61 protein-coding genes and 4 tRNA genes (1 of these 65 running past the window's edge) are annotated in these 55,250 nt (G+C 57.2%); 54 read left to right on the forward strand and 11 right to left on the reverse strand.

All coding sequences use genetic code 11. From position 1 onward, the window contains the following. The first annotated feature begins 184 nt into the window (after nucleotides 1–184). The 49 genes from birA to bfr all read left to right on the forward strand — a co-directional run bounded on the left by birA (nucleotide 185) and on the right by bfr (nucleotide 35,597). Nucleotides 185–1,144: a bifunctional biotin--[acetyl-CoA-carboxylase] ligase/biotin operon repressor BirA gene (birA, locus tag AC07V4_RS22685; RefSeq protein ID WP_492638290.1), complete on the forward strand. Its 960-nt coding sequence runs from the start codon at nucleotides 185–187 to the stop codon at nucleotides 1,142–1,144. After that, nucleotides 1,134–1,883, forward strand: a complete 750-nt coding sequence (locus AC07V4_RS22690; RefSeq protein WP_492638289.1) for a pantothenate kinase — start codon at nucleotides 1,134–1,136, stop codon at nucleotides 1,881–1,883. The genes birA and AC07V4_RS22690 overlap by 11 nt, the downstream gene beginning before the upstream one ends. A 7-nt stretch (nucleotides 1,884–1,890) precedes the next feature. After that, nucleotides 1,891–2,334, forward strand: a complete 444-nt coding sequence (locus AC07V4_RS22695; RefSeq protein WP_492638288.1) for a hypothetical protein — start codon at nucleotides 1,891–1,893, stop codon at nucleotides 2,332–2,334. Between the two features lie 143 nt (nucleotides 2,335–2,477). Further along, nucleotides 2,478–2,562: transfer RNA gene (locus AC07V4_RS22700), tRNA-Tyr, on the forward strand. A 24-nt stretch (nucleotides 2,563–2,586) separates the two neighbouring features. Continuing rightward, nucleotides 2,587–2,660 (forward strand) — tRNA-Gly (locus AC07V4_RS22705). A gap of 25 nt (nucleotides 2,661–2,685) precedes the next feature. Next, nucleotides 2,686–2,761 (forward strand) — tRNA-Thr (locus tag AC07V4_RS22710). A gap of 161 nt (nucleotides 2,762–2,922) precedes the next feature. Beyond that, nucleotides 2,923–2,998, forward strand: a tRNA-Trp gene (locus AC07V4_RS22715). 45 nt (nucleotides 2,999–3,043) lie between these two features. Then, entirely contained in the window at nucleotides 3,044–3,412 is a 369-nt protein-coding gene (gene secE, locus AC07V4_RS22720; RefSeq protein WP_003232399.1) for a preprotein translocase subunit SecE, read from the forward strand. Nucleotides 3,413–3,421: 9 nt separating this feature from the next. Beyond that, on the forward strand, nucleotides 3,422–3,955 hold the full coding sequence (gene nusG / locus AC07V4_RS22725; protein ID WP_003176436.1) for a transcription termination/antitermination protein NusG: 534 nt from the start codon (nucleotides 3,422–3,424) through the stop codon (nucleotides 3,953–3,955). Between the two features lie 117 nt (nucleotides 3,956–4,072). Further along, nucleotides 4,073–4,504 carry a 50S ribosomal protein L11 gene (rplK, locus tag AC07V4_RS22730; RefSeq protein WP_003176435.1) on the forward strand — a complete coding sequence of 144 codons (432 nt, stop codon included), beginning with the start codon at nucleotides 4,073–4,075 and terminating at the stop codon, nucleotides 4,502–4,504. Next, nucleotides 4,504–5,199 (forward strand): 50S ribosomal protein L1, encoded by a 696-nt coding sequence (gene rplA / locus AC07V4_RS22735; protein ID WP_003176434.1) that lies wholly within the window; start codon nucleotides 4,504–4,506, stop codon nucleotides 5,197–5,199. The genes rplK and rplA overlap by 1 nt, the downstream gene beginning before the upstream one ends. A gap of 200 nt (nucleotides 5,200–5,399) precedes the next feature. Further along, nucleotides 5,400–5,900, forward strand: a complete 501-nt coding sequence (rplJ, locus tag AC07V4_RS22740) for a 50S ribosomal protein L10 (RefSeq protein ID WP_016969477.1) — start codon at nucleotides 5,400–5,402, stop codon at nucleotides 5,898–5,900. 78 nt (nucleotides 5,901–5,978) lie between these two features. Continuing rightward, nucleotides 5,979–6,344, forward strand: coding sequence for a 50S ribosomal protein L7/L12 (rplL, locus tag AC07V4_RS22745; protein WP_492638287.1), 366 nt, complete (start codon nucleotides 5,979–5,981; stop codon nucleotides 6,342–6,344). Nucleotides 6,345–6,563: 219 nt separating this feature from the next. After that, nucleotides 6,564–10,637, forward strand: coding sequence for a DNA-directed RNA polymerase subunit beta (rpoB, locus tag AC07V4_RS22750; RefSeq protein ID WP_492638286.1), 4,074 nt, complete (start codon nucleotides 6,564–6,566; stop codon nucleotides 10,635–10,637). Between the two features lie 64 nt (nucleotides 10,638–10,701). After that, nucleotides 10,702–14,901, forward strand: coding sequence for a DNA-directed RNA polymerase subunit beta' (rpoC, locus tag AC07V4_RS22755; protein WP_016969474.1), 4,200 nt, complete (start codon nucleotides 10,702–10,704; stop codon nucleotides 14,899–14,901). Between the two features lie 216 nt (nucleotides 14,902–15,117). Further along, a complete protein-coding gene (gene rpsL, locus AC07V4_RS22760) occupies nucleotides 15,118–15,489 on the forward strand; it encodes a 30S ribosomal protein S12 (protein WP_002555494.1) in 372 nt (123 codons plus the stop codon). Between the two features lie 118 nt (nucleotides 15,490–15,607). Further along, nucleotides 15,608–16,078 carry a 30S ribosomal protein S7 gene (gene rpsG / locus AC07V4_RS22765; protein WP_002555493.1) on the forward strand — a complete coding sequence of 157 codons (471 nt, stop codon included), beginning with the start codon at nucleotides 15,608–15,610 and terminating at the stop codon, nucleotides 16,076–16,078. Nucleotides 16,079–16,108: 30 nt separating this feature from the next. Further along, complete coding sequence (gene fusA / locus AC07V4_RS22770) at nucleotides 16,109–18,214, forward strand: elongation factor G (RefSeq protein ID WP_236411516.1); 2,106 nt, start codon at nucleotides 16,109–16,111, stop codon at nucleotides 18,212–18,214. A 30-nt stretch (nucleotides 18,215–18,244) separates the two neighbouring features. Further along, the gene (gene tuf / locus AC07V4_RS22775; RefSeq protein ID WP_492638285.1) at nucleotides 18,245–19,438 is read left to right on the forward strand and encodes an elongation factor Tu; all 1,194 of its coding nucleotides are present in this window, start codon (nucleotides 18,245–18,247) and stop codon (nucleotides 19,436–19,438) included. A 158-nt stretch (nucleotides 19,439–19,596) separates the two neighbouring features. Beyond that, the gene (rpsJ, locus tag AC07V4_RS22780; RefSeq protein WP_003186070.1) at nucleotides 19,597–19,908 is read left to right on the forward strand and encodes a 30S ribosomal protein S10; all 312 of its coding nucleotides are present in this window, start codon (nucleotides 19,597–19,599) and stop codon (nucleotides 19,906–19,908) included. An 81-nt stretch (nucleotides 19,909–19,989) separates the two neighbouring features. Next, on the forward strand, nucleotides 19,990–20,625 hold the full coding sequence (gene rplC, locus AC07V4_RS22785; RefSeq protein ID WP_492638284.1) for a 50S ribosomal protein L3: 636 nt from the start codon (nucleotides 19,990–19,992) through the stop codon (nucleotides 20,623–20,625). A gap of 12 nt (nucleotides 20,626–20,637) precedes the next feature. Beyond that, on the forward strand, nucleotides 20,638–21,240 hold the full coding sequence (rplD, locus tag AC07V4_RS22790; protein WP_003176424.1) for a 50S ribosomal protein L4: 603 nt from the start codon (nucleotides 20,638–20,640) through the stop codon (nucleotides 21,238–21,240). After that, entirely contained in the window at nucleotides 21,237–21,536 is a 300-nt protein-coding gene (rplW, locus tag AC07V4_RS22795; protein ID WP_002555488.1) for a 50S ribosomal protein L23, read from the forward strand. The genes rplD and rplW overlap by 4 nt, the downstream gene beginning before the upstream one ends. 14 nt (nucleotides 21,537–21,550) lie before the next feature. After that, nucleotides 21,551–22,375, forward strand: coding sequence for a 50S ribosomal protein L2 (gene rplB / locus AC07V4_RS22800; protein ID WP_003186055.1), 825 nt, complete (start codon nucleotides 21,551–21,553; stop codon nucleotides 22,373–22,375). Between the two features lie 16 nt (nucleotides 22,376–22,391). After that, complete coding sequence (rpsS, locus tag AC07V4_RS22805; protein WP_002555486.1) at nucleotides 22,392–22,667, forward strand: 30S ribosomal protein S19; 276 nt, start codon at nucleotides 22,392–22,394, stop codon at nucleotides 22,665–22,667. Nucleotides 22,668–22,678: 11 nt separating this feature from the next. Beyond that, nucleotides 22,679–23,011: a 50S ribosomal protein L22 gene (gene rplV / locus AC07V4_RS22810; protein WP_003103908.1), complete on the forward strand. Its 333-nt coding sequence runs from the start codon at nucleotides 22,679–22,681 to the stop codon at nucleotides 23,009–23,011. 13 nt (nucleotides 23,012–23,024) lie between these two features. Beyond that, nucleotides 23,025–23,711: a 30S ribosomal protein S3 gene (rpsC, locus tag AC07V4_RS22815; RefSeq protein WP_003176422.1), complete on the forward strand. Its 687-nt coding sequence runs from the start codon at nucleotides 23,025–23,027 to the stop codon at nucleotides 23,709–23,711. 12 nt (nucleotides 23,712–23,723) lie between these two features. Next, on the forward strand, nucleotides 23,724–24,137 hold the full coding sequence (gene rplP, locus AC07V4_RS22820) for a 50S ribosomal protein L16 (protein WP_003176421.1): 414 nt from the start codon (nucleotides 23,724–23,726) through the stop codon (nucleotides 24,135–24,137). Next, nucleotides 24,137–24,328, forward strand: a complete 192-nt coding sequence (rpmC, locus tag AC07V4_RS22825) for a 50S ribosomal protein L29 (RefSeq protein ID WP_002555481.1) — start codon at nucleotides 24,137–24,139, stop codon at nucleotides 24,326–24,328. Before rplP ends, rpmC begins: the two co-directional genes overlap by 1 nt. A gap of 2 nt (nucleotides 24,329–24,330) precedes the next feature. Next, on the forward strand, nucleotides 24,331–24,597 hold the full coding sequence (gene rpsQ, locus AC07V4_RS22830) for a 30S ribosomal protein S17 (RefSeq protein WP_003176419.1): 267 nt from the start codon (nucleotides 24,331–24,333) through the stop codon (nucleotides 24,595–24,597). 23 nt (nucleotides 24,598–24,620) lie between these two features. Beyond that, complete coding sequence (gene rplN, locus AC07V4_RS22835) at nucleotides 24,621–24,989, forward strand: 50S ribosomal protein L14 (protein WP_002555479.1); 369 nt, start codon at nucleotides 24,621–24,623, stop codon at nucleotides 24,987–24,989. Nucleotides 24,990–25,000: 11 nt separating this feature from the next. After that, nucleotides 25,001–25,315 (forward strand): 50S ribosomal protein L24, encoded by a 315-nt coding sequence (gene rplX, locus AC07V4_RS22840; protein ID WP_007896770.1) that lies wholly within the window; start codon nucleotides 25,001–25,003, stop codon nucleotides 25,313–25,315. Between the two features lie 22 nt (nucleotides 25,316–25,337). Further along, on the forward strand, nucleotides 25,338–25,877 hold the full coding sequence (rplE, locus tag AC07V4_RS22845; RefSeq protein WP_003194642.1) for a 50S ribosomal protein L5: 540 nt from the start codon (nucleotides 25,338–25,340) through the stop codon (nucleotides 25,875–25,877). Between the two features lie 13 nt (nucleotides 25,878–25,890). Then, on the forward strand, nucleotides 25,891–26,196 hold the full coding sequence (gene rpsN / locus AC07V4_RS22850) for a 30S ribosomal protein S14 (protein ID WP_003176414.1): 306 nt from the start codon (nucleotides 25,891–25,893) through the stop codon (nucleotides 26,194–26,196). Between the two features lie 208 nt (nucleotides 26,197–26,404). Beyond that, a complete protein-coding gene (rpsH, locus tag AC07V4_RS22855) occupies nucleotides 26,405–26,797 on the forward strand; it encodes a 30S ribosomal protein S8 (RefSeq protein ID WP_010206883.1) in 393 nt (130 codons plus the stop codon). 12 nt (nucleotides 26,798–26,809) lie between these two features. After that, nucleotides 26,810–27,343, forward strand: a complete 534-nt coding sequence (gene rplF / locus AC07V4_RS22860; RefSeq protein WP_003194640.1) for a 50S ribosomal protein L6 — start codon at nucleotides 26,810–26,812, stop codon at nucleotides 27,341–27,343. A 10-nt stretch (nucleotides 27,344–27,353) separates the two neighbouring features. Beyond that, the gene (gene rplR, locus AC07V4_RS22865) at nucleotides 27,354–27,704 is read left to right on the forward strand and encodes a 50S ribosomal protein L18 (protein ID WP_003186037.1); all 351 of its coding nucleotides are present in this window, start codon (nucleotides 27,354–27,356) and stop codon (nucleotides 27,702–27,704) included. 3 nt (nucleotides 27,705–27,707) lie between these two features. After that, nucleotides 27,708–28,208, forward strand: a complete 501-nt coding sequence (gene rpsE, locus AC07V4_RS22870) for a 30S ribosomal protein S5 (protein ID WP_003176409.1) — start codon at nucleotides 27,708–27,710, stop codon at nucleotides 28,206–28,208. A 2-nt stretch (nucleotides 28,209–28,210) separates the two neighbouring features. After that, nucleotides 28,211–28,387, forward strand: coding sequence for a 50S ribosomal protein L30 (rpmD, locus tag AC07V4_RS22875; protein ID WP_003176408.1), 177 nt, complete (start codon nucleotides 28,211–28,213; stop codon nucleotides 28,385–28,387). A gap of 3 nt (nucleotides 28,388–28,390) precedes the next feature. Then, on the forward strand, nucleotides 28,391–28,828 hold the full coding sequence (gene rplO, locus AC07V4_RS22880) for a 50S ribosomal protein L15 (RefSeq protein ID WP_003176407.1): 438 nt from the start codon (nucleotides 28,391–28,393) through the stop codon (nucleotides 28,826–28,828). Then, nucleotides 28,829–30,157, forward strand: a complete 1,329-nt coding sequence (gene secY, locus AC07V4_RS22885; protein ID WP_016969470.1) for a preprotein translocase subunit SecY — start codon at nucleotides 28,829–28,831, stop codon at nucleotides 30,155–30,157. 27 nt (nucleotides 30,158–30,184) lie between these two features. Beyond that, nucleotides 30,185–30,301 (forward strand): 50S ribosomal protein L36, encoded by a 117-nt coding sequence (gene rpmJ, locus AC07V4_RS22890; RefSeq protein ID WP_002555468.1) that lies wholly within the window; start codon nucleotides 30,185–30,187, stop codon nucleotides 30,299–30,301. A gap of 129 nt (nucleotides 30,302–30,430) precedes the next feature. Further along, entirely contained in the window at nucleotides 30,431–30,787 is a 357-nt protein-coding gene (gene rpsM, locus AC07V4_RS22895; RefSeq protein WP_003194635.1) for a 30S ribosomal protein S13, read from the forward strand. 30 nt (nucleotides 30,788–30,817) lie between these two features. After that, a complete protein-coding gene (gene rpsK, locus AC07V4_RS22900) occupies nucleotides 30,818–31,207 on the forward strand; it encodes a 30S ribosomal protein S11 (protein WP_002555466.1) in 390 nt (129 codons plus the stop codon). Nucleotides 31,208–31,225: 18 nt separating this feature from the next. Further along, nucleotides 31,226–31,846, forward strand: coding sequence for a 30S ribosomal protein S4 (gene rpsD / locus AC07V4_RS22905; RefSeq protein ID WP_003210056.1), 621 nt, complete (start codon nucleotides 31,226–31,228; stop codon nucleotides 31,844–31,846). A gap of 22 nt (nucleotides 31,847–31,868) precedes the next feature. Continuing rightward, complete coding sequence (locus AC07V4_RS22910) at nucleotides 31,869–32,870, forward strand: DNA-directed RNA polymerase subunit alpha (RefSeq protein ID WP_003176403.1); 1,002 nt, start codon at nucleotides 31,869–31,871, stop codon at nucleotides 32,868–32,870. 41 nt (nucleotides 32,871–32,911) lie between these two features. After that, entirely contained in the window at nucleotides 32,912–33,298 is a 387-nt protein-coding gene (gene rplQ, locus AC07V4_RS22915; RefSeq protein ID WP_003176402.1) for a 50S ribosomal protein L17, read from the forward strand. Between the two features lie 230 nt (nucleotides 33,299–33,528). Then, entirely contained in the window at nucleotides 33,529–34,977 is a 1,449-nt protein-coding gene (locus AC07V4_RS22920) for a catalase (protein WP_492638283.1), read from the forward strand. Between the two features lie 155 nt (nucleotides 34,978–35,132). After that, nucleotides 35,133–35,597: a bacterioferritin gene (gene bfr, locus AC07V4_RS22925; protein WP_492638282.1), complete on the forward strand. Its 465-nt coding sequence runs from the start codon at nucleotides 35,133–35,135 to the stop codon at nucleotides 35,595–35,597. Between the two features lie 65 nt (nucleotides 35,598–35,662). On the opposite strand, the gene uvrA is transcribed toward bfr, so the two are convergent. Continuing rightward, entirely contained in the window at nucleotides 35,663–38,497 is a 2,835-nt protein-coding gene (uvrA, locus tag AC07V4_RS22930) for an excinuclease ABC subunit UvrA (RefSeq protein WP_492638281.1), read from the reverse strand. A gap of 178 nt (nucleotides 38,498–38,675) precedes the next feature. Here uvrA and AC07V4_RS22935 point away from each other — a divergent pair, with 178 nt between their 5' ends. Both AC07V4_RS22935 and AC07V4_RS22940 read left to right on the forward strand, forming a co-directional pair. Next, nucleotides 38,676–40,070 carry an MFS transporter gene (locus AC07V4_RS22935; protein ID WP_492638280.1) on the forward strand — a complete coding sequence of 465 codons (1,395 nt, stop codon included), beginning with the start codon at nucleotides 38,676–38,678 and terminating at the stop codon, nucleotides 40,068–40,070. Between the two features lie 9 nt (nucleotides 40,071–40,079). Further along, nucleotides 40,080–40,595, forward strand: a complete 516-nt coding sequence (locus AC07V4_RS22940) for a single-stranded DNA-binding protein (protein WP_003232445.1) — start codon at nucleotides 40,080–40,082, stop codon at nucleotides 40,593–40,595. Between the two features lie 68 nt (nucleotides 40,596–40,663). On the opposite strand, the gene AC07V4_RS22945 is transcribed toward AC07V4_RS22940, so the two are convergent. Then, nucleotides 40,664–41,572, reverse strand: a complete 909-nt coding sequence (locus AC07V4_RS22945) for a LysR family transcriptional regulator (protein WP_492638279.1) — start codon at nucleotides 41,570–41,572, stop codon at nucleotides 40,664–40,666. A 103-nt stretch (nucleotides 41,573–41,675) separates the two neighbouring features. Here AC07V4_RS22945 and tam point away from each other — a divergent pair, with 103 nt between their 5' ends. Continuing rightward, nucleotides 41,676–42,437: a trans-aconitate 2-methyltransferase gene (tam, locus tag AC07V4_RS22950; protein WP_492638278.1), complete on the forward strand. Its 762-nt coding sequence runs from the start codon at nucleotides 41,676–41,678 to the stop codon at nucleotides 42,435–42,437. A gap of 17 nt (nucleotides 42,438–42,454) precedes the next feature. Here tam and AC07V4_RS22955 read toward each other — a convergent pair whose 3' ends face one another. The 3 genes from AC07V4_RS22955 to AC07V4_RS22965 all read right to left on the reverse strand — a co-directional run bounded on the left by AC07V4_RS22955 (nucleotide 42,455) and on the right by AC07V4_RS22965 (nucleotide 48,873). Then, nucleotides 42,455–43,018 (reverse strand): cysteine hydrolase family protein, encoded by a 564-nt coding sequence (locus AC07V4_RS22955; protein WP_492638277.1) that lies wholly within the window; start codon nucleotides 43,016–43,018, stop codon nucleotides 42,455–42,457. A gap of 220 nt (nucleotides 43,019–43,238) precedes the next feature. Next, on the reverse strand, nucleotides 43,239–44,441 hold the full coding sequence (locus tag AC07V4_RS22960; protein WP_492638276.1) for an MFS transporter: 1,203 nt from the start codon (nucleotides 44,439–44,441) through the stop codon (nucleotides 43,239–43,241). A gap of 184 nt (nucleotides 44,442–44,625) precedes the next feature. Beyond that, nucleotides 44,626–48,873, reverse strand: coding sequence for a DEAD/DEAH box helicase (locus AC07V4_RS22965; RefSeq protein WP_492638275.1), 4,248 nt, complete (start codon nucleotides 48,871–48,873; stop codon nucleotides 44,626–44,628). A gap of 141 nt (nucleotides 48,874–49,014) precedes the next feature. On the opposite strand from AC07V4_RS22965, the gene AC07V4_RS22970 reads away from it, so the two are divergent. Continuing rightward, nucleotides 49,015–49,899 (forward strand): sugar nucleotide-binding protein, encoded by an 885-nt coding sequence (locus AC07V4_RS22970; RefSeq protein WP_492638274.1) that lies wholly within the window; start codon nucleotides 49,015–49,017, stop codon nucleotides 49,897–49,899. A 165-nt stretch (nucleotides 49,900–50,064) separates the two neighbouring features. On the opposite strand, the gene AC07V4_RS22975 is transcribed toward AC07V4_RS22970, so the two are convergent. From AC07V4_RS22975 to AC07V4_RS22995, 5 genes are all read right to left on the reverse strand, one after another. Further along, nucleotides 50,065–50,763 carry an OmpW/AlkL family protein gene (locus tag AC07V4_RS22975; RefSeq protein ID WP_431753601.1) on the reverse strand — a complete coding sequence of 233 codons (699 nt, stop codon included), beginning with the start codon at nucleotides 50,761–50,763 and terminating at the stop codon, nucleotides 50,065–50,067. 132 nt (nucleotides 50,764–50,895) lie between these two features. Next, the gene (locus tag AC07V4_RS22980) at nucleotides 50,896–51,417 is read right to left on the reverse strand and encodes a DUF3299 domain-containing protein (protein ID WP_431753600.1); all 522 of its coding nucleotides are present in this window, start codon (nucleotides 51,415–51,417) and stop codon (nucleotides 50,896–50,898) included. A gap of 11 nt (nucleotides 51,418–51,428) precedes the next feature. Further along, entirely contained in the window at nucleotides 51,429–52,694 is a 1,266-nt protein-coding gene (locus tag AC07V4_RS22985) for an ABC transporter permease (protein ID WP_492638273.1), read from the reverse strand. A 1-nt stretch (nucleotide 52,695) separates the two neighbouring features. Next, on the reverse strand, nucleotides 52,696–53,406 hold the full coding sequence (locus AC07V4_RS22990; RefSeq protein ID WP_092250550.1) for an ABC transporter ATP-binding protein: 711 nt from the start codon (nucleotides 53,404–53,406) through the stop codon (nucleotides 52,696–52,698). Between the two features lie 142 nt (nucleotides 53,407–53,548). Continuing rightward, nucleotides 53,549–54,154: a DUF2796 domain-containing protein gene (locus AC07V4_RS22995; RefSeq protein ID WP_492638272.1), complete on the reverse strand. Its 606-nt coding sequence runs from the start codon at nucleotides 54,152–54,154 to the stop codon at nucleotides 53,549–53,551. Between the two features lie 131 nt (nucleotides 54,155–54,285). Between AC07V4_RS22995 and AC07V4_RS23000 the strand changes: the two genes are divergently transcribed. Then, nucleotides 54,286–54,627, forward strand: coding sequence for a hypothetical protein (locus tag AC07V4_RS23000; RefSeq protein ID WP_092250554.1), 342 nt, complete (start codon nucleotides 54,286–54,288; stop codon nucleotides 54,625–54,627). On the opposite strand, the gene trxA is transcribed toward AC07V4_RS23000, so the two are convergent. Next, nucleotides 54,624–55,250, reverse strand: the 3' portion of a protein-coding gene (gene trxA, locus AC07V4_RS23005) for a thioredoxin (protein ID WP_492638271.1). 246 nt of this gene lie beyond the right edge of the window; the window shows 627 of its 873 coding nt (coding positions 247–873); its start codon lies off the right edge, out of view — the gene reads right to left on this strand; its stop codon occupies nucleotides 54,624–54,626. The two genes, AC07V4_RS23000 and trxA, sit on opposite strands and share 4 nt — an antisense overlap.

Here is a 55,250-nt window from a genome sequence, read left to right on the forward strand (position 1 = left end):
AGTAGGTCATCGTCAAGATTAAATTCCGAAACCCCATTTGCGAAAGCAGATGGGGTTTTGTTTTGGGCGCTCGAAAACTATTTGAAGTTTTTGATGCGCAAGCTTTTCACGCGAGGGTCAAGCTTTCTATGCAATGGCTCTGCGCATGGCTATTATGCGTGCCTCATTGTGAGGCGATACTTGCATGCTGACGTTGTTGAAACTCTTGAAAGATGGTCGATTCCACTCTGGGGAGGCATTGGGTGCCGCCCTGGGCGTCAGTCGTAGTGCTGTCTGGAAGCAACTCCAGCATTTGGAAGCTGAATTGAACCTCCCTATCCATAAAGTCCGAGGACGGGGATATCAGCTCGCATCGCCCCTTATATTTTTGAGTGCTGAGGAGATCGCGTCAAATGCGGCTTCCTTGGCCTGGCCTGTCCATATTTCAGACTCTATTGACTCCACCAATGCTGAAGCGCTGCGTCTTGTAGGTGCTGGCTGCGCTGCGCCGTTCCTGGTGCTCGCAGAGCAGCAAACGGCAGGACGGGGGCGGCGAGGGCGAAAGTGGGTCAGTCCGTTTGCGCAAAACTTATATTACAGCCTGGTGTTGCGCATTGATGGTGGGCTGAGGCAGCTGGAAGGGTTGAGCCTCGTCGTTGGCTTGGCTGTCATGCATGCTTTGCGTGAGTCTGGGGTGCAAGGCGCAGCTTTGAAGTGGCCAAACGATGTTTTGGTCGGTCAGAAGAAGATTGCCGGGATTTTGCTTGAATTGGTCGGGGATCCCGCTGACATCTGCCACGTTGTTCTGGGAGTTGGAGTTAACGTGAATATGCAGAAGGCTGCCGACGTTGATCGGGAGTGGACTTCGGTGCAGTTGGAGGTTGGCTCGCCTCTTGATCGTAATCTTCTTGTTGCCAAACTTGGTCTGCAGCTGCAGAGCTACCTGGATCGGCATAAGGCTTCGGGTTTCGCAGCGCTCCAGGATGAGTGGGAGCAGAATCATTTGTGGCAGGGCAAGGCTGTTTCCCTCATCGCAGGTGTTAATCATATTGATGGGGTGGTCTTGGGCGTCGATAGTCAGGGGGCTTTACGGTTGAGCGTGGAAGGCGTCGAAAAAACATATAGTGGTGGTGAGTTAAGCCTGAGGTTGCGTGATGATTCTTGAGCTCGACTGTGGGAATAGCTTCATCAAATGGCGCGTACTTGATTCGGGGATAGTCGACGCCTTCGCGGAAGGTGTCGTCGGTTCGGATGTCGCACTGATTGATAGCCTGACGGCGCTGCCGGGTCTCTTGCTGACGCGTTGCCGTCTGGTGAGTGTTCGGGCATTAGAGGAAACGAGCAAGTTGGTTGCTGCGCTGGAGGCGGCTTTTGGGGTTGCCGTGTCCTGCGCTGCGTCCGCGCGTGAGATGGCGGGTGTTCGCAATGGATATGAGGAATTCGAGCGCCTTGGGCTTGATCGCTGGCTGGCAATGCTCGGAGGGTTCAAGTTGGCATCCGGTGCTTGTCTAGTGCTTGATTTTGGAACTGCAGCAACGGCAGATTTTATTGCGGCAGATGGTGAGCATCTCGGGGGCTTCATTTGTCCTGGTATGCCGCTCATGCGTAACCAGCTGCGAACCCATACCCGCAAGATACGGTATGACGATGTTGCTGCCGAGCAGGCCTTGGAGCGCTTGTCGCCAGGTCGTACCACTGTGGAGGCGGTCGAGCGCGGCTGTACGCTCATGCTCAGAGGGTTTGTGTTGACTCAGTTGGAGCTTGCCAGAAGTTACTGGGGGGATGAGTTCACGGTGTTTCTCACGGGCGGGGATGCCGAACTGGTTTCGGACGCCGTGCCGCAGGCCCGGCTTGTTCCGGACCTGGTCTTTGTTGGTCTGGCGATGGCATGCCCTTTGTCCTGAGGTGTTTATGCGTTGGCTGTTTCTGCTTTTGCTGGTCCTTAACGTGTTTTACTACATTTGGCATCAGCAAGAGGCGCCATTGCGCGCAAAGGATGTCACTCCTCTGAGTCTTTACAAGGGAACTCAGCAGGATATCCGTCTTCTGAGTGAGTCCTCCGATGCGGTGCAAAGGCGTGATCGAGCCAAGGCGCCGGATATGAGCACCTGTTTGTACCTGGGTGGTTTTGCGGATCAGCGACAAGCGTCAATGCTTGAGCAGCGCCTCATCAGCTTGGATATAAAGGTCAAAGTCCAGTTGCTGAATACACCGGAGGCCTCTGGCTACTGGCTCCGTGTCGCCCCTGAAAGCAGGCGCCTTGCTGATGATCTGCCCTTTGAAAACCTTGCTAAGGAATTCAATGAGTTAAAACATAAAATAATGTTGTGCGAAGGCGTTGCAACTCTCGATTAGTTTGCATAGAATGGCGCCCGCTTCGCAGTGAAGACCTTTACGGTCCAAGGTGTGGAGCGAAGGTCAACGCAGCTAACCTCATATTTTTAAATGAGAAAATGCTTGACAGAAGGTCGGCGTAATGTAAAATGCCGGCTCGCTTAGGAGGGGTTCCCGAGCGGCCAAAGGGATCAGACTGTAAATCTGACGTCTACGACTTCGAAGGTTCGAATCCTTCCCCCTCCACCATTTTTAGCGTGAGCTGCAAGCTCCGCGGGTATAGTTTAGTGGTAGAACCTCAGCCTTCCAAGCTGATGATGCGGGTTCGATTCCCGCTACCCGCTCCAAGTTTGCAGGTTGTGCAAGTGTTTCGCTCTTGTAGCTCAGTTGGTAGAGCACACCCTTGGTAAGGGTGAGGTCAGCGGTTCAAATCCGCTCAAGAGCTCCATATAACAAGGCAGATATGAAAATATCTGCCTTTGTTTTAACAGCTGCCTCGGCTTGTTGGTGTTGCGTCTGGCTTTGTCGTCAGATGATTTCAAGTCTAGTGGGGTTGGTTGTTGTAAAGTCTTTTTCAGGCCTGCATAATGGTCGGCCTGATTTTGTTTTAGGTCAGTAGCTCAATTGGCAGAGCGACGGTCTCCAAAACCGTAGGTTGGGGGTTCGATTCCCTCCTGACCTGCCAGATTCACGTGGTGTATCTGGCTTTCTTTTCACAGGATCTTCATAGATGACTCCTAAGGCTGAAGCTCAAAGCTCTCGTTTCGATCTCGTCAAGTGGCTCGTCGTAGTCGCATTGGTGGTCGTAGGCGTTGTTGGCAATCAGTACTACTCTGCTTCGCCGATCCTGTACCGCGTGCTTGCACTGCTCGCTCTTGCTGCTGTAGCTGCCTTTGTAGGCTTGCAGACTGCTAAAGGCAAGTCTTTCGCGGTCCTGGTAAAGGAAGCTCGCACCGAAATTCGTAAAGTCGTTTGGCCGACTCGCCAAGAAACCACGCAGACCACGTTGATCGTTGTGGCTGTTGTTCTGGTTATGGCGTTGCTGTTGTGGGGGCTTGATTCCCTGCTCGGCTGGCTTGTTTCCTTGATTGTTGGCTAAGGGTGTCCCGTGGCTAAGCGTTGGTACGTTGTGCATGCTTACTCGGGTTACGAGAAGCATGTTATGCGCTCTTTGCTAGAGCGCGTAAAGCTGGCAGGCATGGAAGATGGCTTCGGCGAAATTCTGGTTCCCACTGAAGAAGTGGTTGAAATGCGGAATGGCCAGAAGCGCAAAAGCGAACGCAAGTTCTTCCCTGGCTATGTGCTGGTTCAGATGGACATGAATGAAGGTACTTGGCACTTGGTCAAGGATACTCCTCGTGTCATGGGGTTCATTGGCGGTACCGCTGATAAGCCTGCTCCTATCACCGATAAGGAAGCAGAAGCGATTCTGCGCCGTGTTGCGGATGGTAGCGACAAGCCTAAGCCGAAGACGTTGTTCGAGCCAGGTGAGGTTGTTCGTGTCACAGATGGTCCGTTTGCTGATTTCAACGGTACTGTCGAAGAAGTTAACTACGAAAAGAGCCGGATCCAAGTGGCGGTGCTCATTTTCGGTCGCTCTACTCCGGTAGAGTTGGAGTTCAGCCAGGTCGAGAAGGTCTAGCTGGGCAAGCATCCCAACCCCGCAGCCTTAGGCTGTGGGGTTTTGTCGTCACTGGGATAAACGCGCAAGTAACCGGGGAGCCTTTCGAGGCGTCTGAACCCGTAATTGGAGTGCCTCATGGCCAAGAAGATTACCGCTTACATCAAGCTGCAAGTGAAGGCCGCTCAGGCCAACCCTAGCCCACCCGTCGGTCCAGCTCTGGGTCAGCACGGCGTGAACATCATGGAATTCTGCAAGGCCTTCAACGCCCGTACTCAGGGTCTTGAGCCAGGTCTGCCGACTCCAGTGATCATCACTGTATACAGCGACCGTAGCTTCACTTTCGAAACCAAGTCGACTCCGGCTTCGGTTCTGTTGAAGAAAGCTGCAGGTCTGACTAGCGGTTCCGCTCGTCCTAACACCGTTAAGGTTGGCACCGTAACTCGTGCTCAGCTGGAAGAAATCGCGAAAACCAAAAACGCGGATCTGACTGCAGCTGATATGGATGCAGCCGTGCGTACCATCGCCGGTTCTGCTCGTAGCATGGGCCTTAACGTGGAGGGTGTGTAATGGCTAAGCTGACCAAGCGCCAAAAGGCTATCGCCGGCAAAATCGAAGCGGGCAAGTCCTACAACTTTGTAGACGCTGCTGCCCTGCTGACCGAGCTGTCGACTGTCAAGTTCAGCGAGTCCGTTGACGTTGCTGTGAACCTGGGTGTTGACCCACGTAAATCCGACCAGGTCGTTCGTAGCGCTACTGTGCTGCCACACGGTACTGGCAAGACTGTACGTGTTGCTGTCTTCACTCAAGGCCCGGCAGCTGAAGCTGCTCTGGCTGCTGGCGCTGATCGCGTTGGCATGGATGACCTGGCTGCCGAAATGAAAGGCGGCGACCTGAACTACGACGTAGTTATTGCTTCCCCGGATGCAATGCGCGTTGTAGGTCAGTTGGGTCAGATCCTCGGTCCACGCGGCCTGATGCCTAACCCTAAAGTCGGCACCGTAACTCCAGACGTAGCTACCGCGGTTAAAAACGCCAAGGCTGGTCAGGTTCGTTATCGCACCGACAAAAACGGCATCATTCACACCTCCGTTGGCAAGGTCGGCTTCGACGCCGTCAAGCTGAAGGAAAACGTTGAAGCCCTGATCGCTGATCTGAAGCGTATCAAGCCTGCTTCCTCGAAAGGTATCTACGTCAAGCGCGTTACCCTGAGCACCACTATGGGCCCAGGTCTGGTCATCGACCAAGGCTCGCTGGACGTATAAGACACAGGTTGGCGCAAGAGATTGTGCCAACTGAAAAAAATTGGGGTCCCTGCCTGGCGGGGGCTATCCAAGACCGTAGGCGGCGCGAGTCTTAAACCACAAGCCTACGCAGATGGTGCTCCCGGTTCCTTACCGAATCAGACACCAAAACGACATCCGGCTTCGGCCAGATGAAACGGTAACAAGCAGGAGTTAAACCCGTGGCAATTAATCTCGAAGACAAGAAGGCCATCGTCGCTGAAGTCAACGAGGCTGCCAAAGCTGCTCTGTCCGCTGTCGTGGCTGATGCCCGTGGTGTGACAGTAGGCGCTATGACCGGACTCCGTAAAGAGGCTCGTGAAGCTGGCGTATACGTACGTGTTGTACGTAACACCCTGCTCAAGCGCGCTGTTGCTGACACTGAATACAGTGTCCTCAACGACGTGTTCACCGGCCCGACTCTGATCGCGTTCTCCAAAGAACATCCAGGCGCTGCTGCCCGTTTGTTCAAAGAGTTCGCCAAGAGTCAGGATAAGTTCGAGATCAAGGCAGCTGCGTTCGAGGGCAAGTTCCTCGCAGCTAACCAAATCGACGTACTGGCAACACTGCCGACCCGCGACGAAGCCATTTCGCAGCTGATGAGCGTGATTCAAGGCGCTACCAGCAAGCTGGCTCGTACTCTGGCTGCAGTTCGCGAGCAAAAAGAAGCCGCCGCAGCCTAAGGCTGAACGACTTCTTTCGCGTATTTTTGTTTATTTCGATGGCCGCGTAGGCCGTCCCCCAATTCAGGAAATACAGTAATGTCTATCTCCCAAGAAGATATCCTCAACGCCGTAGCTGAAATGTCGGTTCTGCAGGTTGTTGAGCTGATCAAAGCTTTCGAAGAAAAATTCGGCGTTTCCGCTGCCGCTGCTTCCGCTGGCCCAGCTGCTGTTGCTGCTGTTGCTGAAGAGCAAACCGAATTCAACGTCATGCTGACCGAAGCTGGCGAGAAGAAAGTAAACGTGATCAAGGCAGTACGTGAACTGACCGGTCTGGGCCTGAAAGAAGCCAAGGCTGTAGTTGACGGCGCTCCTGCCATGGTTCTGGAAGCTGTTGCCAAAGACGCAGCTGACAAAGCCAAAGCAGCACTGGAAGAAGCAGGCGCTAAAGTCGAGCTGAAGTAAGCATCGACCTTGCGTCTCCAGCCCAAGCGTTAAGCTGAAGGCTGATGGCTGGTGGCTCTTGCCACCGGCCTTTTTCCGTTCTTGGCTGTCGACTCGGTCGCCGCCATTAACGCGCTGTAGCCACCCGATGTGGTGGTGCAAACCATGGGGTTTGCAAGATTTTCTGGCTGCTCCCGTCGGAGGGGCCAAACAAGCAGGTGACCAAGCTGGGGAACGCTGATGGCTTACTCATATACTGAGAAAAAACGTATCCGCAAGGACTTTAGCAAGTTGCCGGACGTCATGGATGTCCCGTACCTTCTGGCTATCCAGCTGGATTCGTATCGTGAATTCTTGCAGGCGGGAGCGACCAAAGATCAGTTCCGCGACGTGGGCCTGCATGCGGCCTTCAAATCCGTTTTCCCGATCATCAGCTACTCCGGCAATGCTGCGCTGGAGTACGTGGGTTATCGCCTGGGCGAACCGGCATTTGATGTCAAAGAATGCGTGTTGCGCGGTGTTACGTACGCCGTACCTTTGCGGGTAAAAGTCCGCCTGATCATTTTCGACAAAGAATCGTCGAACAAAGCGATCAAGGACATCAAAGAGCAAGAAGTCTACATGGGCGAAATCCCACTGATGACTGAAAACGGTACCTTCGTAATCAACGGTACCGAGCGTGTAATTGTTTCCCAGCTGCACCGTTCCCCGGGCGTGTTCTTCGACCACGACCGCGGCAAGACGCACAGCTCCGGTAAGCTCCTGTACTCCGCGCGGATCATTCCGTACCGCGGTTCGTGGTTGGACTTCGAGTTCGACCCGAAAGACTGCGTGTTCGTGCGTATCGACCGTCGTCGTAAGCTGCCGGCCTCGGTACTGCTGCGCGCGCTCGGCTATACCACTGAGCAAGTGCTGGATGCCTTCTACACCACCAACGTATTCAGCCTGAAGGATGAAACCCTCAAGCTGGAGCTGATCGCTTCGCGTCTGCGTGGTGAAATTGCCGTCTTGGACATCCAGGATGAGAAGGGCAAGGTCATTGTTGAAGCTGGCCGTCGTATTACTGCGCGCCACATCAACCAGATCGAAAAAGCCGGTATCAAAGAGCTGGAAGTGCCTCTGGACTACGTCCTGGGTCGTACTACCGCCAAGGTCATCGTTCACCCGGCTACAGGCGAAATCCTGGCTGAGTGCAACACCGAGCTGAACACCGAGATCCTGGCCAAGATCGCCAAGGCCCAGGTCGTTCGCATCGAGACCCTGTACACCAACGACATCGACTGCGGTCCGTTCATCTCCGACACTCTGAAGATCGACTCCACCAGCAACCAATTGGAAGCGCTGGTCGAGATCTATCGCATGATGCGTCCTGGTGAGCCACCAACCAAAGACGCTGCCGAGACCCTGTTCAACAACCTGTTCTTCAGCCCTGAGCGCTATGACCTGTCTGCGGTCGGCCGGATGAAGTTCAACCGTCGTATCGGTCGTACCGAGATCGAAGGTTCGGGCGTGCTGTGCAAGGAAGACATCGTTGCGGTGCTGAAGACCTTGGTCGACATCCGTAACGGTAAAGGCATCGTCGATGACATCGACCACCTGGGTAACCGTCGTGTTCGCTGCGTAGGCGAAATGGCCGAGAACCAGTTCCGCGTTGGCCTAGTGCGTGTTGAGCGTGCGGTCAAAGAGCGTCTGTCGATGGCTGAAAGCGAAGGCCTGATGCCGCAAGACCTGATCAACGCCAAGCCAGTGGCTGCGGCGGTGAAAGAGTTCTTCGGTTCCAGCCAGCTTTCCCAGTTCATGGACCAGAACAACCCGCTCTCCGAGATCACCCACAAGCGCCGTGTTTCCGCACTGGGCCCGGGCGGTCTGACCCGTGAGCGTGCTGGCTTTGAAGTTCGTGACGTACACCCGACGCATTACGGTCGTGTTTGCCCGATCGAAACGCCGGAAGGTCCGAACATCGGTCTGATCAACTCCCTGGCCGCTTATGCGCGCACCAACCAGTACGGCTTCCTCGAGAGCCCGTACCGCGTGGTGAAAGACGCTCTGGTCACCGACGAGATCGTGTTCCTGTCCGCCATCGAAGAAGCTGATCACGTGATCGCTCAGGCTTCGGCCACGATGAACGACAAGAAAGTCCTGATCGACGAGCTGGTAGCTGTTCGTCACTTGAACGAGTTCACCGTCAAGGCGCCGGAAGACGTCACCTTGATGGACGTTTCGCCGAAGCAGGTAGTTTCGGTTGCAGCGTCTCTGATCCCGTTCCTGGAGCACGACGACGCCAACCGTGCGTTGATGGGTTCCAACATGCAGCGTCAAGCTGTACCGACCCTGCGTGCTGACAAGCCGCTGGTAGGTACCGGCATGGAGCGTAACGTAGCGCGTGACTCCGGCGTTTGCGTCGTGGCTCGTCGTGGCGGCGTGATCGATTCCGTTGATGCTAGCCGTATCGTGGTTCGTGTTGCCGATGACGAAGTTGAAACTGGCGAAGCCGGTGTCGACATCTACAACCTGACCAAATACACCCGCTCGAACCAGAACACTTGCATCAACCAGCGTCCGCTGGTGAGCAAGGGTGATCGCGTTCAGCGTAGCGACATCATGGCCGACGGCCCGTCCACCGACATGGGTGAACTGGCTTTGGGTCAGAACATGCGCATCGCGTTCATGGCATGGAACGGCTTCAACTTCGAAGACTCCATCTGCCTGTCCGAGCGTGTTGTTCAAGAAGACCGCTTCACCACGATCCACATTCAGGAACTGACCTGTGTGGCGCGTGACACCAAGCTTGGGCCAGAGGAAATCACTGCAGACATCCCGAACGTGGGTGAGGCTGCACTGAACAAGCTGGACGAAGCCGGTATCGTTTACGTAGGTGCTGAAGTAGGCGCAGGCGACATCCTGGTGGGTAAGGTCACTCCGAAAGGCGAGACCCAACTGACTCCGGAAGAAAAACTGCTGCGTGCCATCTTCGGTGAAAAAGCCAGCGACGTTAAAGACACCTCCCTGCGTGTACCTACTGGTACCAAGGGTACTGTCATCGACGTACAGGTCTTCACCCGTGACGGCGTTGAGCGTGATGCTCGTGCACTGTCCATCGAGAAGACCCAGCTCGACGAGATCCGCAAGGACCTGAACGAAGAGTTCCGTATCGTTGAAGGCGCGACCTTCGAACGTCTGCGTTCCGCTCTGGTAGGCCACAAGGCTGAAGGCGGCGCGGGTCTGAAGAAAGGTCAGGACATCACAAACGAAGTTCTCGACGGTCTTGAGCATGGTCAGTGGTTCAAACTGCGCATGGCTGAAGATGCTCTGAACGAGCAGCTCGAGAAGGCCCAGGCCTACATCGTTGATCGTCGCCGTCTGCTGGACGACAAGTTCGAAGACAAGAAGCGCAAACTGCAGCAGGGCGATGACCTGGCTCCAGGCGTGCTGAAAATCGTCAAGGTTTACCTGGCAATCCGTCGCCGCATCCAGCCGGGCGACAAGATGGCCGGTCGTCACGGTAACAAGGGTGTGGTCTCCGTGATCATGCCGGTTGAAGACATGCCGCACGATGCCAATGGCACCCCGGTCGACGTCGTCCTCAACCCGTTGGGCGTACCTTCGCGTATGAACGTTGGTCAGATCCTTGAAACCCACCTGGGCCTCGCGGCCAAAGGTCTGGGCGAGAAGATCAACCGTATGATCGAAGAGCAACGCAAGGTCGCAGACCTGCGTAAGTTCCTGCACGAGATCTACAACGAGATCGGCGGTCGCAACGAAGAGCTGGACACCTTCTCCGACCAGGAAATCCTGGATCTGGCGAAGAACCTGCGCGGCGGCGTTCCAATGGCTACCCCGGTATTCGACGGTGCCAAGGAAAGCGAAATCAAGGCCATGCTGAAACTGGCAGACCTGCCAGAAAGCGGCCAGATGCAGCTGTTCGACGGCCGTACCGGCAACAAGTTCGAGCGCCCGGTTACTGTTGGCTACATGTACATGCTGAAGCTGAACCACTTGGTAGACGACAAGATGCACGCTCGTTCTACCGGTTCGTACAGCCTGGTTACCCAGCAGCCGCTGGGTGGTAAGGCTCAGTTCGGTGGTCAGCGTTTCGGGGAGATGGAGGTCTGGGCACTGGAAGCATACGGTGCTGCTTACACTCTGCAAGAAATGCTCACAGTGAAGTCGGACGATGTGAACGGTCGGACCAAGATGTACAAAAACATCGTGGACGGCGATCACCGTATGGAGCCGGGCATGCCCGAGTCCTTCAACGTGTTGATCAAAGAAATTCGTTCCCTCGGCATCGATATCGATCTGGAAACCGAATAACACGTGACGCGAATCGAGAGCGGGGCTGTTTAGCCCGCTCTCTGCTCCGCCAGGAGGAAAGGCCTTGAAAGACCTACTGAATTTGCTGAAAAACCAGGGTCAAGTCGAAGAGTTCGACGCCATCCGTATTGGGTTGGCATCGCCTGAGATGATCCGTTCGTGGTCGTTCGGTGAAGTTAAAAAGCCGGAAACCATCAACTACCGTACGTTCAAACCTGAGCGTGACGGCCTGTTCTGCGCCAAGATCTTTGGCCCGGTTAAGGATTACGAGTGCCTGTGCGGTAAGTACAAGCGCTTGAAGCACCGTGGTGTGATCTGCGAGAAGTGCGGCGTTGAAGTTGCACTGGCTAAAGTTCGTCGTGAGCGCATGGCGCATATCGAACTGGCTTCGCCGGTTGCCCACATCTGGTTCCTGAAATCGCTGCCGTCCCGTATCGGCTTGCTGATGGACATGACCCTGCGTGATATCGAACGCGTTCTCTACTTCGAGAGCTATGTCGTTATCGATCCAGGCATGACCACCCTTGAAAAAGGTCAGCTGCTGAACGATGAGCAGTACTTCGAAGCGCTGGAAGAATTCGGTGACGATTTCGATGCCCGCATGGGTGCCGAAGCTGTCCGCGAACTGCTGCACGCTATCGACCTGGAGCACGAGATTGGCCGCCTGCGTGAAGAAATTCCGCAAACCAACTCCGAAACCAAGATCAAGAAACTGTCCAAGCGTCTGAAGTTGATGGAGGCCTTCCAGGGTTCCGGCAACTTGCCAGAGTGGATGGTGCTGACCGTTCTGCCGGTTCTTCCGCCAGACCTGCGTCCGCTGGTACCGTTGGATGGTGGTCGTTTCGCGACTTCCGACCTCAACGACCTGTACCGTCGCGTGATCAACCGTAACAACCGCTTGAAGCGCCTGCTTGATCTGTCCGCTCCGGACATCATCGTGCGCAACGAAAAGCGTATGTTGCAAGAAGCTGTAGATGCCTTGCTCGACAACGGTCGTCGTGGCCGCGCTATCACCGGTTCCAACAAGCGTCCTTTGAAATCCTTGGCTGACATGATCAAGGGTAAGCAGGGTCGTTTCCGTCAGAACTTGCTCGGTAAGCGTGTGGACTATTCCGGTCGTTCGGTAATTACCGTAGGCCCGACCCTGCGTTTGCACCAGTGCGGTCTGCCTAAGAAGATGGCACTTGAGCTGTTCAAGCCATTCATCTTCGGCAAACTGGAGATGCGCGGTCTCGCGACCACCATCAAAGCGGCTAAGAAAATGGTCGAGCGTGAACTGCCAGAGGTTTGGGACGTTCTCGCTGAAGTGATTCGCGAACACCCGGTTCTCCTCAACCGTGCACCGACCCTTCACCGTCTGGGTATCCAGGCGTTTGAACCGGTACTGATCGAAGGTAAGGCTATCCAGCTGCACCCTCTGGTCTGCGCCGCGTACAACGCCGACTTCGACGGCGACCAAATGGCCGTGCACGTACCGCTGACACTGGAAGCCCAGTTGGAAGCGCGTGCGTTGATGATGTCGACCAACAACATTCTGTCGCCAGCCAACGGTGAGCCAATCATCGTTCCGTCGCAGGACGTTGTATTGGGTCTGTACTACATGACGCGTGAAGCGATCAACGCCAAGGGCGAAGGTCGTGTGTTCGCTGACCTGCAGGAAGTTGACCGTGTGTTCCGTGCCGGCGAAGCCGCACTGCATGCCAAGGTCAAAGTGCGGATCAACGAAACCGTCAACGACCGTGATGGCGGCAGCGTGACCAACACCCGTATCGTCGACACTACTGTTGGCCGTGCGCTGTTGTATCAAGTTGTGCCAAAAGGTCTGTCGTACGACGTCGTCAACCTGCCGATGAAGAAAAAGGCGATCTCCAAGCTGATCAACCAGTGCTACCGCGTGGTTGGTTTGAAAGAGACCGTGATCTTCGCTGACCAGTTGATGTACACCGGTTTTGCTTACTCGACTATCTCCGGCGTTTCCATCGGTGTTAACGACTTCGTTATCCCGGATGAAAAGGCCCGCATCATCGGTGCTGCCACCGACGAAGTGAAAGAGATCGAGAGCCAGTATGCCTCCGGCCTGGTAACCCAGGGCGAGAAGTACAACAAGGTAATCGACCTTTGGTCGAAGGCGAACGACGAAGTTTCCAAGGCGATGATGGCCAACCTCTCGAAAGAGAAGGTCATCGACCGTCATGGCGACGAAGTTGACCAAGAGTCCTTCAACTCGATGTACATGATGGCCGACTCGGGCGCACGGGGTTCTGCTGCGCAGATCCGTCAGCTGGCCGGTATGCGTGGCCTGATGGCCAAGCCGGACGGCTCCATCATCGAAACGCCGATTACTGCGAACTTCCGTGAAGGTTTGAGCGTACTTCAGTACTTCATCTCGACTCACGGTGCTCGTAAAGGTCTGGCGGATACCGCGTTGAAAACCGCTAACTCCGGTTACCTGACTCGTCGTCTGGTAGACGTTGCACAAGATCTGGTTGTGACCGAGATCGATTGCGGCACTGAGCACGGCCTGCTGATGACTCCGCACATTGAAGGCGGTGACGTTGTAGAGCCGCTGGGTGAGCGCGTATTGGGTCGTGTCATTGCCCGTGACGTATTCAAGCCGGGTACCGAGGAAGTTATCGTTCCTGCCGGTACTCTGGTTGATGAGAAGTGGGTCGAGTTCATCGAGCTCAACAGCATCGACGAAGTGATCGTTCGCTCGCCGATCAGCTGCGAAACCCGCTACGGCATTTGCGCCAAGTGCTACGGCCGTGACTTGGCTCGTGGTCACCAGGTGAACATCGGTGAAGCGGTCGGCGTTATCGCTGCCCAGTCCATCGGTGAGCCGGGTACCCAGCTGACCATGCGTACGTTCCACATTGGTGGTGCGGCAAGCCGGACCTCCGCAGCCGACAGCGTTCAGGTGAAGAATGGCGGTACTGTCCGTCTGCACAACCTGAAACACGTTGAGCGAGTGGATGGCCACCTGGTTGCTGTGTCCCGTTCCGGTGAGCTGGCAATCGCTGATGACTACGGTCGTGAGCGCGAGCGTTACAAGCTGCCGTACGGTGCTGTGATTTCGGTTAAAGAAGGTGACAAGGTCGACGCTGGCGCAATCGTGGCCAAGTGGGATCCGCACACTCACCCAATCGTTACCGAAATGAAAGGTACCGTGACCTACGTGGGCATGGAAGAAGGCATCACGATCAAGCGTCAGACTGACGAATTGACCGGTATGACCAACATTGAAGTACTCGACGCGAAAGATCGTCCAGCTGCCGGTAAAGACATCCGTCCTGCCGTGAAGATGGTCGATGACAACGGCAAGGATCTGTTGCTGCCAGGCACTGACGTAATCGCTCAGTACTTCCTGCCAGCCAACGCCCTGGTCGGTGTAGCGGATGGTGCGAAGATCGCGATCGGTGATGTTATCGCGCGTATCCCGCAAGAAACTTCGAAGACCCGTGACATCACCGGTGGTCTGCCGCGTGTTGCCGACTTGTTCGAAGCTCGTCGTCCGAAAGAAGCGTCGATTCTGGCTGAAGTCAGCGGCACCATCGCGTTCGGTAAAGAGACCAAGGGCAAGCGCCGTCTGGTCATTACGCCGAACGACGGTAGCGATCCGTATGAAGAGCTGATTCCGAAGTGGCGTCACCTGAACGTGTTCGAAGGCGAACAGGTAAACCGCGGCGAAGTTATCTCCGACGGCCCGAGCGATCCACACGACATCCTGCGTCTGCTGGGTGTGAGTGCGCTGGCCAAGTACATCGTTAACGAGATCCAGGACGTTTACCGTCTGCAAGGCGTGAAGATCAACGATAAGCACATCGAGACCATCCTGCGTCAGATGCTGCGTAAAGTTGAAATCGCTGAATCCGGCGATTCCAGTTTCATCAAGGGCGACCAGATGGAACTGACTCATGTACTGGTGGAAAACGAGCGCCTGACGAACGAAGACAAATTCGTGTCCAAGTTCACTCGCGTGCTGCTGGGTATCACCAAGGCGTCGTTGTCCACTGAGTCGTTCATCTCGGCGGCCTCCTTCCAGGAGACCACTCGCGTACTGACCGAAGCGGCGGTAACCGGCAAGCGCGATTACCTGCGCGGCCTGAAGGAAAACGTGGTCGTGGGTCGTCTGATCCCGGCCGGTACCGGTTTGGCATACCACAGCGAGCGTAAGCGTCGCCGTGATGCTGACAAGCCGTTGCGCGTAAGCGCCAGTGAAGTGGAAGCTGCACTGACCGAAGCGCTGAACTCTAGCGGTAACTGAGTTCTGCGATAAATAAGTCTGGGCCCTGGCAGCCCCATTCGTCGGATCGAGGCATTTTTGCCCCGGTTCGATGGAAGGGGCGGTCGGGGCCTTGCCTTGACTGGGGGCAAGATCCTCTTTAGACTCTTGTACCCCTAAATTTGGCGGGAATACGTTCCTGCCATTTTGCTTTTCTTGCAAGACAATAGCGTCGCAAGACAACAGTGGAGCTAGTAGATGGCAACTATCAACCAGCTGGTACGTCAGCCGCGTAAGCGTATCGTCGAGAAATCCGACGTACCTGCGCTGCAGAACTGCCCGCAACGTCGTGGCGTATGCACCCGTGTGTATACCACCACGCCGAAAAAACCTAACTCGGCACTGCGTAAAGTATGCCGTGTGCGTCTGACCAACGGTTTCGAGGTTTCCTCGTACATCGGCGGTGAAGGCCACAACCTGCAAGAGCACAGCGTGGTGCTGATCCGCGGCGGTCGTGTAAAAGACTTGCCAGGTGTTCGTTACCACACCGTACGCGGCTCCTTGGATACTTCCGGCGTTAAAGGTCGTAACCAGGGTCGTTCGAAGTACGGTACCAAGAAGCCTAAGTAGTAGCGGCTTTTTGTAAAACTGAATCATCTTATTTTCTGAGTCGATAAGAGTAAGGTCGGAGGCGTCCCGAAAGGGCACCGATTCCGAGCGAACCTGAAGACCGTTTGAGGGCTTATCCATGCCAAGAAGACGCGTAGCAGCCAAGCGCGAAGTGCTTGACGATCCAAAATACGGAAGCCAAATTCTGGCCAAGTTCATGAACCACGTGATGGAAAGCGGCAAGAAAGCCGTTGCCGAGCGTATCGTTTATGGCGCGCTGGAAAAGGTTAAAGAGCGCAAGAACAGCGACCCCCTGGAAATCTTCGAGAAAGCTCTCGACGCCATCGCTCCGCTGGTCGAAGTGAAGTCGCGCCGTGTAGGCGGTGCTACTTACCAGGTTCCGGTTGAAGTTCGCCCGTCCCGTCGTAACGCTCTGGCAATGCGCTGGTTGGTAGACTTCGCCCGTAAGCGCGGCGAGAAGTCTATGGCTCTGCGTTTGGCTGGCGAACTGTTGGACGCTGCTGAAGGTAAAGGTGCTGCTGTTAAGAAGCGTGAAGACGTGCACCGTATGGCTGAAGCTAACAAAGCTTTCTCGCACTACCGCTTCTAATTTTAGCTTCACTAATTTTGCGAGGGCTTTATGGCTCGTACTACTCCGATTAGCCGCTACCGTAACATCGGTATCGTCGCTCACGTGGATGCTGGTAAAACCACCACCACCGAGCGCGTACTGTTTTACACCGGCAAAAGTCACAAAATGGGCGAGGTGCATGACGGCGCCGCGACCACAGACTGGATGGTTCAGGAGCAGGAGCGTGGTATTACCATTACTTCTGCTGCTATTACCGCCTTCTGGAAAGGTTCCGAGAAGCAGTACAAAGACGAGCATCGCTTCAACGTAATCGATACCCCGGGCCACGTAGACTTCACTATTGAAGTAGAGCGTTCCCTGCGCGTACTCGACGGCGCGGTCGTTGTGTTCTGCGGTACCTCGGGTGTTGAGCCTCAGTCGGAAACCGTATGGCGTCAAGCCAACAAATACGGCGTTCCACGTCTTGTTTACGTAAACAAGATGGACCGTGCTGGTGCCAACTTCCTGCGCGTGATCGGTCAGATCAAGCAGCGTCTGGGTCACACCCCGGTGCCAATCCAATTGGCTATCGGTTCCGAAGATAACTTCCAGGGTCAGATCGATCTGATCAACATGGAAGCTGTCTACTGGAATGACGCCGACAAAGGTATGGTTCCTGTTCGCAAGCCAATCCCTGCCGAGCTTCAAGAGCTGGCTGACGAGTGGCGCAACAACATGGTTGAGGCTGCTGCCGAAGCCAGCGAAGAGCTGATGAACAAGTACCTCGAAGGTGAAGAACTCACCAACGTGGAAATCAAGGCCGCTCTGCGTCAGCGTACTATCGCTGGCGAAATCGTCTTGGCTGTTTGCGGTTCTTCCTTCAAGAACAAGGGCGTTCCCCTGGTTCTCGACGCCGTTATCGACTTCCTGCCTGCTCCAACCGATATTCCTGCTATCAAGGGTTCCAACCCTGATAACGAGGAAGAAGAAATGGAGCGTCATGCTGACGACAGCGAGCCGTTCTCGGCTCTGGCGTTCAAGATCGCTACCGACCCATTCGTGGGTACTTTGACCTTCGTCCGCGTTTACTCGGGCGTGTTGGCATCCGGCGACGGCGTGATCAACTCGGTTAAAGGCAAGAAAGAGCGCGTGGGTCGTATGGTGCAAATGCACGCAAACGCCCGTGAAGAGATCAAGGAAGTGCGCGCTGGCGACATCGCGGCCCTGATCGGCATGAAGGATGTCACCACTGGTGAGACTCTGTGCGACGCTGCTAAGCCAATCATCCTGGTTCGTATGGACTTCCCGGAGCCGGTTATTTCGGTTGCCGTAGAGCCTAAGACCAAGGATGACCAGGAAAAAATGGGTATCGCTCTGGGCAAGCTTGCTCAGGAAGATCCATCTTTCCGCGTTAAAACTGATGAAGAGACTGGTCAAACGATCATCTCCGGCATGGGCGAGTTGCACCTGGACATCCTGGTTGACCGGATGCGCCGTGAGTTCAACGTCGAAGCCAACATCGGTAAGCCTCAGGTTTCCTATCGTGAGCGCATCACGAAGAACTGTGAAATCGAAGGCAAGTTCGTTCGTCAGTCCGGCGGTCGTGGTCAGTTCGGTCACTGCTGGATCCGTTTTGCACCTGCTGACGAAGGTCAGGAAGGTCTGCAATTCGTGAACGAAGTAGTTGGTGGTGTGGTTCCTAAGGAATACATCCCGGCTATCCAGAAGGGCATCGAAGAGCAGATGAAGAACGGTGTTGTTGCCGGCTATCCGCTGATCGGCCTGAAAGCAACCGTTTTTGACGGTTCTTACCACGACGTCGACTCCAACGAGATGGCGTTTAAGGTGGCTGCCTCCATGGCAACCAAGCAACTGGCCCAGAAGGGCGGTGGTGAGTTGCTTGAGCCGATCATGGCGGTAGAAGTTGTTACACCTGAAGACTATATGGGTGATGTCATGGGCGACCTTAACCGTCGTCGCGGCATGATCTTGGGTATGGAAGACACGGTTTCCGGCAAAGTGATTCGCGCCGAGGTTCCGTTGGGTGAGATGTTCGGTTATGCGACCGACGTTCGCTCCATGTCCCAGGGTCGCGCAAGCTACTCTATGGAATTCAAAAAATACAACACAGCTCCGGCGCACATCGCTGAAACTGTATCCAAAAAACAAGGCTGATTCAGTCCTTTAGGCAAGGAGTTAATTGTCGTGGCTAAAGAAAAATTTGATCGTTCCCTACCGCACGTAAACGTTGGCACCATCGGTCACGTTGACCACGGTAAAACCACTCTGACCGCAGCTCTGACTCGCGTTTGCTCCGAAGTATTCGGTTCTGCAATCGTTGATTTCGATAAAATCGACAGCGCTCCAGAAGAAAAAGCTCGTGGTATTACCATCAACACCGCGCACGTCGAGTACAACTCGAAGATTCGTCACTACGCTCACGTTGACTGCCCAGGTCACGCTGACTACGTGAAGAACATGATCACTGGTGCTGCCCAGATGGACGGCGCGATCCTGGTTTGCTCGGCCGCCGATGGTCCGATGCCACAAACTCGTGAGCACATCCTGCTGTCCCGTCAGGTAGGCGTTCCGTACATCGTGGTTTTCCTGAACAAGGCTGACCTGGTAGACGACGCTGAGCTGCTGGAGCTGGTTGAGATGGAAGTGCGCGATCTGCTGAGCACTTACGACTTCCCAGGCGACGACACTCCGATCATCATCGGTTCTGCTCGTATGGCTCTGGAAGGCAAAGACGACAACGAAATGGGTACTACCGCTGTTAAGAAGCTGGTAGAAACTCTGGATGCTTACATCCCAGAACCAGTTCGTCTGACCGACAAGCCGTTCCTGATGCCAATCGAAGACGTATTCTCGATCTCCGGTCGCGGTACTGTTGTTACCGGTCGTATCGAGCGCGGTATCGTTCGCGTTCAAGATCCGCTGGAAATCGTTGGTCTGCGTGACACCACCACCACCACCTGCACCGGTGTTGAAATGTTCCGCAAACTGCTCGACGAAGGTCGTGCTGGCGAGAACTGCGGCGTTCTGCTGCGTGGTACCAAGCGTGACGACGTTGAGCGTGGCCAGGTTCTGGTTAAGCCGGGTTCGGTTAAGCCGCACACCAAGTTCACCGCAGAAGTTTACGTTCTGAGCAAAGAAGAAGGCGGTCGTCACACTCCGTTCTTCAAAGGCTACCGTCCACAGTTCTACTTCCGTACTACTGACGTGACTGGTAACTGCCAGCTGCCAGAAGGCGTTGAAATGGTAATGCCAGGCGATAACATCCAAATGGAAGTTACCCTGATCAAAACCATCGCAATGGAAGACGGTCTGCGCTTCGCTATTCGTGAAGGCGGCCGTACCGTTGGTGCTGGTGTTGTAGCTAAAATCATCGAGTAATTATCTCTTCTGAGATAGCTCGGTTTTTTGAGAAGGCCCCCGCTCAGCGGGGGCCTTTTTTATTGGGTTGACACCTATCTGGGGCGTCTATAGAATTGCGCCTCCTTTTAACGGGCGTATTGCGCTCGCTGGGAATAGCAGCCGGAGTCTGAAATCCAATGCAAAATCAGCAAATCCGTATCAGGTTGAAGGCTTTTGACCATCGCCTGATCGACCAATCCACCCAGGAAATCGTGGAAACCGCGAAACGTACTGGTGCTCAAGTGCGTGGTCCAATTCCACTGCCTACCCGTAAAGAGCGGTTCACCGTTCTGGTCTCCCCGCACGTCAACAAAGACGCGCGTGACCAGTACGAGATCCGTACTCATAAGCGCGTACTGGACATCGTCCAGCCAACGGATAAAACCGTTGATGCACTTATGAAGCTCGATCTGGCGGCCGGTGTGGAAGTACAGATCAGCCTCGGCTAAGACTTGGGTCTTAGTCGTGTAACGCTCTGAAATGGGCGGCCATAGCGGGTGAAAGCCCCGTACACTCATGAGGTTTACAACATGACTATTGGTGTAGTCGGTCGTAAATGCGGTATGACCCGTATTTTCACCGAAGAAGGTGTCTCCATTCCGGTCACGGTCATTGAGATCGAGCCGAATCGCGTCACCCAGTTCAAAACTGAAGAAACCGATGGCTATCGTGCAGTGCAAGTCACTGTCGGCGAGCGTCGTGCTTCGCGTGTGACTGCTGCTCAAGCAGGTCACTTCGCTAAAGCAAACGTTGCAGCTGGTCGCACTGTTATGGAGTTCCGTCTCGAAGACGGCAACTACCAGGCTGGCGATCTGATCAACGCTGAAATCTTCGCCGCTGGTCAACTGGTTGATGTAACCGGTCAGTCCAAGGGTAAAGGCTTCCAGGGTACGATCAAGCGTTGGAATTTCCGTGGTCAAGACAACACTCACGGTAACTCCGTTTCCCACCGCGTCCCGGGCTCTATTGGCCAGTGCCAGACTCCTGGTCGTGTATTCAAGGGCAAGAAAATGTCCGGTCATATGGGCGCTGAGCGCGTGACCGTGCAGTCCCTCGAAGTAGTGCGCGTCGACGCTGAACGCAATCTGTTGTTGGTCAAGGGTGCTGTTCCTGGCGCTACTGGCGGCAACCTGGTTGTACGTCCAGCGGCCAAGGCTCGCGGTTAAGGGGAAGCTGACATGCAATTAAATGTAAATGACGCTCAAGCGATCGAAGTTTCCGAACTGACATTTGGCGGCGAATTCAACGAGACGCTGGTTCACCAAGCAGTCGTGGCCTACATGGCCGGCGGCCGTCAAGGTAGCAAGCAGCAAAAGACCCGTTCCGACGTTCGTGGTGGCGGTAAGCGCCCTTGGCGTCAGAAAGGTACTGGCCGTGCTCGTGCCGGTACTATCCGTAGCCCAATCTGGCGCGGCGGCGGTACCACTTTCGCAGCTCGTCCGCAGGATCACTCGCAGAAGCTCAACAAGAAGATGTACCGCGCAGCTCTGCGCTCCATCCTTGCTGAACTCGTGCGTACTGACCGTCTGGTCGTGGTTCAGGATTTCGCTGTTGAAAGCCCGAAAACCAAAGATCTGCTGGGCAAACTGAACAACATGAGCCTGACCGACGTTTTGATCGTGTCGGAAGCTGTTGATCAGAACCTGTACCTGGCTGCTCGCAACCTGCCACACGTTGATGTACGTGACGTGCAAGGTTCCGATCCAGTTAGTCTGATCGCATACGACAAGGTGTTGATCACCGTGTCGGCCGTGAAGAAATTCGAGGAGCTGCTGGGATGAACCAGGAACGCGTATTTAAAGTTCTGCTTGGCCCGCACGTTTCCGAAAAGGCTACGGTTCTGGCTGACAAGAAAGGCCAGTTCGTTTTCAAGGTTGCAACTGACGCAACCAAGCTGGAAATCAAGAAGGCCGTCGAAAGCCTGTTCAGCGTGAAAGTAGAGCGTGTTACTACCCTGAATGTTCTGGGTAAGAGCAAGCGCACTGCTCGCGGTCTGGGCAAGCGTAATGACTGGAAGAAGGCAGTTATCTCCCTTCAGCCAGGCCAAGATCTCGATTTCAGCAGCAGTGCTGAGTAAGGAAGGGGTGCATCATGGCAATCGTTAAATGCAAACCGACTTCCCCTGGCCGCCGTTTTGTGGTCAAGGTGGTCAACCAGGAGCTGCATAAAGGCGCTCCTCACGCACCGCTGCTCGAGAAAAAATCGAAGTCTGGTGGTCGTAACAACAATGGTCGTATTACCACTCGTCACATCGGTGGTGGCCATAAGCAGCATTATCGTCTGGTCGACTTCCGTCGCAACGACAAAGATGGCATCGCTGCCACTGTCGAGCGTATCGAATACGATCCAAACCGTACTGCTCACATCGCTCTGCTGCTGTACGCAGATGGCGAGCGTCGCTACATCATCGCCCCTAAAGGCGTGAGCGCTGGCGACCAGCTGATCGCAGGTGCTCTGGCGCCGATCAAGCCGGGCAACGCTCTGCAACTGCGTAACATTCCAGTTGGTAGCACCGTACACGGCATCGAATTGAAGCCAGGTAAAGGCGCACAGATCGCTCGTTCCGCTGGTGCTTCGGCTCAGCTGATCGCTCGTGAAGGTGTCTACGTGACCCTGCGTCTGCGTTCTGGTGAGATGCGTAAAGTACTGGCTGAATGCCGTGCGACCTTGGGCGAAGTCTCGAACTCCGAGCACAGCCTGCGTTCGCTGGGTAAAGCTGGTGCCAAACGCTGGCGTGGCGTTCGCCCAACCGTTCGTGGTGTTGCCATGAACCCGGTTGACCACCCACACGGTGGTGGTGAAGGTCGTACCTCTGGTGGTCGTCATCCGGTATCGCCATGGGGCTTCCCGACTAAGGGCGCGAAGACTCGTGGTAATAAGCGTACCGACAAAATGATCGTCCGTCGTCGCAAGTAAATAGAGGGATACGACAGTGCCACGTTCTCTGAAAAAAGGTCCTTTTATTGATCTTCACCTACTGAAGAAGATCGAAGTGGCGGCGGAAAAGAACGATCGCAAACCAGTTAAAACCTGGTCGCGTCGTTCGATGATCCTGCCACAAATGGTCGGTCTGACCATCGCAGTACACAACGGTCGTCAACACGTCCCAGTTCTCGTTAACGAAGACATGGTCGGCCACAAACTGGGCGAGTTCGCCGGTACCCGCACTTATCGTGGGCACGTGGCTGACAAGAAAGCCAAGCGTTAAGGGGTTAGGAAATGGAAGTAGCCGCTAAGTTGTCGGGCGCTCGAATCTCCGCCCAGAAAGCCCGCTTGGTCGCCGACCAGATCCGCGGGAAGAAGGTGGGCGAAGCGCTCAACCTGTTGGCTTTCAGCAGTAAGAAAGCCGCCGAGATCATGAAGAAAGTGCTGGAGTCGGCCGTAGCCAACGCCGAGCATAACGAAGGCGCAGACGTTGATGACCTGAAGGTCAGCACCGTTTTCGTCAACGAAGGGCGTTCGCTGAAGCGCATCATGCCACGTGCCAAAGGCCGTGCTGATCGCATCGTCAAGCGGTCTTGCCATATCACTGTCAAGGTTGCTGACAAGTAACGGAGTCGAAGAGATGGGTCAGAAAGTACATCCCATTGGCATTCGCCTGGGAATCGTCAAGGAGCACACCTCCGTCTGGTACGCAGACGGTCGGACTTATGCGGACTACTTGTTCGCTGATCTGAAGGTGCGTGAGTATCTCCAAGACAAACTAAAAAGCGCGTCCGTAAGCCGTATCGATATCCATCGTCCGGCCCAAACTGCACGTATCACCATCCACACTGCTCGTCCAGGTATCGTTATCGGGAAGAAAGGTGAAGATGTTGAGAAACTGCGTCAGGACCTGACCAAGCAAATGGGTGTGCCTGTGCACATCAATATCGAAGAGATCCGCAAGCCGGAGCTCGACGGTATGCTGGTTGCGCAGAGCGTAGCTCAGCAGCTGGAGCGTCGCGTAATGTTCCGTCGCGCTATGAAGCGCGCAGTACAGAACGCCATGCGCATTGGTGCCAAGGGCATCAAAATCCAAGTGAGCGGTCGTCTCGGCGGTGCTGAAATTGCACGTACTGAATGGTATCGCGAAGGTCGTGTGCCACTGCACACCCTGCGTGCCGACATCGACTATGCCAACTACGAAGCTCACACCACTTACGGTGTGATCGGTGTAAAGGTTTGGATCTTCAAAGGCGAAGTAATTGGTGGTCGCCAAGAAGAACTGAAACCACAAGCACCAGCGCCTCGTAAAAAAGCTGCTAAGTAAGGGGTACGCCAAATGTTGCAACCTAAGCGTACGAAGTTCCGCAAGCAGATGACAGGTCACAACCGTGGTCTGGCTCAGCGCGGTAGCAAAGTCAGCTTCGGCGAGTTCGCGCTGAAGTCTGTAGCTCGTGGTCGTCTCACCGCTCGTCAGATCGAGTCAGCGCGTCGTGCTCTGACCCGTCACGTAAAACGTGGCGGCAAGATCTGGATCCGTGTATTCCCGGACAAGCCGATCTCCAAGAAGCCTCTCGAAGTGCGGATGGGTAAAGGTAAGGGTAACGTGGAATACTGGGTAGCCCAGATTCAGCCAGGCAAAGTCCTGTATGAAATCGAGGGTGTTTCTGAAGAGCTGGCGCGTGAGGCTTTCGCCCTGGCTGCTGCAAAGCTGCCGCTCGCCACCTCCTTTGTTAAACGGACGGTGATGTGATGAAAGCGAATGAACTTCGTGAAAAATCCGCACAGCAGCTGAACGAGCAACTGCTCGGCTTGCTGCGCGACCAGTTCAATCTGCGCATGCAGAAAGCAACTGGCCAGTTGGGGCAGTCGCATCTGCTCTCGCAAGTTAAGCGTGACATCGCTCGCGTGAAGACTGTGCTCAACCAGCAGGCAGGTAAGTGATCATGGCTGAAGCCGAAAAGACTGTCCGTACGCTGACTGGCCGTGTTGTCAGCGACAAGATGGACAAAACCATCACCGTTCTGATCGAGCGTCGCGTTAAGCACCCGATCTACGGTAAATATGTTAAGCGTTCGACTAAGCTGCACGCGCACGACGAAACCAATCAGTGCCACATCGGCGACAAAGTCACTATTCGTGAAACTCGTCCGCTGGCCAAGACCAAGTCTTGGGCACTGGTTGATGTTCTCGAACGCGCTGTGGAAGTCTAAGGACTAGGGGTCGGAGAAATTATATGATTCAGACTCAATCCATGCTCGATGTGGCCGATAACAGCGGCGCTCGCCGTGTTATGTGCATCAAGGTGCTGGGTGGCTCCCATCGTCGTTACGCTGGTATCGGTGACATCATCAAGGTTACCGTGAAGGAAGCAATTCCTCGCGGTAAAGTGAAAAAAGGCCAAGTGATGACTGCTGTTGTAGTCCGCACTCGTCACGGCGTACGTCGTGCTGATGGCTCCATTATCCGCTTTGATGGCAACGCTGCTGTTCTTCTGAACAACAAGCAAGAGCCGATCGGCACCCGTATCTTTGGGCCAGTGACCCGTGAACTTCGTACTGAGAAGTTCATGAAGATCGTCTCGCTCGCCCCAGAAGTGCTGTAAGGAGATCCGACATGCAAAAGATTCGTCGTGACGACGAGATCATCGTGATCGCCGGCAAAGACAAAGGTAAGCGCGGTAAGGTGCTGAAGGTTCTTGCTGATGACCGTCTGGTCGTTGGTGGTCTGAACCTGGTCAAGCGTCATACCAAGCCTAACCCGATGTCGGGCGTACAGGGCGGTATCGTCGAGAAAGAAGCGCCATTGCACGCTTCTAACGTCGCCATCTTCAACGGCGAAACCAACAAGGCTGACCGCGTTGGTTTCAAAGTAGAAGACGGTAAGAAAATTCGTGTCTTCAAGTCGACCCAAAAAGCGGTTGATGCTTGAACACTGCTAGGTAGATAAGACCATGGCACGACTACAAGAGATTTACCGGAAGGAAATCGCCCCCAAGCTTAAGGAAGAACTTAAGCTCGGGAACGTGATGGAAGTTCCGCGCGTCACCAAAATCACCCTGAACATGGGTCTGGGCGAAGCGATCGGCGACAAAAAAGTCATCGAGCACGCTGTTGCTGACCTGGAAAAGATCACCGGCCAGAAAGTCGTCGTGACCTACGCTCGGAAATCCATCGCTGGCTTTAAAGTCCGTGAAGGTTGGCCGATCGGCGTCAAAGTGACCCTGCGCCGTGAGCGTATGTACGAGTTCCTGGATCGTCTGCTGTCGATCTCCCTGCCTCGGGTTCGCGACTTCCGCGGCCTGAATGCCAAGTCCTTCGATGGTCGTGGTAACTACAGCATGGGCGTGAAAGAGCAGATCATCTTCCCGGAAATCGACTACGACAAGATCGATGCTCTCCGCGGTCTGGACATCACCCTGACCACCACTGCCAAGAACGATGATGAAGGTCGCGCCCTGCTGCGTGCTTTCAAATTCCCGTTCCGCAACTGATTGGAGTAGGACCATGGCCAAGATGAGCATGAAAAACCGCGAGCTGAAGCGTCAGCTCACGGTTGCCAAGTACGCCAAGAAGCGTGCAGCACTGAAAGCAATCATCGTTGATCTGAACGCAAGTCCAGAAGCGCGTTGGGAAGCTACAGTTGCTCTGCAGAAGCAGCCACGTGACGCAAGCGCTTCGCGCATGCGTAACCGCTGCCGCCTGACCGGTCGTCCACACGGCGTTTACCGCAAGTTCGGCCTCGGCCGTAACAAACTGCGTGAAGCGGCAATGCGTGGTGACGTACCAGGTCTGGTTAAAGCCAGCTGGTAAGTACTTTCGAAGTCCAGGTGGTTGGCATCGCAAGATAACGACCACCGGTGACCTTGAATCTGGAACAAGCCCCTTTTGGGGCTTGTTTCATTTCTGGAGTGTGTCTAGAATACCCGGCTCGCCTGAGCCCGTGTTTTCTATGCCCGGAGATTCTCGGCGACATATGTAGCCGCAAGGCTAATTTTTTTGTATTAGGAGCGTCTAGCCCATGAGTATGCAGGACCCGTTAGCGGACATGCTAACTCGTATCCGTAATGCCCAGATGGCTGAAAAGTCCGTCGTAAGCATGCCATCTTCCAAGTTGAAGGTAGCTGTTGCCAAAGTCCTTAAAGACGAAGGCTACATTGCGGGTTATCAGATCAGCAGCGATGTAAAAGCACTGCTGTCCATCGAGCTGAAGTACTTCGAAGGCCGTTCGGTCATCGAGGAAGTGAAGCGCGTTAGCCGTCCAGGCCTGCGTCAGTACAAGTCCGCTGAAGATCTGCCGAAAGTTCGTGGCGGTCTGGGCGTGTCTATCGTCTCCACCAACAAAGGTGTGATGACGGATCGTGCTGCGCGCGCTGCCGGTGTCGGCGGCGAAGTTCTTTGCACTGTGTTCTAAGGGGGGATAAGCATGTCTCGCGTCGCTAAGAACCCCGTTAAGCTGCCAGCCGGTGTCGAAGTCAAATTCGCAGGCCAACAGCTTTCGGTGAAGGGTGCCAAGGGTACTCTTGAACTGAACATCCATTCGTCCGTTGAGATCGTTGAAGAAGCTGGTGAGCTGCGTTTCGCTGCTCGCAATGGCGATCAACAAACTCGCGCAATGGCCGGTACCACGCGTGCGTTGGTAAACAACATGGTCCAAGGCGTAAGCCAAGGCTTCGAGCGTAAGCTCCAGCTGGTCGGTGTTGGTTACAAAGCGCAAGCAAAAGGCACGGTTTTGAACCTGGCCCTTGGCTTCTCGCACCCTGTGGATTACGAACTGCCAGCGGGCATCACTGCTGAGACCCCTAGCCAGACCGATATCCTGATCAAGGGCATCGACAAGCAGCTGGTAGGTCAAGTGGCCGCTGAGATCCGCGACTTCCGTCCACCAGAGCCGTACAAAGGCAAAGGTGTGCGCTACGCGGACGAAGTCGTCCGTCGTAAAGAAGCCAAGAAGAAGTAGGGCATAGCAAATGACCGACAAAAAAGTTACTCGACTGCGTCGCGCTCGCAAAGCACGCCTGAAAATGCACGAACTCGAAGTCGTGCGTCTCTGCGTGTTCCGCTCGTCGCAGCACATCTACGCCCAGGTCATCTCGGCCGACGGCAACAAAGTCCTGGCAAGCGCCTCGACTTTGGATAAAGAACTGCGTGATGGTGCCACTGGCAACATCGACGCGGCCACAAAGGTTGGCCAGCTGGTCGCTACGCGTGCTAAGGCCGCTGGCGTCTCGCAAGTGGCTTTCGACCGCTCTGGCTTCAAGTACCACGGCCGCGTTAAAGCGCTGGCTGATGCTGCTCGTGAAGCTGGGCTGGAGTTCTAAGTTATGTCAAATAACGACCAAAAGCGCGACGAAGGCTACATTGAGAAGCTGGTTCAAGTTAACCGCGTAGCCAAAACCGTTAAAGGCGGCCGTATCTTCACTTTCACCGCGTTGACCGTGGTTGGTGATGGTAAAGGGCGTGTTGGCTTCGGCCGTGGCAAGTCGCGTGAAGTGCCTGCTGCGATCCAGAAGGCAATGGAAGCTGCTCGTCGCAACATGATCCAAGTTGATCTGAACGGCACCACTCTGCAGTACGCAATGAAGTCCGCTCACGGCGCTTCGAAGGTGTACATGCAGCCTGCTTCTGAAGGTACCGGTATCATCGCTGGCGGCGCTATGCGTGCTGTCCTCGAAGTTGCTGGCGTTCAGAACGTTCTGGCCAAGTGCTACGGCTCGACTAACCCGGTAAACGTGGTTCACGCCACTTTCAAAGGTTTGAAAGCTATGCAATCTCCTGAGTCCATCGCTGCGAAGCGTGGTCTGACTGTCAAGGAGATCTTCTGATCATGGCTACCGTTAAAGTAACGCTGATCAAAAGCATGACCGGCCGCATCCCTAACCACAAACTGTGCGTTAAAGGTCTGGGTCTGCGTCGCATCGGTCACACTGTAGAAGTCCAGGATACTCCCGAGAATCGCGGGATGATCAACAAGGCTTACTACATGCTGCGTGTAGAGGGTTAATCGATGAAACTCAATGATCTGAGTCCAGCGCCGGGTTCCCGTCGCGAAAAGCATCGTCCGGGCCGTGGTATCGGTAGCGGTTTGGGTAAGACTGGTGGCCGTGGTCACAAAGGTCAAACCTCCCGCTCCGGTGGCACCATTGCTCCAGGCTTTGAAGGCGGTCAACAGCCGCTGCATCGTCGCCTGCCTAAGTTCGGTTTCGTATCCCTGAAGGCCATGGACCGCGCAGAAGTGCGTCTGTCCGAGCTGGCTAAAGTGGAAGGCGATATCGTTACTGTGCAGACCCTGAAAGATGCCAACGTGATCAACGTCAACGTACAGCGTGTGAAAATCATGCTGTCCGGTGAAGTGACTCGCGCTGTCACTATCGGCAAGGGAATCGGCGCCACCAAAGGTGCGCGTTCGGCTATCGAAGCAGCTGGCGGCAAGTTCGAGGAATAAATGGCTAAGCAAGGTGCTCTCTCAGCGCTCGGCAAAGGCGGTATGTCTGAACTCTGGGCTCGTCTGCGTTTTCTGTTCCTGGCGATTATCGTCTACCGAATAGGCGCACACATCCCGGTTCCAGGTATCAACCCGGACCGACTCGCAGACCTGTTTCGACAGAATGAGGGGACCATTCTTAGCTTGTTCAACATGTTTTCCGGCGGCGCGCTGGAACGGATGAGCATCTTTGCATTGGGGATCATGCCGTACATCTCGGCATCGATCATCATGCAGTTGATGACCGCCGTCAGCCCGCAGCTGGAGCAGTTGAAGAAGGAAGGTGAAGCTGGCCGTCGCAAGATTAGCCAGTACACCCGCTACGGCACTGTCGTCCTCGCCCTGGTCCAAGCTATCGGCATGTCCGTTGGCCTGGCCGGGCAGGGCGTTGCGTTCACTGGTGACTTTGGCTTCTATTTCGTCGCGGTATCCACTTTTGTGGCTGGTGCGATGTTCATGATGTGGCTGGGTGAGCAGATTACTGAGCGTGGTGTTGGTAACGGTATCTCGATGTTGATTTTCGCAGGTATCGTCGCCGGTCTTCCGAGGGCAATTGGGCAGTCTTTCGAGTCTGCGCGTCAGGGTGATATCAATATCTTTGCCCTGGTTGCCATCGGTTTGCTGGCAGTAGCGATTATCGGTTTTGTGGTGTTCATTGAGCGTGGCCAGCGTCGTATTGCTGTTCACTACGCCAAGCGTCAGCAGGGCCGTAAGGTCTTCGCTGCGCAGACCAGCCACTTGCCGCTGAAAGTGAATATGGCCGGTGTTATCCCGGCAATTTTCGCGAGCAGCATTTTGCTGTTTCCGGCTTCGTTGGGTACCTGGTTTGGTCAGTCTGAAAATATGGGCTGGCTGCAGGACCTCTCTCAGTCGATCGCTCCTGGTCAGCCGTTGAATATTCTGCTGTTTAGTGCAGGGATTATTTTCTTCTGCTTCTTCTATACGGCGTTGATGTTCAATCCGAAAGACGTAGCGGAAAACCTGAAGAAGTCCGGTGCCTTTATTCCGGGCATCCGTCCAGGTGAGCAGTCGGCACGCTACATTGATGGCGTTCTGACTCGTTTGACCCTGTTCGGTGCTCTATATATGACGGCCGTGTGCCTGTTGCCCCAGTTCCTGGTGGTTGCAGCAAACGTTCCGTTCTACCTTGGCGGGACCTCGTTGCTGATCGTGGTCGTGGTTGTGATGGACTTCATGTCCCAAGTACAATCGCACCTCGTTTCGCACCAGTACGAATCCCTGATGAAGAAAGCCAACCTGAAGGGTTACGGCAGCGGCATGTTGCGCTGAGTACCCATAAGGTTCGAGGAGTTGGTGATGAAAGTTCGTGCATCGGTGAAAAAGCTGTGCCGTAACTGCAAGATTATTCGCCGCGAAGGTGTTGTTCGAGTAATTTGCAGCGCGGAACCGCGTCACAAACAGCGCCAAGGCTGAGTGTGATCCGCTTGAAGCCCGGCAGCTAGTGCGCTGCCGGGTTGATTATTTGTTATTACAGCGATATTATCTCGCGCCCTATTTCTTGGCTTCCGGGGCGTAGGTAGCTGTCAATTGGAGTCCCACTGAATGGCCCGTATTGCAGGCGTTAACATTCCAGATAACAAGCACACTGTTATCTCGCTGACCTACATCTATGGTGTTGGTCGCACTACTGCGCAGAAGATTTGCGCAGTTGCTGGGGTAAACCCAGCCGCTAAGATCAAGGATCTGAGCGACGAGCAGATTGAACAGCTGCGTGGCGAAGTGGCGAAGTTCACCACTGAAGGTGACCTGCGTCGCGAAATCAACATGAAAATCAAGCGTTTGATGGACCTCGGTTGCTATCGCGGTCTGCGTCATCGTCGTGGTCTTCCAGTACGCGGTCAGCGTACCAAGACTAACGCGCGTACCCGTAAAGGTCCGCGTAAGCCGATCCGCAAGTAATCGCCCCAGCGAATCGACAGGAAAATTATCATGGCAAAACCTGCTGCTCGTCCTCGTAAAAAAGTTAAAAAGACAGTGGTTGATGGCATCGCCCACATCCATGCTTCTTTTAACAACACCATCGTGACCATCACCGACCGTCAAGGTAACGCGCTTTCTTGGGCTACCTCCGGTGGTTCGGGTTTCCGCGGTTCCCGCAAGTCCACCCCGTTTGCTGCTCAAGTAGCTGCTGAACGTGCTGGTCAAGCTGCGCTGGAATATGGCCTGAAAAACCTCGACGTTAACGTCAAAGGTCCAGGTCCAGGTCGTGAGTCTGCTGTCCGTGCTTTGAACGGCTGTGGCTATAAGATCGCCAGCATCACCGACGTGACGCCAATCCCGCACAACGGGTGCCGTCCGCCGAAGAAGCGCCGCGTGTAATCCAGGAGATTGTAAAGAATGGCTCGTTACATTGGTCCAAAATGCAAACTCGCTCGTCGCGAAGGCACCGATCTCTTCCTGAAGAGCGGCGTGCGCGCGATCGAATCGAAGTGCAACATTGAAGCAGCACCTGGTATCCACGGCCAACGCCGCGGTCGCCAGTCCGACTACGGCACCCAACTGCGTGAAAAGCAGAAGGTCCGTCGTATCTACGGCGTTCTCGAGCGTCAGTTCAGCGGCTACTACAAAGAAGCTGCTGGCAAGAAAGGTGCAACCGGTGAAAACCTGCTGCAACTGCTCGAATGCCGTCTGGACAACGTTGTATACCGTATGGGCTTTGGTTCGACTCGTGCCGAATCCCGTCAGCTGGTATCGCACAAATCCGTCAGCGTAAACGGCCAAACCGTTAACGTACCGTCTTACCAGGTTCGTGCTGGTGACGTGGTCGCGATTCGCGAGAAAGCAAAAAACCAACTTCGCATTGTCCAAGCTCTCGATCTGTGTGCCCAACGTGGCCGCGTAGAATGGGTAGAAGTAGACACTGAGAAGAAGTCGGGCGTTTTCAAGAACGTTCCTGCTCGCAGTGATCTGTCCGCCGACATCAACGAAAGCCTGATTGTCGAGCTCTACTCCAAGTAAGGGCTAGAAAATAGGTGCATCCATGCAGATTTCGGTAAATGAGTTCCTGACACCCCGCCATATTGATGTGCAGGTTGTCAGTCCAACCCGCGCCAAAATTACTCTCGAGCCTCTCGAGCGTGGTTTTGGCCACACCCTGGGCAACGCGCTGCGCCGCATCCTGTTGTCCTCAATGCCCGGCTGTGCAGTAGTCGAGGCCGAGATTGACGGTGTGCTCCACGAGTACAGCGCCATCGAAGGTGTACAGGAAGACGTAATTGAAATCCTGTTGAACCTTAAAGGTCTGGCTATCAAGCTGCATGGCCGTGACGAAGTTACGCTGACCTTGTCGAAGAAGGGTTCGGGGGTGGTTACCGCTGCCGATATTCAGCTGGATCATGATGTCGAGATCGTTAACCCCGATCACGTAATCGCTAACCTGGCGTCTAACGGCGCCCTGAACATGAAGCTCACCGTAGCTCGTGGTCGTGGTTATGAGCCGGCCGACTCGCGTCAGAGCGATGAAGACGAAAGCCGCAGCATTGGCCGCTTGCAGCTTGACTCTTCGTTCAGCCCGGTTCGCCGTATCGCATACGTGGTGGAAAACGCCCGTGTCGAACAGCGTACTAACCTGGACAAGCTGGTTATTGATCTGGAAACCAACGGTACTCTGGATCCTGAAGAGGCTATCCGCCGCGCTGCAACCATTCTGCAACAGCAGTTGGCTGCGTTCGTCGACCTCAAAGGTGACAGCGAACCAGTGGTAATCGAGCAGGAAGACGAGATCGATCCGATCCTGCTTCGCCCGGTTGACGATCTGGAACTGACTGTACGTTCGGCTAACTGCCTTAAGGCGGAAAACATTTACTACATCGGCGACCTGATTCAGCGTACCGAAGTAGAACTGTTGAAGACTCCGAACCTGGGCAAGAAATCCTTGACTGAAATCAAGGACGTTCTGGCCTCCCGCGGTCTGTCCCTCGGCATGCGCCTCGACAACTGGCCGCCTGCAAGTCTTAAGAAGGACGACAAGGCGACTGCCTGATCGTCGTAATCACCGAACGTGAGTTTGGTAAGGAATGAACCATGCGTCATCGTAAAAGTGGTCGTCACCTGAGCCGTACCAGCTCGCACCGCAAGGCCATGTTCCAAAACATGGCGGTGTCGCTGTTCGAGCACGAGCTGATCAAAACTACACTGCCGAAAGCTAAAGAACTGCGTCGCGTTGCTGAGCCGCTGATCACTTTGGCCAAGACAGACAGCCTGGCTAACCGCCGTCTGGCTTTCGACCGTACTCGTTCGAAAGCTATCGTTGGTAAGCTCTTCAACGACCTGGGCAAGCGTTACGCTACCCGTGAGGGTGGCTACCTGCGCATCCTCAAGTGCGGTTTCCGCGCTGGCGACAACGCGCCTATGGCGTACGTCGAGTTGGTTGATCGTGCTACTGCCGGCGAAGCTGTAAGCGCCGAGTAAGACGACAGTCTGCAACGAAGAACCGGGCCAAGTGCCCGGTTTTTTGTGCGCGTTATAAAAATGCAATTTCAACAGTTTTCCACGGTCACACTATGGGCATCTGGGGGGATGGTAGTTATTTTCTATTGATGTCTATAATTTTATGAATTTGTAGACGTCATATTGATGATCAATACTCCCCTCAGGCCGATTAGCCGGCAGTTCCAAGTCCGACCTGAGGAAAATTGAGCATGAGCCAGAATAAAATCCTTACCACCGCCAGCGGTGCACCCGTTGCGGACAACCAGAATTCCCGATCCGCAGGCCCGCGCGGTCCGTTGCTGCTCGATGATTTTCACCTGATCGAGAAGCTCGCTCACTTCAACCGTGAAAACATTCCTGAGCGTCGTGTTCACGCCAAGGGCTCGGGTGCCTATGGCACCTTCACGGTCACCAAAGACATCACGCAATACACCAGCGCGAAGTTGTTCGAGTCCGTCGGCAAGCAAACGCCAACCTTCCTGCGATTCTCTACTGTAGGTGGTGAGCGCGGTTCGGCTGATACTGAGCGCGATCCACGTGGTTTCGCCTTGAAGTTCTACACCGAAGAAGGCAATTGGGACATCGTGGGTAACAACACTCCGGTGTTCTTCATTCGCGATCCATTGAAGTTCCCGGACTTCATCCACACCCAGAAGCGCCTGCCGCAAAGCAACCTGAAAAGCGCTCAAATGATGTGGGACTTCTGGTCGCACTCTCCAGAGGCGCTGCACCAGGTCACCATTCTGTTTTCGGACCGTGGTATCCCTGACGGCTACCGCCACATGCACGGCTTCGGTAGTCACACTTACAGCCTGATCAATGCCAAGGGCGAGCGTCATTGGGTTAAGTGGCACTACAAAACCAAGCAAGGCATCAAGAACCTGGCGCCAGCCGATGCAGCACGCCTGGCCGGTACCGACCCTGATTACGCTCAGCGTGATCTGTTCGGTGCGATCGAACGCGGTGACTTCCCGAAATGGCGAGTGTGCATCCAGATCATGACCGAGGCTCAGGCCAACGCTCATTACGAAAATCCTTTCGATGTGACCAAAACCTGGTCGCAGAAGGAATTCCCGCTGATCGAAGTCGGCGAGCTGGAATTGAACCGCAATCCGCAAAACTACTTCGCTGAAGTGGAGCAAGCCGCGTTCGGTCCAAGCAACATGGTTCCAGGCGTAGGTCTGTCACCAGACCGCATGCTGCAAGGCCGTGTATTCGCTTACGCCGATGCGCACCGCTACCGTGTAGGCACCAACCACCAGCAATTGCCGGTGAATGCCCCACGTAGCCCAGTGAATAGCTACCAGCGTGATGGTTCGATGGCCTTCGGCAGCAACGGTGGCGCAACGCCGAACTACGAGCCGAACAGCTACGCGGACGCTCCGAAACAAGCGCCACAGTACGCAGAGCCAGCGCTGGCCCTGAGCGGCGCCGCTGATCGTTACGATCACCGCGAAGATACTGACTACTACAGCCACGCCGGTGCGCTGTTCCGACTGATGAATGATGAGCAGAAAGCATTGCTCGTCAACAACATCGCCGGTGCAATGGCTGGGGTGTCCAGCGATGTGGTTCAGCGCCAGCTGGGGCACTTCTACAAGGCAGACAAGGCTTATGGAGAAGCAATCGCAAAGGCGTTGGGTGTATCGCTTAACTGACTCTAAACGATAAGCAGAACCGCCCTCATTTGGGCGGTTTTTGCGTTATTTCAGCTACTTTTCTCAGGGAATCTTCACTTTTCTGCCGTTGGTCCCGTGACCTCCGAGTCATCATGGTTCAAACTACAGACTTTCAAGCAGGGAGATGTAGGGCGATGCAAGGTCACCCCGACGTAATCGATTACCTCAACACGTTGCTGACGGGCGAACTGGCAGCTCGTGACCAATATTTCATCCATTCGCGCATGTACGAAGACTGGGGTTTTACCGAACTCTACGAACGTATCAATCACGAAATGGAAGAAGAGGCACAGCACGCTGACGCGTTGATGCGCCGTATCCTGATGCTCGAAGGCACGCCGCGTATGCGTCCTGACGACCTGGATGTGGGCACCGCGGTACCTGACATGCTCGCGGCCGACCTGCGCCTCGAGTACAAGGTGCGTGCCGCACTCTGCAAGGGCATCGAGCTCTGCGAGAAGCACAACGACTATGTCACCCGCGAAATCCTGCGCGTGCAGTTGGCCGACACCGAAGAAGATCACACCTACTGGCTGGAAAAGCAGCTGGGCCTGATCAAGCTGGTGGGTCTGGAGAATTACCTGCAATCGCAGTTCTGATTCCTGGCTACAAGAAAGCCCCTGTCACCGCGAAGTGACAGGGGCTTTTTATTGGGCCCGATAAGTCAGGCCCGGTCGCGCGCCAACAGCGGTTTCAAGTAATAACCGGTATGCGACTGCGGCATTTCGGAAACCTGCTCTGGGGTGCCGACTGCAATGATCTGGCCGCCCTTGGAGCCGCCTTCCGGCCCAAGGTCCACCAGCCAGTCGGCTGTCTTGATCACATCCAGGTTATGTTCGATCACCACCACGGTATTGCCGTGGTCACGTAGACGGTGCAACACGTCCAGCAGTTGTTGAATATCCGCAAAGTGCAGGCCCGTGGTTGGTTCATCGAGGATGTACAGGGTCTTGCCTGTATCGCGCTTGGACAGCTCGCGAGACAGCTTCACCCGCTGCGCCTCACCACCGGACAACGTAGTCGCCGACTGCCCCAGCTTGATGTACGACAGGCCTACATCCATCAATGTCTGGAGTTTGCGCGCCAACGCAGGAACCGCGTCAAAGAACTCCCGCGCCTCCTCGATGGTCATCTCCAGGGTTTCGTGGATGCTCTTGCCCTTGTACTTGATCTCCAGGGTTTCGCGGTTATAGCGCTTGCTCTTGCATACGTCGCACGGCACGTAGATGTCCGGGAGGAAGTGCATCTCCACCTTGATCAAGCCATCGCCCTGGCACGCCTCGCAGCGTCCGCCCTTGACGTTGAACGAGAACCGGCCTGGCCCGTAACCCCGTGAGCGGGATTCCGGAACGCCCGCAAACAGCTCACGAATGGGTGTGAACAGCCCGGTATAGGTCGCTGGGTTGGAGCGCGGTGTGCGGCCAATCGGGCTTTGGTCGATATCGACCACCTTGTCCAAGTGTTCCAAGCCTTTGATGCTGTCGTGCGCAGCCGCTTCCAGGGTTGTCGCGCCATTCAGCGCGGTGGCGCTTAACGGAAACAGCGTGTTGTTGATCAGTGTCGACTTGCCCGAACCGGAGACCCCGGTCACGCATGTCAGCAGGCCTAGCGGAATTTCCAGGTCGACATTGCGCAGGTTGTTGCCACGCGCGCCCTTGAGGTGGAGTGCGAGCTTCTTGTTGCGCGGAGTGCGTTTGGCTGGAACTTCGATCTTCACGCGGCCGGACAGATATTTGCCGGTCAACGAGTCTGGATGAGCCATGACTTCGGCAGGCGTGCCCTCGGCGACGATATGTCCGCCATGCACGCCCGCGCCTGGGCCAATGTCGACTACGTAATCCGCCAGGCGAATCGCGTCCTCATCGTGCTCGACCACGATCACTGTGTTGCCGATATCCCGCAGATGTTTCAGCGTGCCCAGCAGGCGGTCATTATCCCGCTGATGCAAGCCAATCGACGGTTCATCGAGGATGTACAGCACGCCTACGAGGCCGGCACCAATCTGGCTGGCCAGACGAATACGCTGGGCTTCACCACCAGACAAGGTATCGGCACTGCGATCCAGCGACAGGTAGTCCAGGCCAACGTTGACCAGGAACTGCAAGCGTTCGCGAATTTCCTTGAGGATCTTATCCGCGATTTCCCCACGACGTCCGGTCAGCTTGAGTACGCCAAAGTACTCGCAGGCATCCCCAATCGGCAGGTTGGTCACAGCCGGCAATGTCTTCTCGCCCACCCACACATGCCGCGCCTCACGACGCAGGCGCGTGCCCCGGCAATCCGGACACGGTTGAGTGCTGAGGAATTTCGCCAGTTCTTCACGCACGCTGGCCGATTCGGTCTCGCGGTAACGGCGCTCCAGATTCGGCACAATGCCTTCGAACGGATGAGAGCGTTTGACGATATCGCCTCGGTCGTTCAGGTACTTGAAGTCGACGTTCTGCGAGCCACTACCGTGCAGGATGACTTTCTGCTGCTCGGTCGGCAGTTGGTTGAACGGCACTTCCAGGCTGAATTTATAGTGCGATGCCAACGACCCCAGCATCTGGAAGTAATAGACGTTACGCCTGTCCCAGCCGCGTATCGCGCCTTCGGCCAAGGTCAGCTCGCCGTTGACCAGGCGCTTGATGTCGAAGAACTGCTTCACCCCCAGGCCGTCACAGGTCGGGCAGGCGCCAGCCGGGTTGTTGAAGGAGAACAGCTTGGGTTCCAGTTCGCTGATCGCATGGCCACAGATCGGGCAGGCGAAGCGCGCGGAGAAGATGATCTCTTCGCCCGGCTCATCGTCCATCGGCGCCACCAGGGCAATGCCATCCGCCAGCTTCAATGCGGTCTCGAACGATTCCGCCAAGCGCTGCTGTAGATCAGCCCGTACCTTGAAGCGGTCGACCACTACATCAATGGAGTGCTTCTTCTGCTTGTCGAGCTTCGGCGCTTCGTCCAGCTCATAGAGCTTGCCGTTGATGCGCGCGCGTACAAAACCCTGTGCTCGCAGTTCTTCGAAGACAGAAAGGTGTTCACCCTTGCGCTCACGAATCACTGGCGCCAACAACATCAGCTTCGCGCCTTCCGGTTGGGCCAGTACCAGGTCGACCATCTGACTGACGGTCTGGGCCTCCAGGGGAATATCGTGGTCCGGGCAACGCGGGATACCCACGCGTGCGTACAGCAAGCGCAGGTAGTCGTAGATTTCGGTAATGGTGCCGACAGTGGAGCGCGGGTTGTGGGAGGTCGATTTCTGTTCGATGGAAATCGCCGGCGACAGGCCTTCGATGGTGTCGACGTCGGGTTTTTCCATCATCGACAGGAACTGCCGGGCATAGGCCGACAGCGATTCCACATAGCGCCGCTGGCCTTCGGCATACAGCGTGTCGAACGCCAGGGACGATTTGCCGGACCCGGACAAGCCGGTGATGACGATCAGCTTGTCCCGGGGCAGGGTCAGGTCGATGTTCTTCAGGTTGTGGGTTCTAGCCCCACGAATCAGGATCTTGTCCAAGATGGCCTCGCACGGCGGGCGTAAATAATGCTGGAGTATACGGCTAAAGACTGGATGAATATACACTGTCAAAAGACCGCTTGCAGCCTTACATGAAAGCTGCGCGGCAAAGCGCCGCATATACCCTCTCAATCGATGGGACTGGTAGAATCGCCGCCGGTTCACACGAGGTTTTTCCATGCACGATCCCCACAGCGAACGCATGAGTAGCGGCGAGACCCGAGCGGCAAGCGGTCTGGCCCTGGTGTTCGCCTTCCGTATGCTTGGCATGTTTATGGTGTTGCCGGTGCTGGCGACCTATGGAATGGATCTCGCAGGAGCGACCCCCGCATTGATTGGCCTGGCGATTGGCGCCTATGGCCTGACCCAGGCGATTTTCCAGATTCCGTTCGGGATCATTTCTGACCGCATTGGGCGCCGCCCGGTGATTTACCTCGGCTTGATCGTGTTTGCCCTCGGCAGTGTGCTCGCCGCTCAGTCCGATTCGATCTGGGGCGTCATCGCCGGGCGCGTGCTGCAAGGCGCCGGCGCGATTTCCGCCGCTGTGATGGCGCTGCTGTCCGACCTCACGCGTGAACAACACCGCACCAAGGCCATGGCCATGATCGGCATGACTATCGGGTTGTCGTTCGCGGTCGCCATGGTGGTCGGCCCCTTGTTGACCCGAGCGTTCGGCCTGCACGGGCTGTTCCTGGCCACCGGCGGCATGGCGTTGTTCGGGATCGTGATCGTAGCCTTTATGGTGCCGCGCTCCACCGGCACGTTGCAGCATCGCGAGTCAGGCGTTGCGCGCAAGGCCTTGTTGCCGACACTCAAGCATCCCGACTTGCTGCGCCTGGATTTAGGTATCTTCGTATTACACGCAATGCTGATGTGCAGCTTCGTCGCGCTGCCCCTGGCGCTGGTCGAAAAAGCCGGCCTGCCCAAGGAGCAGCACTGGTGGGTCTACCTTACAGCGCTGTTGATTTCGTTCTTCGCCATGATCCCGTTCATCATCTATGGCGAGAAGAAACGCAAAATGAAACGAGTTCTGCTCGGCGCCGTCGCGACGCTCATGCTCACTGAGCTATTCTTCTGGCAGTTCGGCGACAGCCTACGGGCGCTGGTGGTCGGTACGGTGGTGTTCTTCACCGCGTTCAACCTGCTGGAAGCTTCGTTGCCTTCGCTGATCAGTAAAGTTTCACCGGCGGGTGGCAAAGGCACGGCGATGGGGGTGTATTCCACCAGCCAGTTCCTCGGCTCTGCGTTGGGCGGCATCATGGGTGGCTGGATGTTCCAGCATGGCGGTTTGTCGGTTGTGTTCCTGGGATGCGCAGGTCTGGCTGCCCTCTGGCTAGCCTTTGCTGTTACCATGCGCGAACCTCCCTATGTGACGAGCCTGCGTTTGCCGTTATCGCCAGAAGCGATCCGCGAAGCCGGTCTGGTTGAGCGCCTCAAGGCCGTCGTTGGGGTTACGGATGCCGTGGTTATTGCTGAAGAAGCCGCCATCTACATCAAATTGGACACCGAATTATTGGATCGCGCGACGCTCGAGCAACTGGTCAACCCAGTGCCGACAGCGCGCCCAGCCTAGGAGAACGTTATGGCCCGTGGGGTTAACAAAGTCATATTGGTCGGTACATGCGGCCAGGATCCCGAAGTTCGCTACTTGCCTAACGGTAACGCCGTGACCAACCTGAGTCTGGCGACCAGCGAACAGTGGACCGACAAGCAGACCGGCCAGAAGGTCGAGAAAACCGAATGGCACCGTGTGTCGATGTTCGGCAAGGTAGCAGAGATCGCCGGTGAGTACCTGCGCAAAGGTTCGCAGGTCTACATCGAAGGCAAGCTGCAAACCCGCGAGTGGGAAAAGGACGGTATCAAGCGTTACACCACTGAAATCGTGGTCGACATGCAAGGCACCATGCAACTGCTGGGCGGCCGTCCACAGGGCGACCAACAAGGCCAGGGCGGTATGTCCAACTCGGCACCGCGTCCACAGCAGTCGCGTCCGCAGCCAAGCCAGCAGCCACAGCGTGAGTCGCGTCCAGCGCCACAACAGGCCGCTCCACAACCGGCTCCGGATTTCGACAGTTTTGATGACGATATCCCGTTCTGAGGTCTCACGACCCGAAGCGAGCAAAACCCCCGACGGCTAACGCCTCGGGGGTTTTTTATTGTGTGTGATCACGCATCCGTCGACGCCGCTGTGACCACCATTTCCTTGAACCGGCGCAATACCGCCGAGCCGTCGCCGATCCGAGTTGCCAGATGCAATGGCGCCACCAGGCTGCGGCACTCCGTCAGCTCTCGATAGACGATGCCGTCGCCACGTAACCGCTGCATCGATGCCGGCACAATCGACACCCCAAGACCTGCCGCTACCAGGCTCAATGTTGCAGTCATGCGCGGTGCCTCTTGGACCACTTGCGGGCTGAACCCTGCTTCACGACAAGCCACCAGAATCGCGTCGTACAACCCCAGCCCCACGCGCCGGCGATAAAGCACGAACGACTCGGTTGCCAATGCTGCCAAGGGCAGGGGTGAGCTTGGATCGGCTGCCAACGGATGATCGGTGGGGAGTGCCAGCAACATCGGTTCCACGAGGATTGGCTCATCCTGCAACGACTGCGTTCCACTGAGCGGTGAGCGGATAAACGCGGCGTCGAGTTTCTCGTGCACCAAAGCATCCAGCAGTTCACCGGTACCGGCTTCCTCCAGCATCACCGAGACACCGACGAAGGTTTCGCGGAACAGCCGCAAAACGCTGGGGACAAACGGATGCAACGCAGCAGAGCTGGTGAAGCCTATCGCCAGGCGACCGCGCTCACCGCGCGCGGCACGGCGTACCACGTCGGCCAAGCCCTCGGCCTGGGCGAGTATTCCCCGTGCTTCGTCCAGCAAGGCCAGGCCCGCAGTGGTCGGTCGCACACCACGGGGTAAGCGCTCCATCAGGATTACACCCAACTCAGCCTCCAGGCTTTGCAACATCCGTGTCAGCGGTGGTTGTTGCATGCCCAGGCGTTCTGCGGCGCGAGTGATGTAGCCTTCTTCGGCGATGGCAACAAAGGCTTTGAGCTGGCGCAGTTCCAACATTGGGATACTTTCCAGGTATGGGGAGGCTCCAATCCTGGCATTTGTTCTCATGGCTCACAAGAATTAGGCTGTGACCAACCTCTAAAAAAGAAGGAAAGCCGTGATGACCTGGTCAGCCAAGCAGTACACGATGTTTGAACAGCAGCGTACCCGTCCGGTCCGTGACTTGGTCGCGGCAATCCCCAATACCGACGTACGCACCGCGGTAGACCTGGGGTGCGGTCCAGGCAACTCCACCGAGGTATTGGCCGAGCGTTTCCCGCAGGCCCATGTCACCGGCATGGACAGCTCTGATGACATGTTGGTCGATGCCCGTAAACGCCTGCCGACCTTGAACTTTGAATTGGCTGATATCGGTGCCTGGAATCCCGCGCAACCCTTCGATGTGATCCTGGCCAACGCTTCCCTGCAATGGCTACCGAACCATGCCGCGCTCTATCCACACTTGGTGAATCAACTGACCGCAGGTGGCACGTTGGCGGTGCAAACCCCAGACAATCTTGATGAGCCCGCCCACCGGCTTGCTCGCGAAGTGGCGGCTGACGGCCCTTGGGCTGCCAAGATCGGAGCGGTCAAACACAATGAGCGGCACACCGCCAGCTACTACTTCGAGCTGTTGAGCCAACATTGCAGTACCGTCGATGTGTGGCGCACCACCTACCAGCACCCACTGGCGGATCATGAGGCGGTGGTGGAGTGGTTTAAAGGTTCGGCACTGCGGCCATTTCTCGCACCGTTGACCGATAGCGAAAAAGCCGAATTCCTACGGGAGTATCAGGCGCGCATTGCCCGGGCTTACCCAGCCCTGAAGGATGGCACCGTACTGCTGCCATTCCCGCGCCTGTTCATCATTGCGACTCGCTAAGGTCAAACAGGCGGCGGTCATACCGCCGCCGCTTGCGCCTTCAAGTATTCATCCGTCGACAGCACATCCGCATACGCAAACCCCAGAGCCGCCATAAACGCCCCATGGGCCTGAGCGGCTGGGATCACCTGCCCATTGAACTCCAGATCCCGTGTCGCACACGCGTCATGAATCACCGTGACCTTGTAGCCCAGGTCCGCCGCTGCCCGCACTACGCCATCGATGCACATATGGCTCATGCTGCCAAGCACCACTACGTCGGTAATGCTGCGCTGTTCGAGCAACGCTCGCAGCTCGGTCCCGCGAAAGGCATTCACGAAATGTTTAAGCACCACCGGCTCATTGCCTTGGTTCAGCACCTTTGGATGCAGATGAGCACCCTCGGAACCTGGCGTGAAGAAGGGTGCATCCTCGGACGTGAACTCATGGCGCACATGAATCACCGCATTCCCCGCCTGACGAAACGCCAGCAACACTTGCGCCGCCTTGTCCGCCGCCGCCTCCACGCCTTCCAGCGGCCACTTGCCCTCAGGGAAATAATCGTTCTGGATGTCGATCAAGATCAGCGCTTGCTTGGCCATGGTGGTGCCTCGTGAGAAGTGGAGGGGCGCGCTATCCAAGCGGGCGCCCAGGGCGATAGGGTGCAGGATAAACAGGCAATCCCCGTAAAGCGATCAGGCCGTTGTCTTCTTTGCTCGCAGCGCCTTGGCTTCACCTGCCAGGTGCATCACCAAGGCGATCAACAGCGGCACAATAAAATAGATCGAGCTTGCCCCCACTTCGGATAGGTAGGTTGCGGATCTAGTGTCCGGCAACAACCCGTGTCGAGCCCTGGGCATACACCGGCCCCAGACGATCAAGGCGTCCGCTCCAGGCGGTCAGTGCCAAGGCCACCAACACCACCAGGCCGCCAATCCATGCGGTATGGATCAGCCCCATATGTGCCACGATCAAACCGCCGGCCCAGGCGCCACCGGCGATCCCCAGGTTGAAGGCAGCGATGTTCAAGCCCGAGGCCACGTCCACCGCTTGCGGGGTGTGATGTTCGGCCTGGTGCACCACGTACACCTGCAGGCCCGGCACGTTGCCGAAGGCGACCGCGCCCCACACCAGTACGGTGGCCAGGGCCAGCCATGGGTTGCCGGCGGTCAGGGTGAGGATGAACAGCACGGCCGCGAGCAAGGCAAAGATGATTTTCAACGCACTGATCGGGCCGCGCTTATCGGCGAGCTTGCCGCCCCAGATGTTCCCAGCTGCCACGGAGATGCCGTACACCAGCAACACCAGGCTGACGGTGCCGGCGCTGAAACCGGAGATGTCCTGAAGAATTGGCGCCAGGAAAGTAAACGCGATAAACGAGCCGCCATAGCCGATGGCGGTCATGGCATACACCAGCAGCAGGCGCGGTTGCTTGAGCACTTGCAGCTGTTGCAGCAGGGATGCGGGTTTGCTGTGGCTGATGTTTTTTGGCACGTAGAGCAGGCTGCCAATAAACGCGATCACGCCCAAGGCCGAGACGGCCAGGAAGGTTTCACGCCAGCCGAAGTGCTGGCCGATGAAGGTGCCCAGCGGCACACCGGTGACCAGGGCGACGGTCAAGCCGGTAAACATGATGGCAATCGCACTGGCGGCTTTTTCCTTGGGCACCAGGCTGGTGGCGATGGTCGAGCCAATCGAGAAGAACACCCCGTGGGCGAGGCCGGTGACGATCCGTGCCAGTACCAGGGATTCGTAACTCGGCGCCTGCCAGGCCAGCAGGTTGCCGAGGGTGAACAGCACCATCAACGACAACAGCAGCAATTTGCGTGGCACTTTGCCGGTGAGGGCGGTGAGCACCGGCGCGCCGATGGCCACGCCCAGGGCGTAGAGGCTGACCAACAGGCCGGCGGACGGCAGGTCGACACCCAGGTCGGCGCCGATGGTAGGTAACAGGCCAACGATGACGAATTCGGTCGTCCCGATGGCGAAAGCGCTGAGGGTCAGCGCGAGAAGGGCAATGGGCATGGCTGCAACTCCGGTGGGTTTGAATCAGGAGCGCAGTGTCTGGGTTTGGCTTGTGCGGAAAAAGCCAAGTATCAGCATTTGATATTTGCCTGTAAGGCAAAAATACTCGCATTTTGATCTGCGAACACAATCAAATGTGGGAAGGGGCTTGCCCCCGATGAGTCCCTTAAAGTCACCCCAATGCTCAATGCCTGATCAACTTCTCCTGCACCGCCTGCTGATCCACCTCTAACAAAATCTGCTGCTTGCCACTGACCATCACCGCAGCCGGCACCCCATCCCGGTACACGATCCGATTTCCACTCACTGCCGGGACCTTATTACCCGGCAAGAGCGTGCCCACCAGGTTCAACGGATCAGCCCCACACACCGCAATCAAGCTGCCGTCATGAGGTCGGCGCCGTACTTCGCGCAGTAGCGGAATCGCCTCCGGCAAGGCGAACTGCTCGCCCGCCAATCCAGTGACAAAACGCCCGCCACGGATCTCCCCGCGCGCCTCCAGCCGGTGAAAGGTGCGCAGCAATTCGCGCCAGCTCGGCAGCCACTCCGCCTCGCGCTCCAGCAGGCGCCAGAACACCACCCCATAACGGCGCAGCAACGTCATCGCCACATGCTCCAGCGTTTCGCTCGAGTGCGGGCCGGCCGCGGTCGGCGAGCGACGTATCAACGCCCAGCGCCCGGCGTCGTCCATGCCGCCGACAAACGCCCCGCGCCCACGCCGATTGCTGCGCGCCTGGCGTTTGCTCGCGGGCGTGGTCAGCGCGCGCAGCCCGGCAAAGCTGTCGGCATTCACCAAGCCGGCACCCACCAGCTCCTGCAAGGCGCTTTCCAATTCGCTGCGCAGCAGATGGGCTTCGTGCACCAGTTCATCGAAAAACAAAGCGCCGTGGTCACGCAGGGTCTGATGGACTTTTTGCGCCTTGGGCGACAGCGTCGTGCTGTCGGTGAGTTCGGTCAGCCCACTCCATAATGGCACTTGGCTGCGTGGCAACAGCACCACCGGTGTGCTGCGTAACGCGCTGGCGCTGGCCTTGTTGCTCAAGCGCGTCCACACCAGTTTGCCGCTGCGGCACAGCTCGTCGAGCCAGGTGGAGGCATAGTCCTTGAGCCGTGCACTGAGTAAATCGCTGTCCCACGTGGAGGCGGCAGCGGCATAGCCTTCGAGCTGGGCAACGATCTGCGGCAACATGGCGCTGCCCTGGCCGCGCGTGGCGTTGGACAGGTGCTGCCAATCGAATAGAAAACGCATGAAATCCTGCATCGCCACCGGTTCGATTTCCCGGCGCAGGCGCTTGACCGTGTAGCGATGAATCCGCGCGAGCAGATGCCGTTCGCACCATTGCTCCTGGGGGGCTGCGGGGCTGAAGCGACCGCGCAGCACATAGCCTTCTTGCTCCAGACGCACCAGTGCCTGGGTGACATCAGCGACCGGCAGCACCAGTGGCTCGGCGATCTCGACCACGCTCAGCGGGCCAAACCCACCAAGCCGCGCGCGCAGCACTTCCACCACCGCGTCTTCAAAGGTCCATGGCTCATCGAAACCCGGCAGCAGCGGCAGGTTGTTGGGATAGATCGCCTGCAAACAACTCAAGCGTTCCACGGCCACCCATAGGCCGTTGGACAATTGATAGGCACGCCCACCCTTGGCCAAGGCGTGCAGCCAATCGGCCCATTGCGGTGTGACTTCACGGGCGGCGATACACGCCAGGCTCATCAACGCCTCATGCATTTCGTCAGGGCCATTGGGTGCCGGCCAGGCTTCCTCGCGCACACCGGCGATGGCGTCGGCGTCCAGTGCGCCGAGGTCATCAGTGCTTTGTGGGTCGCTCCAGCGCCGGTTGAGTACCGCCTGGGTACGGCGTTCTTCCAGTGGGGCGTCGTCGAGAAAAGTGTAGGGGCGGGCGCTGAGGATTTCGGCGGCCATGGGTGAGGGCGCTGGCAAGTCTCGGCTGATCAGGCGCACTGCGCCGCGCTCCATGCGTCGCAGAAGGGCCAGCCAGGCATCGCAGTCCATGGCTTCGTGCAGGCAGTCGTCGAGGGTTTGTTCCACCAGTGGATGGTCGGGCACTTCACGTTCGCCGGCGAGGTTTTCCAGGCAGGCGATTTGGTCGGGGAACACGCTGACGATCAGGTCTTCGCTTTTCATGCGCTGGATCTGCGGCGCCACCTTGCGCCCGCCGCTAAAGCGCGGCAACGCCAGCGCCACCCCAGCGTTCCAGCGCCAGCGCACGCCAAACAAGGGCGCATCCAGCACGGCCTGGATCAGGATGTGCTCGGCGCTGTTGCTGTTGAGGTAACGCCACACCTCATCGAGTTCGAAACTGTGGCTGGTGGACAACGACAGCACGATCGCATTTTCACTGGCCGCGGCCTGCAATTCGAAATTGAACGTGCGGCAAAAACGCTTGCGCAGGGCCAGGCCCCAAGCGCGGTTGAGGCGGCTGCCGTAGGGCGAGTGAATGATCAACTGGGTGCCGCCGGACTCGTCGAAAAACCGCTCCATGATCAACGTGTCCTGGGACGGCAAGGCACTCAGGGCCAGGCGCGCGCGGGCCAGGTAATCGAGGATCTGCTCGGTGCTGGCGCGGTTCAGGCCGAGGGTGTCGGTGAGCCAGGTCTGCGCGGGTTGCAAGTCGCCAGGGCTGGCGCTGAGCAGGGCGTCCAACTGCCCTTGGAAGCGCGCCACCGCCGCCGACAGTTCGTTGCTGCGCCCGGGCGCTTCGCCGAGCCAGAAGGGAATGGTCGGTGGCTGGCCGTGGGCATCCTCGACGCGCACCTTGCCGGTTTCTATTCGCAAAATTTTGTAAGACGTATTACCGAGCTGGAAGATATCCCCGGCGATGCTTTCCACCGCGAAGTCTTCGTTGACGCTGCCGATATTCAGGCTCTGGGGTTCGAGCAATACGCTGTAGTCGGCGTTGTCGGGGATGGTGCCGCCGCTGGTCACGGCGGTCAGCCTCGCACCCCGGCGACCGCGCAGGGTGAGGGTCACGGCGTCGCGGTGCAGGTAAGCGCTGCGGATACCCTGGCGACCGTTGTAGCCGTCGATAAGCATGTGCAGCAGCGCCTGGTAATGGCGCTCATCCAGCGTGGCGTAGGGTGAGGCGCGACGAATCAGATCGAGCAGCGCCTGTTCCGGCCATTCCTGGGTGCTGACTTCGGCGATGATCTGTTGGGCCAGTACGTCCAGTGGCGCGACGGGGATGTGCAGGGTATCGAGTTCGCCCCGGCGTACGCAGTCGAGCAGGGCGGCGCATTCGATGAGGTCATCACGGGTGATGGCGAACAAACGCCCCTTGGGCGTGCCGCCAACCTGGTGCCCGGAGCGCCCGACCCTTTGCAGGAAACCGTTGATGGAGCCCGGCGAGCCGATCTGACACACCAAGTCGACGTCACCGATATCAATCCCCAGCTCGAGGGACGCAGTGGCGATCAGCACTTGCAGTTCGCCGGCCTTGAGCCGTTGTTCGGCGTCCAGGCGCATTTCCTTGGCCAGGCTGCCATGGTGGGCGGCCACGGCTGTCTTGCCTAGGCGCTCACTCAGATGCCGGGCGAGGCGCTCGGCCAGGCGACGGGTGTTGACGAAAATCAGCGTGGTGCGGTGTTCGCGGGCCAACTCGGCCAGGCGGTCGTAGACCAATTCCCACACATCGTTGGCCATCACCGCCGACAGCGGCACGGGCGGCACTTCGATGTCCAGGTCGCGGGGGCGGGCATGGCCGATATCGACGAGGGCGCAATCGCGGTCCGTGCCCACCAGAAACCGCGAAACCGCCTCGATAGGCTTTTGCGTGGCCGACAGGCCGATGCGCGTCAGCGGCACGGTGCACAACCCTTGCAGGCGCTCCAGGCTCAACGCCAGGTGGCTGCCACGCTTGCTGGCAGCAATGGCGTGGATTTCATCGACGATCACCGTGCGCGTGCTGCCCAGCATTTTCCGGCCGGAGTCCGAGCCCAGCAGCACGTAGAGCGACTCCGGCGTGGTCACCAGGACATGCGGCGAGCGCTTGCGCATCAGGGCGCGGTCTTTTTGCGGAGTGTCGCCGGTGCGCACGGCGGTGCGGATCACCAAGGGCGGCAGACCCAGGTGCTGCAATTGTTCGGTAATGCCCGTCAGCGGGTCTTGCAGGTTGATCTGGATGTCGTTGGACAGCGCCTTGAGCGGCGAAACGTAGACCACCAGGGTTTCATCCGGCAGTTCACCGCCGTTGGCCAGGCCTTGGTGGACGAGTTCATCGAGTACCGCCAGAAAGGCCGTGAGCGTCTTGCCGGAGCCGGTGGGCGCGGCGATCAGGGTCGAGCGGCGCTGGCGGATCAGCGGCCAGGCTCGGGCCTGGGCGCTGGTCACCGAGGGGAAGGTGCTGCGGAACCAGGCACTGACGGCGGGGTGGAAGCCGTCCAGGGCCGTGTCCGTGGATTCAGGAAGGTTCATGTTCCCAGTTATGCAGCCGGTACTAACAAGTTGCAACCCCGCACTTTGTCCGTGACGGTTGCGCGACAAACCCGCAAAATGCAACGATCCTTACAAATACCTAAAAACCTTCGTTCCACACAGACCGGGCCTGCTCAATCTATGCGAATGCGCCTTATGTTATTGGGCGGCGGGAATGCCCTCGGGCAGGCGCTGATTCGCCTCGGTGCAGAGGAAGACATCGGTTTCCTCGCACCCAAACCGCCCCAAGACGGCTGGGATGCCGCGAGCCTTACCCAATTGCTCGACGACACCCGTCCCGATGCGTTGATCAACCTCGCCTACTATTTCGACTGGTTCCAGGCCGAAGCCGTCAGCGAAACCCGCTTGGCCGCCCAGGAGTTTGCCATCGAGCGCCTGGCCGAGCTGTGCCAGCACCACAACATCACCCTGCTGCAGCCGTCCAGCTACCGCGTGTTCGATGGCTCCCGCGCCACCGCCTACAGCGAAAAAGACGAGCCGGTGCCCCTGGGCCTGCGCGGCCAGGCGTTGTGGCGTATCGAACAGAGCGTGCGCGCCACCTGCCCGCAACACGTGTTGTTGCGGTTTGGCTGGCTGCTGGATGACAGCGTCGACGGCACGCTGGGGCGCTTTCTGGCCCGCGCCGAAAAACCGGATGAGTTACTGATGGCGGATGACCGTCGTGGTAATCCGACGCCGGTGGACGATGCCGCTCGGGTGATTATCTCGGTGCTCAAGCAACTCGATTGCGCCGCGCCGCTGTGGGGCACCTATCACTACGCCGGCCATGAAGCGACCACGCCGTTGGCCCTGGGCCAGGCGATCCTCACCGAAGCGCGCAACTATCACCCGCTGGCCATCGAATCTCCCACCGCCCAGGCCCACGCGGCCCGGCCGGATGCCGCTGATGAGCCGCAGCACGCGGTGCTGGCTTGCAAGAAGATCCTGCACACCTTCGGCATCAAGCCTCGGGCGTGGCGGGCTGGGTTACCGGCGTTGCTCGATCGGTACTACCGCCACACCTGACACCACACAAAACCAAATGTGGGAGGAGGCTTGTGTGGGAGCTGGCTTGCCTGCGATGGCATCACCTCGGTATCACTGATACACCGAGGTGCCTGCATCGCGGGCAAGCCCGACTCCCACACAAACCCCCTCCCACATGGTTTATGCGATGTTGCTTAAATCGGTTTAGAACTTGTAACCGATACCCACCATGTAAACCATCGGGTCCACGTCTACATTCACCTTGGCACGAGTGCCTTGGCCCAACGCATTGTTGTCCACGGTGGCCTTGGTGCTGATGTCGATGTAGCGCGCCTGGGCGTTGATCATCCACTTGTCGTTGAGCATGTAGTCGGCACCGATCTGCGCGGCCCAGCCCCAAGAGTTCTCAGCCTTGAAGTTGCTGAAGCCGGCTTGTTGCGCACGGCTGCCGACGTGCTCGTCGTAGATCCAGGTGTAGTTGATACCGGCGCCCACGTACGGTTGGAACGCCGACTTGCTGTCCAGCGGGTAGTACACGACGCTCAGGGTTGGCGGCAGATGCTTCAAGGTGCCGAGCTTGCCGTTGGCGGCGCCGAGGGCGGTGTTCTTGAGCTTCACGTCATGCTCGAACGGCGTGGCGGCCAGCAGTTCGATACCCCAGTGGCTGGTGAACATGTAGGCGAAGTTCAAGCCCAGTTGGGTGTCGCTGCTCATGGTCGCCTTGCCGCCCAGGTTGGTGCCCGCCAATGGGCCCTGGTCAACCTTCACGTGGCCGCTGTCGGCTTTCGGGTTCACGGTGATAGCACCGGCACGAACCAGAATGTCGCCGGCTTCGTGAGCGTGTGCGACAGGGGCGGCGAGGGCGAGCGCGAAGAGGGACGCGCCGAGCAGAGACTTGTTCATGGGAGCTCCAAAGGACGTTTAAAAGTTGTTGGTCCAATGGTAAAGATCGTTCCGTTCGGTCTTTTGATTCAGCTCAATGAAAGGGTAATCACGGATCAAAACTGTGGGAGCTTTGTGTTCTGAGGAGAGAGGTTATTCCTGCAGCTCGTAGACGTAAATTTTCTCGGCATCCATCTGGTAGCCGGCGTCCGCCAATTCGCTGGAGGACGGTTTGACCTGCATCGAACCTTCGATCCAGTACGGCTGATACAGCTCATCGAGTTTTACCCCGACTTCGCTTTTCACATGCACGATCTGGTTCGATGGCGGTGGCGGTACGTGAATGCACGCGCCGAAATACGGCACCAGCAGAAACTCGGTGGTGCGACCTTCTTCGCTGACTTCCAGCGGCACGATGTAACCCGGCAAGCGGATGTGTTGGCCGTCGAGGCTCTGCACTACGGGCGCGTTGGGCAGTTCCTGCTTGGCCGCAGGCGCGGCCTCGACCGACAAGGCATCGGCCATGTTCGACAGGTCGTGCAACGGCTTCATGTTGGGAATTTCCGGTGGCGCATCCGGCGGGATCATCTCCTGCCACGACAGATCCTTGGGCTGGTCGGCGGACCAAACCGGCACGCTCACCAGCAGCAACAGCGCAAACAGGGCACGACGCATCGAAGCCTTCCTCATAAACGGATCGACAGGCCATCGGCCAGGGATTGTCGATAGGCGCGCCACGCGGGAACGCTGCCCATCAACAGGGCTGCCGCCAGGATACTGGCGAGCAAGGTCCATTCATATTCGCTTGGCCACGACATCGGCAGGTCCAGGCCATAGTTGGCTTGCAAATACCCGCGTGATGCGGCGATGCACACGTACAGCAAGCCCACGCCTGCGACCACGCCGGACAGCGCCAGTGCGAAGGCTTCGAAGACCAGCAGCGTGGCGATATGCCAAGGCCGTGCACCCACCGAACGCAATATCGCCATTTCACGGCGGCGTTCGTTGAGGCTGGTGAGAATCGCTGTGAGCATGCCGATCAAGCCGGTCAGCACCACGAACAGCGAGATCACGAACAACGCTTTTTCAGCGGTGCCCATCATACTCCACAGCTCTTGCAGGGCCACGCCTGGGAGGATCGCCAGCATCGGTTCGCCACGAAAATCATTGATTTCCCGTTGCAGGGCGAAAGTGGAAATCTTGTTGTTCAGGCCCAGCATGAACGCGGTAATGGCCTGGGGTGTGAGGTCCATGTTGCGTGCCTGATCGGCACTGATGCGGCCCTTGCCCTGGGCCGGCACGCCGTTGTGCCAGTCGATGTGAATCGCTTCCATGCCACCGAGGCTGATGTGCAGCGTGCGATCCACCGGTGTACCGGTGCGCTTGAGAATACCGACCACGGTGAACGGTTTGTCATCGTGCTTCACCAGGCTGACTACCGCCACACCGTGAGCCAGCACCAGCTTGTCGCCGAGTTTGTAATGCAGTGCGTCGGCCACTTCGGCGCCGAGCACCACTTCGAACGGATCGGTGGCGAAGGCGCGGCCGCTGGCCAGTTCGAGGTTCTGTTTACGGCCGTATTGGTAGTGTTCGAAGTAGGACTCGTTGGTGCCCATCACGCGGTAGCCACGGTGGGAGTCACCGAGGGAAATCGGGATCGCCCATTTCACCTGCGGGCTGGCGGCGAAGTGCTCGTAGCTGTCCCAACGGATGTTGTTGGTGGCGTTGCCGATGCGGAATACCGAATACAGCAGCAGGTTGACCGAGCCGGAGCGGGCGCCGACGATCAGGTCGGTGCCGCTGATGGTGCTGGCGAAACTGTTGCGCGCTTCGGTACGCACCCGCTCCACGGCGAGCAACAAACAGACTGACAGCGCGATGGCGAACGCGGTGAGGATTGCGGTAAAGCGGCGGTTAGCCAGGCTGGCCATGGCTAGACGGAACAGATACATCTCAAACCTCTGCGAGCGTGGCGGCGCGATTGAGTTCGGCCAGCGACAGGTTGCGGTCGAACAGCGGAGCCAGGCTCTGGTCATGGCTGACAAACAACAAGCTGGCCCCGGCCTCACGGCATTCGGCGAACAACAACTGGATGAACGCTTCACGGGCGTCGTAATCCAGGGCCGAGGTGGGTTCGTCGGCGATCACCAGTTCCGGCTGGCCGATCAGTGCACGGGCTGCGGCCACCCGTTGTTGTTGGCCGATGGACAGTGAATCGGCGCGACGTTCCAACAAGCCAGGATCTTTCAAGCCCAGGTGCGCCAGCAAGGTGGCGGCGGCCTGGTCGACGCTGCCGTGACGCTGCTTAGCCCGTTGCGCACGCAGCTTGGAAAAGTGACAAGGCAACTCGACGTTCTCGCGCACCGACAGAAACGGCAACAGGTTGAACTGCTGGAAGATGTAGCCCGTGTGGTCGACGCGGAAACGATCGCGGGCGCCCGCCGACAGTTCGGTCAGCTCCTGGCCGAGCAGGCGAATGCTGCCCCGGCTGGGTTTCTGCACACCGCCCAGCAACCCGAGCAGAGTGGTTTTACCGCTGCCGCTCGGGCCTTTGAGAAACAGGGTTTCCCCTGCTTCCAGGCGGAAGGCGGGAATGTCCAGCAACTGTGGGTGACCGGGCCAGTTGAAGCCCAGGTCGGACAGTTCGATTAGCGCTTGAGTCATGGGAAATCATCGGTCTCAGAAACGGGCGCCAACCCCTGTGGGAGCTGGCTTGCCTGCGATAGCGATCTATCAGTCACATCATTGCTGACTGGCCCACCGCTATCGCAGGCAAGCCAGCTCCCACATTGACCGTATTGTCAGATCAGAACTTAAGGGTAGCGGCTTGTGCGGTCGCTTCAACACCTTGTTGGCCGCTCGGGCCGATCAGTTGTACCTGAATTTTCTGGGTGGCGGGGAAGGTCTTGAACACCTGGGTCAGGTCCAGATTGCTCAGCGCCGTCGGTGTGGCGCAAGTGAACTGATAGTGGGCGTGGATTTCGCTGTGGTCGTGATGATGTTCGTGGGCGGCCGCGCCTTTGCCGTCGGTGGCGTGGTCGTCATCGTCGTCGTCATGATCGGCTTCAGGTTTGTCGCCGAACAGCGGGCTGTTGAGTTCTTGGGTGCTGACCACGCAGCCGGCGCCCTTGGGCAGGCTGAACAAGGCCTGTGGGTTTTCCAGCTGTTTGCGTGCGGCAGCGACCTTGGCTTTGTCGGCTGGGGTAGTGGCCTGGTGTTCGAAGCCCACGAGGTTCATGGCCGGGCTGTCAAATTCCAACTCCAGTGCCTGCCCGTCGAGTACGGCGTTAAGGCGGCCAACACCATGTTCATGGGCGCCGAGGCTGCCGTGTTCATGCTCGTGATCGTCGTGAGCATGGGCGACAGCCAATGGCAGCAGGGCAAACGGCAAAGCGAGCAGCAGACGGCGCATGAGAGGGCTCCAGAGCATGAAGGTTTTGTTATGTGATCTTATAACAATGATGTCGGGAGTTTGAACGCCCGCTTGGCGTTGCGCAAGTCGCGTGGGAGCATGCCTGTCAGAAAAGTGCAGGAGTAAGGACGATGTTGCGAATTCGTGGAACGGTCGGCGATCTGCCGGTGGATTTGACCTTGGAGCTCGACGAGGGCGACTGGGCTCGGTTGGGTGCACAGTTGCAGGCCGCCCCCGCGCCAACGGCGACACCCGTTGCGCCAGTCAAACAGACCGATGATCTGTGGCAGAGCGCCCAGGAACTATTGCGCAAGGCCGGGCAGCTCAGCGGGTTGGAGTTGTTGGATCAACTGGAAGGGTTGGCCGGCGATGCTGCGTCCGGCAAGCGCTTGCTGGTGCGCTTGCGGCACAGTGCCAATGTGAAAGTGGCCAGCGGCGCCGATACGCCGCTGTACAGCTGGGTCGGCGCCTAGTACAGCGCGGCGAACAACTTGCGGCGATACACGGTGACCAGCGGATGGTCATTGCCCAGCAGTTCGAACACCTGCAGCAACGTCTTGTGCGGCAAGCCTTCGCTGTAGCTGCGATTGCGGATAAACAGCTTCAGCAAACCTTCCAGCGCCGCGTCGTATTGCTGGCGTGCCAGTTGTTGAATCGCCAGTTGATAGGCCGCTTCATCGTCCTGCGGGTTTTGCGCCAGGCGGCTTTTCAGCTCGGCGGCGTCGGGCAGGTCGGCAGCCTGACGCAGGAAAGTGATCTGTGCCTTGGCCCCGGCGAGCGCGGCTTTGTGATCATCGCTCTTCACGGCATCCAGCACGGTCTGGGCTTCACCCAGTTCGCCGCGTTCGGCCAGGCAGCGCGCGTAGAGAATCAGCGCGGCAGCGTTGGTGTTGTCTTCGCCCAGCAGTGTCACCAGCACAGCTTCGGCGTCGCTGATGCGGCCTTCGGCAAACAGCGCCTGCGCCTGTTCCAGTGGGTCCGCCGCCGCCGGTGGCGGCATCTGTACATGGGGCTCCAGCATCGCCCGCACCGCGGACTCCGGCTGCGCCCCGGCAAACCCGTCCACCGGCTGGCCATCCTTGAATAACACCACGGT

This window comes from Pseudomonas sp. GW821-FHT03A09 (assembly GCF_059421065.1).

Coding starts and splice junctions, on each gene's coding strand:
- AC07V4_RS22935 (WP_492638280.1), top strand. CDS start 38,676: ATGCACGATCCCCACAGCGAACGCATGAGTAGCGGCGAGACCCGAGCG.
- rpmC (WP_002555481.1), top strand. CDS start 24,137: ATGAAAGCGAATGAACTTCGTGAAAAATCCGCACAGCAGCTGAACGAG.
- rplD (WP_003176424.1), top strand. CDS start 20,638: ATGCAATTAAATGTAAATGACGCTCAAGCGATCGAAGTTTCCGAACTG.
- rpsG (WP_002555493.1), top strand. CDS start 15,608: ATGCCAAGAAGACGCGTAGCAGCCAAGCGCGAAGTGCTTGACGATCCA.
- rplV (WP_003103908.1), top strand. CDS start 22,679: ATGGAAGTAGCCGCTAAGTTGTCGGGCGCTCGAATCTCCGCCCAGAAA.
- rpsQ (WP_003176419.1), top strand. CDS start 24,331: ATGGCTGAAGCCGAAAAGACTGTCCGTACGCTGACTGGCCGTGTTGTC.
- bfr (WP_492638282.1), top strand. CDS start 35,133: ATGCAAGGTCACCCCGACGTAATCGATTACCTCAACACGTTGCTGACG.
- rpsC (WP_003176422.1), top strand. CDS start 23,025: ATGGGTCAGAAAGTACATCCCATTGGCATTCGCCTGGGAATCGTCAAG.
- rplX (WP_007896770.1), top strand. CDS start 25,001: ATGCAAAAGATTCGTCGTGACGACGAGATCATCGTGATCGCCGGCAAA.
- rplF (WP_003194640.1), top strand. CDS start 26,810: ATGTCTCGCGTCGCTAAGAACCCCGTTAAGCTGCCAGCCGGTGTCGAA.
- rplN (WP_002555479.1), top strand. CDS start 24,621: ATGATTCAGACTCAATCCATGCTCGATGTGGCCGATAACAGCGGCGCT.
- AC07V4_RS22970 (WP_492638274.1), top strand. CDS start 49,015: ATGCGAATGCGCCTTATGTTATTGGGCGGCGGGAATGCCCTCGGGCAG.
- rpsM (WP_003194635.1), top strand. CDS start 30,431: ATGGCCCGTATTGCAGGCGTTAACATTCCAGATAACAAGCACACTGTT.
- rplP (WP_003176421.1), top strand. CDS start 23,724: ATGTTGCAACCTAAGCGTACGAAGTTCCGCAAGCAGATGACAGGTCAC.
- AC07V4_RS23000 (WP_092250554.1), top strand. CDS start 54,286: ATGTTGCGAATTCGTGGAACGGTCGGCGATCTGCCGGTGGATTTGACC.
- AC07V4_RS22695 (WP_492638288.1), top strand. CDS start 1,891: ATGCGTTGGCTGTTTCTGCTTTTGCTGGTCCTTAACGTGTTTTACTAC.
- rplA (WP_003176434.1), top strand. CDS start 4,504: ATGGCTAAGCTGACCAAGCGCCAAAAGGCTATCGCCGGCAAAATCGAA.
- tam (WP_492638278.1), top strand. CDS start 41,676: ATGACCTGGTCAGCCAAGCAGTACACGATGTTTGAACAGCAGCGTACC.
- AC07V4_RS22995 (WP_492638272.1), bottom strand. CDS start 54,154: ATGCGCCGTCTGCTGCTCGCTTTGCCGTTTGCCCTGCTGCCATTGGCT.
- AC07V4_RS22940 (WP_003232445.1), top strand. CDS start 40,080: ATGGCCCGTGGGGTTAACAAAGTCATATTGGTCGGTACATGCGGCCAG.
- AC07V4_RS22965 (WP_492638275.1), bottom strand. CDS start 48,873: ATGAACCTTCCTGAATCCACGGACACGGCCCTGGACGGCTTCCACCCC.
- rplK (WP_003176435.1), top strand. CDS start 4,073: ATGGCCAAGAAGATTACCGCTTACATCAAGCTGCAAGTGAAGGCCGCT.
- rpoB (WP_492638286.1), top strand. CDS start 6,564: ATGGCTTACTCATATACTGAGAAAAAACGTATCCGCAAGGACTTTAGC.
- secE (WP_003232399.1), top strand. CDS start 3,044: ATGACTCCTAAGGCTGAAGCTCAAAGCTCTCGTTTCGATCTCGTCAAG.
- AC07V4_RS22980 (WP_431753600.1), bottom strand. CDS start 51,417: ATGCGTCGTGCCCTGTTTGCGCTGTTGCTGCTGGTGAGCGTGCCGGTT.
- rpsN (WP_003176414.1), top strand. CDS start 25,891: ATGGCCAAGATGAGCATGAAAAACCGCGAGCTGAAGCGTCAGCTCACG.
- rpmD (WP_003176408.1), top strand. CDS start 28,211: ATGGCTACCGTTAAAGTAACGCTGATCAAAAGCATGACCGGCCGCATC.
- rplQ (WP_003176402.1), top strand. CDS start 32,912: ATGCGTCATCGTAAAAGTGGTCGTCACCTGAGCCGTACCAGCTCGCAC.
- AC07V4_RS22975 (WP_431753601.1), bottom strand. CDS start 50,763: ATGAACAAGTCTCTGCTCGGCGCGTCCCTCTTCGCGCTCGCCCTCGCC.
- rplC (WP_492638284.1), top strand. CDS start 19,990: ATGACTATTGGTGTAGTCGGTCGTAAATGCGGTATGACCCGTATTTTC.
- rpsH (WP_010206883.1), top strand. CDS start 26,405: ATGAGTATGCAGGACCCGTTAGCGGACATGCTAACTCGTATCCGTAAT.
- AC07V4_RS22690 (WP_492638289.1), top strand. CDS start 1,134: ATGATTCTTGAGCTCGACTGTGGGAATAGCTTCATCAAATGGCGCGTA.
- rpmJ (WP_002555468.1), top strand. CDS start 30,185: ATGAAAGTTCGTGCATCGGTGAAAAAGCTGTGCCGTAACTGCAAGATT.
- rpsJ (WP_003186070.1), top strand. CDS start 19,597: ATGCAAAATCAGCAAATCCGTATCAGGTTGAAGGCTTTTGACCATCGC.
- AC07V4_RS22960 (WP_492638276.1), bottom strand. CDS start 44,441: ATGCCCATTGCCCTTCTCGCGCTGACCCTCAGCGCTTTCGCCATCGGG.
- AC07V4_RS22920 (WP_492638283.1), top strand. CDS start 33,529: ATGAGCCAGAATAAAATCCTTACCACCGCCAGCGGTGCACCCGTTGCG.
- AC07V4_RS22910 (WP_003176403.1), top strand. CDS start 31,869: ATGCAGATTTCGGTAAATGAGTTCCTGACACCCCGCCATATTGATGTG.
- rplB (WP_003186055.1), top strand. CDS start 21,551: ATGGCAATCGTTAAATGCAAACCGACTTCCCCTGGCCGCCGTTTTGTG.
- rpsL (WP_002555494.1), top strand. CDS start 15,118: ATGGCAACTATCAACCAGCTGGTACGTCAGCCGCGTAAGCGTATCGTC.
- AC07V4_RS22990 (WP_092250550.1), bottom strand. CDS start 53,406: ATGACTCAAGCGCTAATCGAACTGTCCGACCTGGGCTTCAACTGGCCC.
- fusA (WP_236411516.1), top strand. CDS start 16,109: ATGGCTCGTACTACTCCGATTAGCCGCTACCGTAACATCGGTATCGTC.
- rplR (WP_003186037.1), top strand. CDS start 27,354: ATGACCGACAAAAAAGTTACTCGACTGCGTCGCGCTCGCAAAGCACGC.
- rpsK (WP_002555466.1), top strand. CDS start 30,818: ATGGCAAAACCTGCTGCTCGTCCTCGTAAAAAAGTTAAAAAGACAGTG.
- rplW (WP_002555488.1), top strand. CDS start 21,237: ATGAACCAGGAACGCGTATTTAAAGTTCTGCTTGGCCCGCACGTTTCC.
- secY (WP_016969470.1), top strand. CDS start 28,829: ATGGCTAAGCAAGGTGCTCTCTCAGCGCTCGGCAAAGGCGGTATGTCT.
- rpsD (WP_003210056.1), top strand. CDS start 31,226: ATGGCTCGTTACATTGGTCCAAAATGCAAACTCGCTCGTCGCGAAGGC.
- AC07V4_RS22955 (WP_492638277.1), bottom strand. CDS start 43,018: ATGGCCAAGCAAGCGCTGATCTTGATCGACATCCAGAACGATTATTTC.
- rpsE (WP_003176409.1), top strand. CDS start 27,708: ATGTCAAATAACGACCAAAAGCGCGACGAAGGCTACATTGAGAAGCTG.
- birA (WP_492638290.1), top strand. CDS start 185: ATGCTGACGTTGTTGAAACTCTTGAAAGATGGTCGATTCCACTCTGGG.
- rplO (WP_003176407.1), top strand. CDS start 28,391: ATGAAACTCAATGATCTGAGTCCAGCGCCGGGTTCCCGTCGCGAAAAG.
- AC07V4_RS22945 (WP_492638279.1), bottom strand. CDS start 41,572: ATGTTGGAACTGCGCCAGCTCAAAGCCTTTGTTGCCATCGCCGAAGAA.
- rplE (WP_003194642.1), top strand. CDS start 25,338: ATGGCACGACTACAAGAGATTTACCGGAAGGAAATCGCCCCCAAGCTT.
- rplL (WP_492638287.1), top strand. CDS start 5,979: ATGTCTATCTCCCAAGAAGATATCCTCAACGCCGTAGCTGAAATGTCG.
- AC07V4_RS22985 (WP_492638273.1), bottom strand. CDS start 52,694: ATGTATCTGTTCCGTCTAGCCATGGCCAGCCTGGCTAACCGCCGCTTT.